The 57,481-nt window shown below is 63.6% G+C and carries 49 protein-coding genes (2 of these 49 only partly in view); 20 read left to right on the forward strand and 29 right to left on the reverse strand.

Annotated features, from left to right (window positions below):
- Both ACFOEV_RS21015 and ACFOEV_RS21020 read left to right on the forward strand, forming a co-directional pair.
- Nucleotides 1–500, forward strand: partial view of a pyridoxal phosphate-dependent decarboxylase family protein gene (locus ACFOEV_RS21015; RefSeq protein ID WP_386776852.1) — the end only. The gene continues 997 nt to the left of window position 1, outside the view; 500 of the gene's 1,497 nt are visible here — the last part of the coding sequence; the start codon falls outside the window, past its left edge; its stop codon occupies nt 498–500.
- Between the two features lie 6 nt (nt 501–506).
- Complete coding sequence (locus ACFOEV_RS21020; protein WP_386776853.1) at nt 507–1,988, forward strand: pyridoxal-phosphate dependent enzyme; 1,482 nt, start codon at nt 507–509, stop codon at nt 1,986–1,988.
- A gap of 253 nt (nt 1,989–2,241) precedes the next feature.
- Here the strand turns inward: ACFOEV_RS21020 and ACFOEV_RS21025 are convergent, their stop codons facing one another.
- The 5 genes from ACFOEV_RS21025 to betC all read right to left on the reverse strand — a co-directional run bounded on the left by ACFOEV_RS21025 (nt 2,242) and on the right by betC (nt 10,250).
- A complete protein-coding gene (locus tag ACFOEV_RS21025) occupies nt 2,242–4,566 on the reverse strand; it encodes a xanthine dehydrogenase family protein molybdopterin-binding subunit (RefSeq protein ID WP_386776854.1) in 2,325 nt (774 codons plus the stop codon).
- Nucleotides 4,563–5,030 (reverse strand): (2Fe-2S)-binding protein, encoded by a 468-nt coding sequence (locus ACFOEV_RS21030; protein ID WP_386776855.1) that lies wholly within the window; start codon nt 5,028–5,030, stop codon nt 4,563–4,565. Before ACFOEV_RS21030 ends, ACFOEV_RS21025 begins: the two co-directional genes overlap by 4 nt.
- A gap of 260 nt (nt 5,031–5,290) precedes the next feature.
- Nucleotides 5,291–6,940 carry a BCCT family transporter gene (locus tag ACFOEV_RS21035; RefSeq protein WP_386776856.1) on the reverse strand — a complete coding sequence of 550 codons (1,650 nt, stop codon included), beginning with the start codon at nt 6,938–6,940 and terminating at the stop codon, nt 5,291–5,293.
- A 131-nt stretch (nt 6,941–7,071) separates the two neighbouring features.
- A complete protein-coding gene (locus ACFOEV_RS21040) occupies nt 7,072–8,721 on the reverse strand; it encodes a SulP family inorganic anion transporter (protein ID WP_386776857.1) in 1,650 nt (549 codons plus the stop codon).
- Nucleotides 8,718–10,250, reverse strand: coding sequence for a choline-sulfatase (gene betC, locus ACFOEV_RS21045; RefSeq protein ID WP_386776858.1), 1,533 nt, complete (start codon nt 10,248–10,250; stop codon nt 8,718–8,720). Before betC ends, ACFOEV_RS21040 begins: the two co-directional genes overlap by 4 nt.
- 141 nt (nt 10,251–10,391) lie before the next feature.
- On the opposite strand from betC, the gene ACFOEV_RS21050 reads away from it, so the two are divergent.
- The gene (locus tag ACFOEV_RS21050) at nt 10,392–11,327 is read left to right on the forward strand and encodes a choline sulfate utilization transcriptional regulator (RefSeq protein ID WP_386776859.1); all 936 of its coding nucleotides are present in this window, start codon (nt 10,392–10,394) and stop codon (nt 11,325–11,327) included.
- A gap of 43 nt (nt 11,328–11,370) precedes the next feature.
- Here the strand turns inward: ACFOEV_RS21050 and ACFOEV_RS21055 are convergent, their stop codons facing one another.
- Entirely contained in the window at nt 11,371–11,622 is a 252-nt protein-coding gene (locus ACFOEV_RS21055) for a hypothetical protein (RefSeq protein WP_386776860.1), read from the reverse strand.
- 255 nt (nt 11,623–11,877) lie between these two features.
- Here ACFOEV_RS21055 and metX point away from each other — a divergent pair, with 255 nt between their 5' ends.
- Entirely contained in the window at nt 11,878–12,987 is a 1,110-nt protein-coding gene (metX, locus tag ACFOEV_RS21060; protein ID WP_386776861.1) for a homoserine O-acetyltransferase MetX, read from the forward strand.
- Between the two features lie 47 nt (nt 12,988–13,034).
- Here metX and ACFOEV_RS21065 read toward each other — a convergent pair whose 3' ends face one another.
- From ACFOEV_RS21065 to ACFOEV_RS21090, 6 genes are all read right to left on the reverse strand, one after another.
- Nucleotides 13,035–14,144 (reverse strand): cobalamin-independent methionine synthase II family protein, encoded by a 1,110-nt coding sequence (locus ACFOEV_RS21065; protein WP_386776862.1) that lies wholly within the window; start codon nt 14,142–14,144, stop codon nt 13,035–13,037.
- Between the two features lie 42 nt (nt 14,145–14,186).
- Nucleotides 14,187–14,588, reverse strand: coding sequence for a GlcG/HbpS family heme-binding protein (locus ACFOEV_RS21070; RefSeq protein WP_386776863.1), 402 nt, complete (start codon nt 14,586–14,588; stop codon nt 14,187–14,189).
- 95 nt (nt 14,589–14,683) lie between these two features.
- Nucleotides 14,684–15,955, reverse strand: coding sequence for a glycolate oxidase subunit GlcF (gene glcF / locus ACFOEV_RS21075; protein ID WP_386776864.1), 1,272 nt, complete (start codon nt 15,953–15,955; stop codon nt 14,684–14,686).
- Between the two features lie 3 nt (nt 15,956–15,958).
- Nucleotides 15,959–17,044 carry a glycolate oxidase subunit GlcE gene (gene glcE, locus ACFOEV_RS21080; protein ID WP_386776865.1) on the reverse strand — a complete coding sequence of 362 codons (1,086 nt, stop codon included), beginning with the start codon at nt 17,042–17,044 and terminating at the stop codon, nt 15,959–15,961.
- A 9-nt stretch (nt 17,045–17,053) separates the two neighbouring features.
- A complete protein-coding gene (gene glcD / locus ACFOEV_RS21085; RefSeq protein ID WP_386776866.1) occupies nt 17,054–18,553 on the reverse strand; it encodes a glycolate oxidase subunit GlcD in 1,500 nt (499 codons plus the stop codon).
- Nucleotides 18,554–18,791: 238 nt separating this feature from the next.
- Nucleotides 18,792–20,492: an L-lactate permease gene (locus tag ACFOEV_RS21090; protein ID WP_386776867.1), complete on the reverse strand. Its 1,701-nt coding sequence runs from the start codon at nt 20,490–20,492 to the stop codon at nt 18,792–18,794.
- A gap of 328 nt (nt 20,493–20,820) precedes the next feature.
- Here ACFOEV_RS21090 and ACFOEV_RS21095 point away from each other — a divergent pair, with 328 nt between their 5' ends.
- The 3 genes from ACFOEV_RS21095 to ACFOEV_RS21105 all read left to right on the forward strand — a co-directional run bounded on the left by ACFOEV_RS21095 (nt 20,821) and on the right by ACFOEV_RS21105 (nt 22,909).
- Nucleotides 20,821–21,531, forward strand: coding sequence for a glutathione S-transferase N-terminal domain-containing protein (locus tag ACFOEV_RS21095; protein ID WP_386776868.1), 711 nt, complete (start codon nt 20,821–20,823; stop codon nt 21,529–21,531).
- Nucleotides 21,532–21,617: 86 nt separating this feature from the next.
- Complete coding sequence (locus tag ACFOEV_RS21100) at nt 21,618–22,307, forward strand: glutathione S-transferase N-terminal domain-containing protein (protein WP_386776869.1); 690 nt, start codon at nt 21,618–21,620, stop codon at nt 22,305–22,307.
- Nucleotides 22,308–22,384: 77 nt separating this feature from the next.
- On the forward strand, nt 22,385–22,909 hold the full coding sequence (locus ACFOEV_RS21105; RefSeq protein WP_386776870.1) for a gamma carbonic anhydrase family protein: 525 nt from the start codon (nt 22,385–22,387) through the stop codon (nt 22,907–22,909).
- Between the two features lie 39 nt (nt 22,910–22,948).
- Here ACFOEV_RS21105 and ACFOEV_RS21110 read toward each other — a convergent pair whose 3' ends face one another.
- The 12 genes from ACFOEV_RS21110 to ACFOEV_RS21165 all read right to left on the reverse strand — a co-directional run bounded on the left by ACFOEV_RS21110 (nt 22,949) and on the right by ACFOEV_RS21165 (nt 33,628).
- Nucleotides 22,949–23,323 (reverse strand): Rieske (2Fe-2S) protein, encoded by a 375-nt coding sequence (locus ACFOEV_RS21110; RefSeq protein ID WP_386776871.1) that lies wholly within the window; start codon nt 23,321–23,323, stop codon nt 22,949–22,951.
- Nucleotides 23,324–23,422: 99 nt separating this feature from the next.
- Entirely contained in the window at nt 23,423–23,767 is a 345-nt protein-coding gene (locus tag ACFOEV_RS21115) for a RidA family protein (protein WP_386776872.1), read from the reverse strand.
- Between the two features lie 51 nt (nt 23,768–23,818).
- A complete protein-coding gene (locus ACFOEV_RS21120) occupies nt 23,819–24,940 on the reverse strand; it encodes an NAD(P)/FAD-dependent oxidoreductase (protein ID WP_386776873.1) in 1,122 nt (373 codons plus the stop codon).
- Complete coding sequence (locus ACFOEV_RS21125; RefSeq protein ID WP_386776874.1) at nt 24,937–26,328, reverse strand: FAD-dependent oxidoreductase; 1,392 nt, start codon at nt 26,326–26,328, stop codon at nt 24,937–24,939. The genes ACFOEV_RS21120 and ACFOEV_RS21125 overlap by 4 nt, the downstream gene beginning before the upstream one ends.
- Nucleotides 26,325–26,672, reverse strand: coding sequence for a (2Fe-2S)-binding protein (locus ACFOEV_RS21130; protein ID WP_386776875.1), 348 nt, complete (start codon nt 26,670–26,672; stop codon nt 26,325–26,327). Before ACFOEV_RS21130 ends, ACFOEV_RS21125 begins: the two co-directional genes overlap by 4 nt.
- Entirely contained in the window at nt 26,605–27,723 is a 1,119-nt protein-coding gene (locus tag ACFOEV_RS21135) for an NAD(P)/FAD-dependent oxidoreductase (RefSeq protein WP_386776876.1), read from the reverse strand. Before ACFOEV_RS21135 ends, ACFOEV_RS21130 begins: the two co-directional genes overlap by 68 nt.
- Nucleotides 27,724–27,732: 9 nt before the next feature.
- Complete coding sequence (locus ACFOEV_RS21140) at nt 27,733–28,527, reverse strand: ABC transporter permease (RefSeq protein ID WP_386776877.1); 795 nt, start codon at nt 28,525–28,527, stop codon at nt 27,733–27,735.
- Between the two features lie 10 nt (nt 28,528–28,537).
- Complete coding sequence (locus ACFOEV_RS21145) at nt 28,538–29,440, reverse strand: ABC transporter permease (RefSeq protein ID WP_386776878.1); 903 nt, start codon at nt 29,438–29,440, stop codon at nt 28,538–28,540.
- A complete protein-coding gene (locus ACFOEV_RS21150; RefSeq protein WP_386776879.1) occupies nt 29,433–30,497 on the reverse strand; it encodes an ABC transporter ATP-binding protein in 1,065 nt (354 codons plus the stop codon). Before ACFOEV_RS21150 ends, ACFOEV_RS21145 begins: the two co-directional genes overlap by 8 nt.
- 91 nt (nt 30,498–30,588) lie before the next feature.
- On the reverse strand, nt 30,589–31,623 hold the full coding sequence (locus tag ACFOEV_RS21155) for an ABC transporter substrate-binding protein (protein WP_386776880.1): 1,035 nt from the start codon (nt 31,621–31,623) through the stop codon (nt 30,589–30,591).
- A gap of 156 nt (nt 31,624–31,779) precedes the next feature.
- Complete coding sequence (locus ACFOEV_RS21160; protein ID WP_386776881.1) at nt 31,780–32,706, reverse strand: LysR substrate-binding domain-containing protein; 927 nt, start codon at nt 32,704–32,706, stop codon at nt 31,780–31,782.
- Between the two features lie 13 nt (nt 32,707–32,719).
- Complete coding sequence (locus ACFOEV_RS21165) at nt 32,720–33,628, reverse strand: LysR family transcriptional regulator (protein ID WP_386776882.1); 909 nt, start codon at nt 33,626–33,628, stop codon at nt 32,720–32,722.
- 284 nt (nt 33,629–33,912) lie between these two features.
- Here ACFOEV_RS21165 and ACFOEV_RS21170 point away from each other — a divergent pair, with 284 nt between their 5' ends.
- The 4 genes from ACFOEV_RS21170 (at nt 33,913) to proX (ending at nt 38,291) form a co-directional block, all read left to right on the forward strand.
- Nucleotides 33,913–34,659 (forward strand): transporter substrate-binding domain-containing protein, encoded by a 747-nt coding sequence (locus ACFOEV_RS21170; protein WP_386776883.1) that lies wholly within the window; start codon nt 33,913–33,915, stop codon nt 34,657–34,659.
- Between the two features lie 292 nt (nt 34,660–34,951).
- Entirely contained in the window at nt 34,952–36,259 is a 1,308-nt protein-coding gene (locus ACFOEV_RS21175; protein WP_386776884.1) for a quaternary amine ABC transporter ATP-binding protein, read from the forward strand.
- Nucleotides 36,252–37,184 (forward strand): ABC transporter permease, encoded by a 933-nt coding sequence (locus ACFOEV_RS21180; protein WP_386776885.1) that lies wholly within the window; start codon nt 36,252–36,254, stop codon nt 37,182–37,184. The genes ACFOEV_RS21175 and ACFOEV_RS21180 overlap by 8 nt, the downstream gene beginning before the upstream one ends.
- Before the next feature lie 57 nt (nt 37,185–37,241).
- Nucleotides 37,242–38,291 (forward strand): glycine betaine/L-proline ABC transporter substrate-binding protein ProX, encoded by a 1,050-nt coding sequence (proX, locus tag ACFOEV_RS21185; RefSeq protein ID WP_386776886.1) that lies wholly within the window; start codon nt 37,242–37,244, stop codon nt 38,289–38,291.
- A gap of 3 nt (nt 38,292–38,294) precedes the next feature.
- On the opposite strand, the gene ACFOEV_RS21190 is transcribed toward proX, so the two are convergent.
- Nucleotides 38,295–39,260 carry a threonine ammonia-lyase gene (locus ACFOEV_RS21190; protein ID WP_386776887.1) on the reverse strand — a complete coding sequence of 322 codons (966 nt, stop codon included), beginning with the start codon at nt 39,258–39,260 and terminating at the stop codon, nt 38,295–38,297.
- Nucleotides 39,261–39,536: 276 nt separating this feature from the next.
- Between ACFOEV_RS21190 and putA the strand changes: the two genes are divergently transcribed.
- From putA to ACFOEV_RS21215, 5 genes are all read left to right on the forward strand, one after another.
- Entirely contained in the window at nt 39,537–43,202 is a 3,666-nt protein-coding gene (gene putA, locus ACFOEV_RS21195; protein ID WP_386776888.1) for a bifunctional proline dehydrogenase/L-glutamate gamma-semialdehyde dehydrogenase PutA, read from the forward strand.
- A 138-nt stretch (nt 43,203–43,340) separates the two neighbouring features.
- The gene (locus ACFOEV_RS21200; protein ID WP_386776889.1) at nt 43,341–44,210 is read left to right on the forward strand and encodes a carbon-nitrogen hydrolase family protein; all 870 of its coding nucleotides are present in this window, start codon (nt 43,341–43,343) and stop codon (nt 44,208–44,210) included.
- Nucleotides 44,211–44,256: 46 nt separating this feature from the next.
- Nucleotides 44,257–45,861, forward strand: a complete 1,605-nt coding sequence (locus tag ACFOEV_RS21205) for a biotin carboxylase (RefSeq protein ID WP_386776890.1) — start codon at nt 44,257–44,259, stop codon at nt 45,859–45,861.
- 50 nt (nt 45,862–45,911) lie between these two features.
- A complete protein-coding gene (locus ACFOEV_RS21210; protein WP_386776891.1) occupies nt 45,912–46,913 on the forward strand; it encodes a C45 family autoproteolytic acyltransferase/hydolase in 1,002 nt (333 codons plus the stop codon).
- Nucleotides 46,914–46,952: 39 nt separating this feature from the next.
- Nucleotides 46,953–49,730, forward strand: coding sequence for an aminotransferase class I/II-fold pyridoxal phosphate-dependent enzyme (locus ACFOEV_RS21215; protein WP_386776892.1), 2,778 nt, complete (start codon nt 46,953–46,955; stop codon nt 49,728–49,730).
- A 120-nt stretch (nt 49,731–49,850) separates the two neighbouring features.
- Here the strand turns inward: ACFOEV_RS21215 and ACFOEV_RS21220 are convergent, their stop codons facing one another.
- Nucleotides 49,851–50,654 (reverse strand): helix-turn-helix transcriptional regulator, encoded by an 804-nt coding sequence (locus ACFOEV_RS21220; protein WP_386776893.1) that lies wholly within the window; start codon nt 50,652–50,654, stop codon nt 49,851–49,853.
- A 238-nt stretch (nt 50,655–50,892) separates the two neighbouring features.
- Here ACFOEV_RS21220 and nhaC point away from each other — a divergent pair, with 238 nt between their 5' ends.
- Nucleotides 50,893–52,383: a Na+/H+ antiporter NhaC gene (gene nhaC, locus ACFOEV_RS21225; protein WP_386776894.1), complete on the forward strand. Its 1,491-nt coding sequence runs from the start codon at nt 50,893–50,895 to the stop codon at nt 52,381–52,383.
- A 52-nt stretch (nt 52,384–52,435) separates the two neighbouring features.
- Complete coding sequence (locus ACFOEV_RS21230) at nt 52,436–53,554, forward strand: ABC transporter substrate-binding protein (protein WP_386776895.1); 1,119 nt, start codon at nt 52,436–52,438, stop codon at nt 53,552–53,554.
- 181 nt (nt 53,555–53,735) lie between these two features.
- Here the strand turns inward: ACFOEV_RS21230 and ACFOEV_RS21235 are convergent, their stop codons facing one another.
- The 3 genes from ACFOEV_RS21235 to ACFOEV_RS21245 all read right to left on the reverse strand — a co-directional run bounded on the left by ACFOEV_RS21235 (nt 53,736) and on the right by ACFOEV_RS21245 (nt 55,703).
- Entirely contained in the window at nt 53,736–54,506 is a 771-nt protein-coding gene (locus ACFOEV_RS21235) for a molybdopterin-binding protein (RefSeq protein ID WP_386776896.1), read from the reverse strand.
- The gene (locus ACFOEV_RS21240; protein WP_386776897.1) at nt 54,499–55,365 is read right to left on the reverse strand and encodes a cytochrome b/b6 domain-containing protein; all 867 of its coding nucleotides are present in this window, start codon (nt 55,363–55,365) and stop codon (nt 54,499–54,501) included. The genes ACFOEV_RS21235 and ACFOEV_RS21240 overlap by 8 nt, the downstream gene beginning before the upstream one ends.
- A gap of 68 nt (nt 55,366–55,433) precedes the next feature.
- Nucleotides 55,434–55,703: a pentapeptide MXKDX repeat protein gene (locus tag ACFOEV_RS21245; protein ID WP_386776898.1), complete on the reverse strand. Its 270-nt coding sequence runs from the start codon at nt 55,701–55,703 to the stop codon at nt 55,434–55,436.
- A 191-nt stretch (nt 55,704–55,894) separates the two neighbouring features.
- Between ACFOEV_RS21245 and ACFOEV_RS21250 the strand changes: the two genes are divergently transcribed.
- Nucleotides 55,895–56,659, forward strand: a complete 765-nt coding sequence (locus tag ACFOEV_RS21250; RefSeq protein WP_386776899.1) for a response regulator transcription factor — start codon at nt 55,895–55,897, stop codon at nt 56,657–56,659.
- On the forward strand, nt 56,656–57,481 hold the 5' portion of the coding sequence (locus tag ACFOEV_RS21255) for a sensor histidine kinase (RefSeq protein WP_386776900.1). The gene runs 653 nt beyond the window's last position; 826 of the gene's 1,479 nt are visible here — the first part of the coding sequence; it begins with the start codon at nt 56,656–56,658; its stop codon lies beyond the right edge, outside the window. Before ACFOEV_RS21250 ends, ACFOEV_RS21255 begins: the two co-directional genes overlap by 4 nt.

Consider the following 57,481-nt stretch of genomic DNA (forward strand, 5'->3'; position numbering starts at 1 on the left):
CACAGCACTCCATGGACAGCCTGGGCATTCCGTACAGCGACTTCGGTGTGGAGCTGTCCGCCCCTCCTCGCGGGGCCGTGGTCTGGGCGCTGCTGCGGGAGATCGGTGCCGACGGATTGCGCGCGCGAATTTGCCGGCATAACGCGATGGCACGTCAGGTGGCCGAGCGGGCGGACGCGCATCCCAACCTGGAAGTCCTGCAGCGGCCCTCCCTTTCCATCTGTTGCTTCCGCTACGTGGACGTGGCCTGCCCGGACCTCGACGCGCTCAATGCACGGATCCATCGTGCGCTGGTGCGCCAGGGGCGCCACATTCCCAGCACCACCGTGGTCAACGGTCGGCTGGCCATCCGCCCCTGTTTCCTGGGGGCGCGCACCGGTCCGGAGCAGGCACAGGCCCTGGTGGACGAGGTGCTGACTCTCGGTGCGCAGCTCACAAAGGACCCTGAACTCGCCCCCGATACCAACAACAGCGGCATCATGCCGGACATAGCGAGGTAGATGATCATGGGAAAGCGTTACGACAGCATTCTGGACACCGTCGGCAACACGCCGGTAGTGCGCATCAACAACCTCGGTCCGTCGCATGTCAACCTGTACGTGAAGGTGGAGGCGTTCAATCCCATGGGCTCGGTGAAGGATCGCCTGGCGTTGGGCGTGATCGAGGATGCCGAGCGCCGCGGCGAGCTCACCCCGGGGCAGACCGTCGTCGAGGCCACCAGCGGCAACACCGGTATCGGCCTGGCGATGGTGTGCGCCCAGAAGGGCTATCCCCTCGTGGTCACCATGGCCGAGAACTTCAGCGTGGAGCGGCGCAAGCTGATGCGCTTCCTGGGTGCCCGCGTGGTCCTCACGCCCGCCTCGGAGAAGGGCTCGGGGATGGTGGCCAAGGCCGATGAGCTGGCGCGAGAGCACGGCTGGTGGCGGTCACGGCAGTTCGAGAATCCCGCCAACGCGGACGTGCACGCGCGTACCACGGCGGTGGAGATCCTCGATGACTTCGAGGACGTCACGCTGGACTACTGGGTCACCGGTTTCGGCACCGGCGGCACCCTAAACGGCGTCTCGCGCGTGCTCAGGGCCCGCAGCCCGCGGACCAGGATCGTGGTCTGCGAGCCCGACAACTCGGCGATCCTGGCCAGCGGCATTGCTCAGCCACGCAGGGCGGACGGCAGCCACAGCCAGAGCCACCCGGCCTTTCGCCCGCACCTGATGCAGGGCTGGTCGCCGGACTTCGTGCCCAAGCTGGTAGAGCCGGTCATCGACGAGCACCGCTTCGACGCGTTCCTTGGAATCAACGGCCAGGACGCCTTGCGCTGCGCCCACGAGCTGGCCAGCCGCGAGGGCATCTTCGTGGGCATCTCCGCCGGCGCGACATTCGCGGGGGCGCTGCAGGTGGCAGCCGACGCCCCCGCTGGAAGTCACATCCTCTGCATGCTGCCGGACACGGGAGAGCGTTACCTCTCCACGCCGCTGTTCGAGAACGTGGCGGTGGACATGACCGAGGAAGAAACGGCCCTATCGCGTTCCACGCCCGGCTATCGGTTCGATGGCGGCGCCAGCGCCCCGCCTGCCGTGGACATTCGGGAACTCGACCCCGAGGCGCAGCGCCAGGTGGAGGCGGCCCTGACGGACCCACGGCAACCGGTGGTCATGTTCGCGCTGGAGTGGTGCGAGTTCTGCTGGTCGGTGCGCAAGGTCTTCGACCGCTACCGTATTCCCTACCGCTCCCTCGACCTGGATTCCGTGGCCTACCAGGCCGGCGATCTGGGGGGAAAGATCCGTGCGGTGCTGAAGGAGAAAACCGGCTGGAACACGTTGCCCCAGATCTTCATCGGCGGAGAGTTTATTGGTGGCTGCACCGATCTTTTCGACGAGATCAGGAGCGGCACGCTGTTCGAACGTCTCGACGGGCACAATGTCGAGCACGATCCCAGCATGGATACGGATCCCTACTCGCTGTTGCCGACATGGCTGCATCCCCGCTGAAGGTAGGGGCGGTGCTCATAAAGAGTGGGTTTACGTGCTCTGGGCTCTGATTCAGCACTGATGGGGACTTTGCGAAGCAGCGGCGGCGTCAGCGCCAGGGCAGGGCCATGATCACTCCGGCGACATAGGCCAGCCCTTGCCACATGGCCATGCCCAGTAGCCCTCATACCGCCAGCTTCGGCTGAATCGTGTGGCGGTGGCGCCATGCTGCCTGACGCCCGCTCGATGACCTGCAGGCCCAGGTGCTGCAGGCTCAGCTCGCTAGCTGATCGCCGATCGGCAGGCGCCGGATTCGTTTGCCGGTCGCGGCGAAGATCGCGTTGCACAGCGCCGGCGTCACCGGTGGTACGCCGGGCTCGCCGACGCCGCCCATGGGCGCCTCGGGGCTATCATTGATAAGGTGCACGCGGACGGTGCGCGGGGCATGCGAGATGCGTGGAATCAGGTACTGATGGAAGTTGTCCTGTTCGATGCGTCCCTCGCTGACCGTGATCTCGCTGTGCAGGGCGTTGCCGATGCCCATGACGCAGGCCCCCTCCATCTGGGCGCGGATGCGCTCGGGATTCACCTGGGGGCCGCAGTCGAAGGCGATATCGGCGTTGTGCACGATGACCTCGCCGCCATCGTCGACCTCCACGTCGAGTACCACGGCGGTATAGGAGACGAAGCTGTGGTGTACCGCCAGCCCCAGGCCACGCCCCTTGGGCAGCTCGCGCCCCCAGCCGGCCTCCTCGGTGGCCTTCTCGACCACGGCACGCAGACGGCCGATATCGACGGGGTAGCGTTCGGGATCCTCGCCGTAGTTCCAGCCCTCGTTGATCTCCCGGGGATCGATCTGCCGTGCGGGACCCAGCAATTCCAGCAGGTAGTCGCGGTGATCATGGCCCGCCGCCTCGGCCATTTCGGCGACGAAACTCTGGATGGCGAAGGCGTGCGGCAGATTGTAGACGGCGCGGTACCAGCCGATACGCACGTGTGCCGCGGCTTCAGGGTTCTCCAGGCTCATGGCGGGGATATCGAAGGGCGTCGCGGTGAAGCCCATGCCGAGCTCGAAATCCACCTTGTGCTTGGGATCGGGCCCGAACAGCGAGCCGATACTCGGCGAGAGGGTGCGGTGGCGCCAGGCGAGTGCCTTGCCGTCCCCATCCATGCCCGCCTCCAGGCGATCGACTGACACCGCGTGGAAATAGTCATGCTGGATATCGTCCTCGCGCGTCCACTGGACCCGAACGGGACGGCCCTCGAACTCGCGGGCCAGGCTGGCGGCCTCGAGCACGAAGTCCGGCTTGGACTTGCGGCCGAAGCCGCCGCCCAGCAGGGTCACGTTGACGGTGACATCCTCGGGCTCGAGGCCCAGGCGCCCGGCCACGCCATCCCGGGCGGCCTGGGGGGACTGCACCGGTGCCCAGATTTCCGCCTTGCCATCCACCAGACGGGCGAGGGCGGCGGGTGGCTCCATCGTCGCATGGGCCAGATGCGGCATATAGTAGGTGGCTTCGAGACGGGTCTCGGCGTCAGCCAGAGCTGTCTCGATATCGCCGCGCTCGCGAATCACCTTTCCGGGGGATTCGGCGGCACGCTCCAGCGCCTCACGGTAGGCGATCGAGTCGTAGCCGGCGTTGTCACCGGCACTCTCGGTATCCCACTCGATCTTCAGTGCTCGGCGTCCCTCGATGGCCGCCCAGGTGTTCTCGGCGACCACCGCCACGCCACCCAGCGGCTCGAAGCCGGCCGGTTGTCCGGTGCCCTCGACTTCCACCACCCGGACAACGCCGGGCACGGCCAGCGCCGCGCTGTCGTCGACGCTGGCCAGGGTCGCCCCGTAGACCGGCGGCCGGGCGATCACCGCGTAGAGCATGTCGTCGAGGAGCACATCGGCCCCATAGAGGGCGCGTCCGGTGACGATATCCTTACCGTCGATTGCCAGCGGACGATCGGCCTTTACATTCTCGCGACCGATATAGCGCCACTCGTCCCGGGGCTTGAGAGTCAGGGTGTCACGTTCGGGCACCGGCAACTGGCTGGCGGCCGCTGCCAGCTGGCCGAAGCCGAGTTCACGGCCCGTGGGCTCATGAATCACCACGTGCACCCCGGCACGGCACTCCGCCACTGGCACGTCCCACTGCTCGGCGGCTGCCTGTTCCAGCATGGTCCGCGCCGCAGCAGCGGCACGCCGCATGGGGGCGAACCAGTGACGCATGCTGCGCGAGCCGTCGGTGTCCTGGTTGCCGTAGCGCTCCTCGTGGCCGATCGCCTGCTCGACCCGCACGCGCTCCCAGTCGGCGCCCAACTCGTCGGCGGCCACCATCACCAGGCTGGTGCGGATGCCCTGGCCCATCTCGGCACGATGATTGACGACGGTGACCGTGCCGTCCTCGTCGATGCGGATGAAGACGTTGGGATCGTCGACCCAGCCGTGGGGCATGCCATCCGCCCCGTAGCTGGCCTCTTCCTCGTCCTGGGCCAGGGAGAGATCCCAGCGGGCGGCGATCACCAGGGCGCCGCTCGCGGCCAGCCCCTTGAGGAAGTGGCGGCGGCTGACATTGGCCAGCAAGAGGTTGGTGCGATAGGTACTCATGCCTGTTCCTCCTCGTGACCGGCGGCGCGATGAATGGCCTGACGAATGCGGTTGTAGGTGCCGCACCGGCACAGGTTGCCGGCCATGGCCTCCAGGATCTGCTCGTCGTCCGGGTCCGGCTCCCGCTTGATCAGGGCGGTGGCACTCATGATCTGTCCGCCCTGGCAGTAGCCGCACTGGGCCACACCGAGATCCAGCCACGCCTGCTGGACCTGCTGGCCGACCGCGTCATCGCCGATGGCCTCGATGGTGGTGATCTCCCGGCCCTGAGCCTGGGACACCGGGGTGACACAGGAGCGCACCGCCTCCCCATCCAGGTGGACCGTGCAGGCGCCGCACTGGGCCATGCCACAGCCGAACTTGGTACCAGTGAGCTGTACGACATCCCGCAAGGCCCATAGCAAAGGCATCTGGTCCGGCACATCCAGCTCGTGATCCTGACCATTGATCGTCAGAGTGACCATTTCGAATCTCCTCGCGTCGTTCTTGTTTCCTCATCTCGGCTGGCATCCGCCGCGGATGCGCAGTGCCCAACGCTCCCGTGAATGAATAGAGTAGACCGAGGCTTGGTCCGCTGCTCGATGTCTCGGGCATCAGCCTTGCTGGTCTCAACTTTCAGCGAGCGGTAATGCCGATCCTGACAGTCGGGAACATCCGAACACTCCCCCGGTCCGTGTCGCCGGGACCGGGGAGCAAGTCGTTTCAATGACGTATTCAGCGTTCTTCAGGTGGGTTTGCGGCGCAGCTGGCGCAGCTCGCCATTCAGCGCTTTGATGATGGTGTAGCACATCAACAGCATCACGATGGAGAACGGAATCGCCGTCGCCGTCACCCCGGCCTGAAGCGCCGACAGGCCGCCGCCGAGAAGCAACACGATGGCAATCAATCCCTCCACCGTGGCCCAGAACATCCGCTGAGGCCTGGGAGCGTCGATCTTGCCGCCGGCAGTGATGGTATCGATCACCAGGGAGCCGGAATCCGACGAGGTGACGAAGAAGATCAACGCCAGAGTGATGCCAAGGGTCGACATCAGCCCGGTCAGCGGCAGTTCGTTCAGCATGCCGAACAGCGACAGCTCGGGGCTGTAATTGTCGATCACGTAGTCCTTGACCAGGCTGGTGCCGGGGTCGGCATAGAGCTGATCGAGCGCGATGCCACCGAAGACGCCCATCCAGATGAAGATGAACAGACTGGGAATCACCAGCACACAGATCACGAATTCCCGAACCGTGCGCCCGCGCGACACCCGGGCGATGAACATGCCGACGAACGGTGCCCAACTGACCCACCAGGCCCAGTAGAAGACCGACCAGGCCTGACGGTAGGCATCATCGTCACGACCGAAGGGGGCCGACAACGGAACGAACTCCGTCACATAGGTCGAGAGCCCCGACCAGAACCCGTTCAGGCCCACCAGGGTCGGGCCGGCGAACAGCACGAAGAAGAAGAAGAACACGGCCAGGATCATATTGATCTCGGAGAGCTTCTTCACGCCGCCCTCGAGCCCGCGCCAGACCGACACCAGGGCCACCGCCGTTACCAGCAGGATAACGATGACCTGAAAGGTGGTGCTGATCTCTATACCAAAGACGAAATTCATCCCCGCATTGGCCTGCTGTGCCCCGAGTCCGAGCGCCGTGGCCAGTCCGAACAAGGTGGAAAACACCGCCAGGATGTCGATCGCATGCCCCCACCAGCCCCAGACACGATCGCCGAGGATCGGGAAAAACGCCGAACGAATGGAGAAGGGCAGGCCCTTGTTATAGGAAAAAATGGCCAGCGCCAACGCCATGACCACATAGACGGCCCACCCATGTATGCCCCAATGGAGAAAGGTGCCGGCAAGACCCAGGGCGGTTGCTTCGGGAATGGCTTCCGGATTCAGTGCACCATCGGCCCCGAAAGGCGAAGGAATGCCCAATGGCAAGGAGACGTTGGCATGATAGACCGGCTCCAGCACACTGAAGAACAGCAGTCCGATACCGATGCCAGCGGTGAACAGCATCGCAAACCAGGACAGGTAACTGTGCTCCGGTCGGGCATCGGGCCCCCCTAGCCTGACCGACCCATAGGGCAGGACGACGAGCGCCAGACAGAACAGGATGAAGAAATCCACTACGATCATGAAATACCAGTCCAGCGTTCCGGTAGAAAAACCGACAATGGACTGGAAAAGGCTCCCCGCCCTCTCCGGAAACAGGAGGGTGAGGACAATGAAGACGACCGAAGCAAGCGCCGATACGATAAAGACCCGATTGTGGATATCGAAGCCGATGGGCCCCAGGCGACCTTGGACATTGTCCTGGCCAACGATGTAATCCGTTTGCATGTCGCTAGTCATGGGAGGCGACGCTGGGTCGCTCGGAATATTCATGAGATGCTTCTCCTTATTCTAATGTATAGAATGGTTAGGAGTTTTTGTTATAAGCCTATGGGCTTGGCTTCATGGAATGACAGTAGCTGCTCGATGCGTTGTCGGAGTGGGGGTGTCATGGGAAATGCCTCTCATATTGTTATGGCTACAGGCTTGTCATGATGGTGATCGTTGTCGACGAGACCGACTCGTTGCAAGCGAGCCATGACGTCGGGCTTGGTCCAGGCCAGGTACAGGCTTCCGCCCCGGGCATGGCAAAGGCGTGCCTGGCGCTGAAGCAGATGGATGCCGCTCAGGTCGATGAAGTTGATGCCCGCCGCCAGGATCACCAGGTTCGGTTGGTCGAAACGTTCGAGCCGTCGAGCGACCGATTCACAGGCACCGAAGAACAGCGATCCGTCGATCCTGACGACATTACAGCATGGCTCCTCCACGGCCTGCTGGATGTCCAGGGGGGCTTGAAACAGCGTGCACTCCACCACCGGCGGGCGGGTGGTACGGCGCAGGTAGAGGGCCAGCGAGGCCAGCACGCCGAAGTAGATGGCAATTTCCAGGGCCAGCAGCAAGGTGCTGAAGAAGGTGATCAGCAGTACCGCCGTTTCCGAACGGCTGGTAGCCAGCGCCTCGCGGATGCTATGCAGGTCGACCAGCTTGGCGGCGACCAGTAATAGCAAACCGGCCATGGCGGGCATCGGCACATAGTGCAGCAGTGGAGCCGCGATCAGCACGATTGGGATCAGAAATAGAGCAGACAGCACGGCCGCCAACGGCGAGCGGGCGCCGGCGCTGGCGTTGAGTCCCGAGCGGGTGAACGACCCCGACGAGACATAGCTGGAGAAGAAGGCGCCGCCGAGATTGGACAGCCCCTGGCCGATGAATTCCTGGTTGCTGTTCAGTCGCTCGCCTGAACGTGACGAGAATGCCCGCGCAATCGCCGCGGCTTCGACCAGGCCCAGCAGCCCCAAGGCAATGGCACCGGGTGTCAGCATACGCAGCGTGTCGAGTGAGAGATCCGGTGCCGAAAGGGGGGGCAGGCCGGACGGCACCGCGGCGATGCGCAGGATCTCAGCTTGTGCCGGGTCGAGCCAGGCGGCTAGCAGCGAGGCGGCCACAATTGCCAGCAGCATGCCCGGCCAGCGTGGCAGCCAGCGCCGGAACGCCAGACATGCGGCGAGCGTGAAACCGGCGATCAGCACCGCATCGGGGCGGATGTCGTCGAACCTTCCGAACAGCTGCGGCCATATATCGAGAAAGCCGCTGCTCTCCATGGGGGCCAACCCCAGCGCATAGGGGAGCTGGCTGGTGGCGATGATCAGTGCGGCACCGGCGGTGAACCCCGTCACCACCGAATGCGAGACGAGATCGACCAGCACGCCCAAGCGTGCCAGACCCAGCAATAGCTGGAAGGCGCCGGCGAGGAAGGTCAGCGTCAGCACCAGGGTGATGAACTCCCCGCTTCCCGCCTCGGCGAAGGGCTGCAGGGTGGCGAACAGCGCGATCGACAGTGCCGCCGTCGGCCCGCTGACCATCTGCCGCGAGGAACCGAACAGGGCGGCCAGCACGGCCGGAACGATGGCGGTGTATAGGCCATATTCGGGGGGCAGCCCGGCCAGCAAGGCATAGGCTACCCCCTGAGGCACGACCAGCACCGCACCGGTCAACCCGGCGATGGCGTCGGCGCGCAGCGAACGCGAGGTCTGCTGCGGCAGCCAGCCGAGAAACGGCAACCAGCGTTGCAGCCTGGCCGGTTGCCGGTGGAGGTCGGTCGGCGACGTCATCATGTCTGGTCGGAAGAGACTGCCGGGAAGCGCGCACGCCGCTCGAGATCGTCCAGGTCGATGGTGTTGCGCATATACTGGGTGCTGGCATCGAACACCGGCTGATGATCCCAGGGTGTGACCTTGCCTTGCATGAGCGCCCGCGAGACCAGCTTGCGGCGTCGCTGACTGGCGATCACCTCGCCATGCAGACGCTCATAGTCCCAGCGGCTTGCGACTTCGTTGCGGAACTGTTTGCACAGGTCCAGATGCGCAGGGTCCTCGGCCAGATTGTTGAGTTCCAGCGGATCGGCCTCGAGATCGAACAGCTGGTCCGGGTCCGGTGCCGTATGGACGAATTTATAGCGCCCACGACGGATCATCAGCAGCGGCGCGATAGCACCTTCGCCTAGGTATTCGCCGATCACCTCATCGTGGCCGCCGTTGCCGGTCAGGTGCGGCAGCAGGCTGCGGCCATCGACCGGTACGGCATATTCCGGCGCTGCACCGTCATGGGCGATCTCGGCAAAGGTCGGCAGCAGGTCCATGGTCGATACCGACTCGCTGACCCGACCCGGGGCGAAGCGGTCAGGAGCATGGACGATCATCGGTACGCGTGCGGAACCCTCGAACCAGCTCATCTTGTACCACAGGCCGCGCTCGCCGAGCATGTCGCCGTGATCGCCGGAGAACACGATGATGGTGTCTTCGTCGAGCCCCGTTTCTTGCAAGGCCTTCAGCACGGCGCCGATCTGGTCGTCGACATAGCTGAGTGCCCCGTAATAGGCGTGGCGCGCGTTACGGATCTGCTCGTCGTTGATGGTGCCCTCGTCGAGTTGATAGACATGACGCAGTCGCTTGGAGTGCGGGTCCATCAGTTCGCGTGCGTAGGGCACGCGCGGCATGTCGATGTCGTCGTGGTTGTAGCGGTCCCAGTACTCCTGCGGAATCGTGTAGGGATCGTGCGGATGGGTCAGCGACACGGTCAGGCAGAAGGGACGGCTTTCGCCGTTACGCGCGTAGTCATAGAGGTAGCGCTGAGCACGGAAGGTGACCTCGTCGTCGAAGTCGAGCTGGTTGGAGCGTACGCAGGGGCCGGCCTGAATCACCGAGGACATGTTGTGGTAGTAGCTAGGCCTGGTGTCGAAATTTTCCCAGTCGACGAACCAGCCATAGTCGGCCGGATAGATGTCGGTGGTCAGGCGTTCCTCGAAACCGTGCAACTGGTCGGGGCCGCAGAAGTGCATCTTGCCGGATAGCGCGGTGGTGTAACCGGCATCGCGCAGATAGTGGGCGAAGGTCGGGGTATCGGCGGAAAAGTCGGCGGCGTTGTCGTAGCCACCGATGCGCGATGGTAGCTGGCCGGCCATCAATGTGAAACGTGATGGCGCGCACAGTGGGCTGTTGCAGTATGCCGAATCGAAGACCACTCCTTCTGCGGCCAAGCGTGACAGGTGCGGCGTCTTGACCAGCGGATGACCGTAGACGGGCAGGGCCGACGCCGTCATCTGATCGGCCATCAGGAACAGGATGTTAGGTTGCTTGCGCGGCATGGGGCCTCCTCTTTGTAGTTGATGCGAGCTATATGGATGCGGGGCTCGCCCCGAGTTTTGTCTGGCTGTCGCAACAGTCTCTCTGCTAATCTCAAGGCTTGTAAACTCGCTAAATTTTTATGGGAGGCATTAGTCAAACTAATGTCATGGATGGCTAGGGCGGCGTCGCCCAACAGCTTGCGGGTGTTCGAGGCGGCGGCCCGGCATCTGAGTTTCACTGCTGCGGCACGCGAACTGCGCTCGACGCAGTCGGCCGTCAGCCAGCAGATACGTACCTTGGAAGAGAACCTCGGCTTGCCGTTGTTCGAGCGTATTTACCGTGGGGTGCAGTTGACCGAAGCGGGGCAGACGCTTTTCGTCGGTGTGCAGGAAGGCTTCGCGACCATCGATCGCACGATCGACCGGCTCCAGCATCGACACCGCCATCCGCACGTGAACATCCTCACCGACTTCTCGTTCGCGGCTTACTGGCTGATGCCGCGGCTGCCGCGCTTCCGTGAACAGCATCCGCATATCGACGTACGCATCGTGACCAATCAGGGCGTTCTCGACTGGCGTACCCAGGAAGTGGATATCGCCATCCTGTTCTGCGACGAGCGGACCCTGGCGGGTGGGGTGCCACAGTTGTTCCGGGAAGAGGTCTTACCGGTCTGCAGTCCGGGCTTCCTGCAGCAGCACGGGCCGATCGAGAATCTCGAAACACTCAGCGAGGCGCCACTTTTGACATTGACCGCCAGGCAGGGACAGAGTTGGCTGGACTGGCCGAGCTACTTCGGGCAACTGTCGGATATCAACTATCTGGAATCGTCGGAGCTGACGTTCAACAACTACACGTTGCTGATCCAGGCGGCGATCGCCGGTCAGGGTGTCGGGATGGGATGGCGAGGACTGATCGACGATCTGCTCGACAGCGGCATGCTGGTCGGTCTGGCGGATCTACGTCTGTGCACGCCGCGAGGCTACGGGTTGATCGATGCCCGGCCAGACTCCCCAGGCGAAGCGAAACGGGCTTTTCAGGAATGGGTACTGGCCTGTGCGGAGGAGCAGCCGGAAGAGCGTGGCGCCAGAAAAGCTTAGTGCTTAGTGGACGAGGGGTGAGTGCCCCTCGTCTAGCATTCGATCAAATACCCAGAATACCCTTGGCTTCGTTCAATGCCTCCACGGATTGATCGTGCTCGCCGTCGTTGTGATATTGCTCACCCTGCTGGCGCAGTTCGCGAACCTTTTCGAGTTTACTCTCGTCGAGTTCGGCAACGATGGCTTCATCGGCCAATGCCTGGTCGATTTCCCCCATCAATGAGGGGCACATGTTGGCCCAGGCCGGCGACATGAACAGCATGAGCGCAAGTGCGGCAAACAGTTTGTTGATCATTGTCGATCTCCCTGCGTTGGTAGTGGGACGTTCGATTCCGAGCGCCCTGACTCATTGGTGCCGAGCCACCGTCGCATCGACGAGACGATGGCTCGGGCAGCGTCCAGGCTGCTGAAGTATAGTTCCATGTAAAGAAAACGGCTTTTGCCGTGCTCTCATCGTTATGCCGATCGAGCAACTCATGTCGGCTTGGCGTCTCTGGGGACGATTACTGTTCCTAAATATAATGACTGGCTGGCGAGGAGCGAATTATCGATGTCTGATGCACGCCGTTTCATTGAATTACCGAGTTCCTTGCGCATGTATCGTGGTGGCGAACTGCCATCCGTGACCATCGCTTATGAGACGTGGGGGGAACTTCGCGGCCGGGGCGACAATGCGCTGCTGCTGTTCACGGGGTTGTCTCCCAGTGCACATGCGGCGTCTTCGACGGACGATCCCTCGCCCGGCTGGTGGGAGTACATGATCGGGCCGGGCAAGCCCATCGACACCGAGCGATTCTTCGTCATTGCCATCAACTCGCTCGGCAGTTGCTTCGGCTCCACCGGCCCCGCCTCGCGCAACCCCATGACGGGTAAACCCTATCGGCTCGATTTTCCCAAGCTTGCGGTGGAAGACATCGTGGCGGCTGCACGCGGTGCGTGCCGTGCCCTCGGCATCGACCACGTGCACACCGTGGCAGGCTCTTCACTCGGCGGCATGGACGCGCTCGCCTACGCCGTGATGTATCCGGGCACCTACCGCGACATCATCAGCATCTCGGCGGCAGCTCATGCGACGCCATTCGCCGTTGCCCTGCGTTCGATTCAACGCGAGGCGGTACGTGCCGACCCGACTTGGGCCGGCGGCAACTACGCACCGGGCAAAGGCCCGAAAGCCGGCTTACGCGTGGCGCGTGAACTCGGCATCCTCACCTACCGTTCCGCCGAGGAGTGGCTACAGCGCTTCGACCGCGAACGCATCGAGGGTGCGGACACCAGTGCCGATCCGTTCGCGATGGCATTCCAGGTACAGTCGTACATGGACGCCAACGCGCGCAAGTTCGCCGACAGCTTCGACGCCAACTGCTTTCTCTACCTGTCGCAGGCGATGGACCTGTTCGACTTGGCAGAGCACGGTGATGGCAGGCTGGAGTCCGCTATCCACAAGGTCGACGCGAAGCGGGCGCTGGTTGCCGGCGTGACCACCGACTGGCTATTCCCGTTGTGGCAGCAGCGGCAGATCGCCGAGTTGCTGGAACTTGCGGGGGTAGCCGTCAGTTACCACGAGCTTGGATCTATCCAGGGCCATGATGCCTTCCTGGTTGACAGTGACCGCTTCGCGCCGATGGTGGCGGAGTTCCTTTCCAGCATGCCGGATGCCTGACAACCGCCGGACACCGACTGGGGAAGGGGCTAGGCGGGGCTATGGAATCAGCCCGAAAAGCGGGCAGCGACGTCGCACACCAGTCGTAGCTTCGCCGCCTGTTCGTCGATGGTGAGCTTGTTGCCGATGATCGAGGTACCAAAGCCGCACTGGGGGCTGATCGCCAGACGCTCGCGGTCGATATGCTCGCTTGCTTCCTCCACCCGGGCGAGCAGTTCGTCGGCGTCCTCCAGCGTGCCACGCTTGGACGAGACCAGGCCAAGCACCACTACCTTATCGTCGGGAACGTCGGCCAGTGGCTCGAAGCCGCCGGAGCGCTCGTCATCGTATTCGAGCAGCAGCCGGTGGGCAGCGGTACGCTGGAAGATCGGCTTGGCGATCGGCTCGTAGCCGCCGGCGACGAGCCAGCGGCTACCCTGGTTGCCGCGGCACAGATGCAGGCCGAAGGTGACGCCGTCGATGTCCTGCATCACGGCATTATCGAGTGCAACGCCAAAGTCCAGCCACTGTGCAGTGCTCCAGCCCTGGGCCTCATAGAAAGCGCGTGTCTGCGGGTCGAGCAGCAGGGGGTAGTGCGGGGCGTCGAGCTGAATGTAGCTCGCCCCGTAACCGGCGAGCTCCTCGACCTCCTCGCGCAAAATCCGGGCAACGTCCTCGAGAAATTCCCGCAGGGAGGCGTAAGCGCCCGCCGAGCGCTGCGGCGACCAGAAGTTGGCGAACAGGCCCGGGCTGGGCAGCGTCACCTTCGGCGTACGTGTCGTGCGTGCGCGCAGATAGACGAACTCCTCCGCCGACAGGGAGCGACGGCGGCGCAGCGGTGCGGTTACGGCGAGCTCGTGCGGTCGCTCCTGGTGCCAGTCGCCGATGTCGTCGTCGCCATGCCACTTGCCCCACAGGAAGGCGTCGAGATCCCAGGTGCCGAAGCCTTCGACCGCCTGCACCAGCTGGCTCTGGAAGGACAGCCGGCGCATTTCACCATCGGTGAGCACCTCGAGGCCGGCGGCCTCCTGGAGCGCAATCGCCGCATCGACGGCGCGGTCCTCGATCTGCTTGAACGTGGCCTCACTTATGCTTCCGGCCCGCCGTCGCTCCTGAGCCTCCAGCAACCAATCGGGGCGAAGCAGACTCCCGACAACGTCGGCGCGTGCCGCAATCATAGGGCCTCCTCACAGCATCTTGCTGTAGCACATGATCGGGAATCAGCCGATGGCGGCGATCCCGGCCTTGGCGATCTGCACATCCTGGTCGGGCTTGACGCCGGAGACGCCCACGGTGCCGGCCATCTGGCCGTCGACCAGCACCGGCACGCCGCCGGAAAGGAGACCCTGCATCGGCACGGAGAGGAAGGCGTCGCGACCGCCGTTGATCATCTCCTCGAACAGCTGCGTCTCGCGGGCACCCAGGGCGGCACTGCGGGCCTTCTCGGTGGCAATGCCGGGCGTCATGGCCGGGGCACCGTCGAGGCGGCGCAGGCCGAGCAGATGGCCGCCATCGTCGGCCACGGCGATGGTCACTGCCCAGCCATTGGCTTCGGCTTCTTGCTGGGCGGCGTCAAGGATGGTGTTGACGTCGGCCAGGGTGAGTACGGTTTTGGTTTTCATTGTGGTGCTCCTTGGTTGATATTAGCTACGGGCTACGGGCTACGGGCTACGGGCTACGGGCTACGGGCTACGGGCTACGGGCTACGGGCTACGGGCTACGGGCTACTCGTAGCCCGCGGCTCGTTGCTCGTAGCTGGTGTCAATGCCTCATCGACGATCTCGATCCAATGCCTCACCGGCGTTCTGCCGGCACCGGCGAGATGCGTCTGGCAACCGATATTGGCGGTGACGATGATTTCTGGATTGCCGGCTTCCAGGGCGTCGAGCTTGTTGTCGCGCAACTGGGTGGCAAGCTCCGGCTGGGTGATCGAGTAGGTCCCCGCCGAACCACAGCATAGATGGGCATCCTGCACCGGAGTCAGCGAGAACCCCAGCCGGGTCAACACACCATCCACGGCACCGCTGAGTTGCTGGGCATGTTGCAGGGTACAGGGACAGTGGAAGGCCAAGCGCTTGCTGTGCTTGACCTCCAGGGAGTCGAGATCCTCGTCGCGCAGGATCTCCGCCAGGTCCTTGGCCAGTTCGCTGATGCGCTTGGCCTTATCGGCGTAGTCAGTGTCGTCGGCGAGCATCTCGCCGTACTCCTTGACGAAGGCGCCACAGCCGCTGGCAGTCTGCACGATGGCTTCGCAACCGGCCTCGACATGCGGCCACCAGGCGTCGATGTTGGCGCGCATGAGGGCGCGGCCGTCGTCCTGGGCGTTCAAGTGGTAGTCGATGGCGCCGCAGCAGCCGGCCTCCGGGGCCGGGGTCAGGCCGATGCCCAGGCGGTCGAGCACCCGCGCGGTGGCGGCATTGGTGTTGGGCGACAGTCCCGGCTGCACGCAGCCTTCCAGGATCAGCATCTGGCGCGCGTGACGCTTGTGGTCGGGCCGGGTACCGGCATCCACCGGTGCTGGGGGCATCTTGTCACGGAGCATGCCGGGCACCAGCGGCCGGAAGGTCAGCCCCAGCTTGAGCAGCGCCTGGAAGCGCTTGGGGTCGACCAGCGCCTTGCGCAGCCCGTAGCGCAGCGCGCGGTCACTGGCTTTGCGCGGCACTCGGCGCTCGATCTCGGCGCGGCCGATGTCGAGCAGCTTGTGGTACTCGACGCCGGACGGGCAGGTGGTCTCGCAATTGCGGCAGGTCAGGCAACGATCCAGGTGCAGTCGGGTCTCCTCGGTGACCTGGTCGTCGTCGTCACGGCTCTCCAGTAGTTCCTTCATCAGGTAGATGCGCCCACGCGGGCCGTCCCGCTCGTCACCCAGCAACTGGTAGGTGGGGCAGGTCGCGTTGCAGAACCCGCAGTGCACACAGCTGCGCAGTACTCGGTCGGCCTCGCGGATGTGCGGCTTCTTGAGGTCTTCCTCGGTGAAATGGGTCTGCATGTTTCAGAGCTCCGCGTACAGTCGGCCGGGGTTGAAGATCCCGTGGGGATCGAGCTCGGCCTTGAGATTGCGGTGATACTTGGCCACCACCGGCGCCAGCGGCGTGAACGGCTCGGTGCTGCCTCCCTCTTCGTGAGGGGTGTAGCAGGTGGCGTGACCACCGGCGCGGGTCGCTGCGTCACGAATGGTGTCGGCCGAAGCCTCGCTTCGCAGCCAGCGCTGGGCGCCCGCCCAGTCGTAGACGGTGTCCCCTTCGATCTTCAACTCGGGGGTATGGTTGGGCAGCGACAGCCGCCATAACGGGCGGGCATCGTCGCGGGAGAAGAACGCCAGGCGCTGCTCGCGCAGCTCAAACCAGAAACCGTTGTCGAGGTCATCGCCACCCAGGCGTTCGCGGGTCGCGGCCACCGAACCGGGCCCGCCTTCCAGGCGCAGGTAGAGGCTGCCGTCGTGCCAGGCGGCGGCGCTCAATGGCAACGGCTGACGGCCCCATTCGGCGAGTTTTTCCAACGCCTCTTGCAGAGGCATTTCCAGGCGCAGGCTGTGGCGGGCGCCCGGCTTGGGCAACACCTTGAGCGAGACCTCGGTGAGGACACCCAGTGTTCCCTGGGCGCCGGTCATCAGCCGCGACAGGTCGTAGCCGGCGACGTTCTTCATCACCTCGCCGCCGAAGCGCAGCGCCTTGCCTTCGAAGGTGATCACCTTCGCACCGAGCACGAAGTCGCGCACCGCGCCGGCCCAGGGACGCCTGGGCCCGGACAGGCCGGTGGCGATCGTGCCGCCGACGGTGGCGGCGTCGCCGAAGTGGGGTGGTTCGCAGCCGAGCATCTGGCCCTCGGCATCGAGCGCCGCTTCCAACTCGGCGAGCGGGGTACCGGCGCGTACCGAGACCACCAACTCGACCGGATCGTAGTGGGTGATGCCACGGTGCTCGAGGGTAGACAGCGTCTCGCCCTCCACCCGGCGGCCGTAGAAGGCCTTGGTATCGCCGCCGACGATCTTGAGCGGCGTCTTGTCACGGTGGGCCTGGCGCACGCGCTCGCAGAGTGCTTCGGCCGTGTCCTGCGGTGTTGTCGTCGTATCAGCCATGGTCAACTCTTAAAAGCGTGGCAGTTCCGGAAACGGCAGCTCGTTGTTGTGCACATGCATGGCGCCGAACTCGGCGCAGCGCTGCAGCGTCGGGATGTTCTTGCCCGGGTTGAGCAGGCGGTGCGTATCGAAAGCCGCCTTCACCGCATGGAAGACGGTGATCTCGTCGGGCTGGAACTGGGCACACATCTGGTTGATCTTCTCGCGCCCCACGCCATGTTCGCCGGTGATGCTGCCGCCGGCTTCCACGCACAGCTCGAGGATCTTGCCGCCGACCTCCTCGGCCAGCTCCAGTTCGCCGGGCTTGTTGGCATCGAACAGGATCAGCGGATGCATGTTGCCGTCGCCGGCATGGAAGACGTTGGCCACCGGCAGGCCGGACTCCGCCGACAAGGCGCCGATGCCCTTGAGTACGCGCGGCAGTTCGCGGCGCGGAATGGTGCCGTCCATGCAGTAGTAGTCCGGCGACATGCGGCCTACGGCGGGGAAGGCGTTCTTGCGACCGGCCCAGAACCTGGCGCGCTCGGCGTCGTCGTGAGCCTGACGGATCTCGGTGGCGCCGGCAGCCTCGAGCACCTGGCGTACCGTGTCGCAGTCATCGTCGACGTCGGCTTCCACGCCGTCGAGCTCGCACAGCAGAATGGCTTCGGCCTCGACCGGGTAGCCGGCCTTGACGAAGTCCTCGGCGGCCTGGATCGCCAGCTTGTCCATCATCTCCAGCCCGCCGGGAATGATGCCGGCGGCGATGATGTCGCCGACCGCCTGGCCGGCCTTCTCGACGTCGTCGAAACTGGCCATCAGCACCTTGGCGGTTTCGGGCTTGGGCAGCAGCTTGACGGTGACCTCGGTGACCACGCCGAGCATGCCCTCGGAGCCGGTGAACAGGGCCAGCAGGTCGAAGCCGGGGGCGTCGAAGGCCTCCGAGCCCAGGGTCATGCGCTCGCCCTCGATGGTGATTACCTCGACCTCGAGCACGTTGTGCACGGTCAGGCCGTACTTCAGGCAGTGCACGCCGCCGGCATTCTCGGCCACGTTGCCACCGATCGAGCAGGCGATCTGCGACGAGGGGTCCGGCGCGTAGTAGAGCCCGTAAGGCGCGGCGGCCTCGGAGATGGCCAGGTTGCGCACGCCGGGCTGGACGCGGGCGATACGGGCGTTGGGGTCGATGTCGAGAATCTGCTTGAAGCGCGACAGCACCAGCAGCACGCCCTGCTCCAGCGGCAGGGCGCCGCCGGAGAGGCCGGTGCCGGCGCCGCGCGTGACCACCGGCACACCCAGCGAATGGCAGGTACGCAGCAGGGTCTCGACCTGGTCGAGGGTATCCGGCAGGGCGACCAGCATCGGCAACACGCGATAGGCGGACAGGCCGTCGCACTCGAAGGGGCGCAGGTCCTCCTCGCGGTGCAGCAGGGTCATGTCCGGCAGCGCCTCGCTGAGCGTGGCCAGTACCTGCTGCTTGTCGTTGTCGGGCAACTCACCGTCGAGCCGCGCGTCGTAGAGGATATTCATGAGTCGTCCTCGTCTAATTGCGATCTGCCTTGGCCAGCGGGATGACCGTTTCATTGCCCATAATCTGGGTCTTCGTTATCCCTCTGTCCAGCTTTCGGCCCATTGGTATGACCAATTCATGAAAAAATCTGGAAATTATTTCCAATGTACATTTTTGACAGCAGAATGAAAGAGTCGTTGAGCTTTTTTATGATACCCCCCCGTCATGCGACGGGGAGGTTGCGTCTTGGGCGGGCAATCAGCCGATCCACATCAAGGCGTCGCTGATGCCAAATCCATAGAAGGCGATCAAGGCGATGATGCCGGTGAAGATGACGTAGTAGAGCGTCGGCAGGATGGTCTTGCGCAACGTCGTTCCCTCACGCCCCAACAGGCCAACTGTCGCCGAAGCCGCCACCACGTTGTGGATGGCGATCATGTTACCCGCCGCGGCACCTACCGCCTGCAGGGCTACCATCATCGCCGTGGACAGCCCGAGTTGCTGAGCGACGTTGAACTGGAAGTCGGACAGCATCAGGTTGGACACCGTGTTGGAACCGGCGATGAAGGCTCCCAGTCCACCCACAGCGGGGGCGAAGAAGGGGTAGATGCTGCCTACGCTATCCGCCACGGCTTGTGCCATGGCGACCGGCATGGATACCAGGTCGGCGGCATTGATACCTGAGTTGATCAGGATTCGCACCATGGGGATGGTGAAGATCAGCACGAAGCCAGCGCCAAGAATGGTCTTGGTCGACTCGCCAAAGGCCGCCTTGACTTCGCCCGCGCGCATGCGGTGCAGGCCGATGGTCAGCAGTACCACGATCAGCAGGATGCCACCCGGCAGATAGAGGGGTTCGATGCTCCCGGATACCCCGGCTTCGCCGAGGATATTGCTCCAGCCGACGCTCAGCGAGGTGAGAGCGCTCTTGACCGGTTCCACGGTGCGTGAGATTACCAGCAGCACGGCCAGCAACACGTAGGGAACCCAACCCATGAAGGTGGAGATGGGGGCCTTGCCGACGACCTCGTCCATCTTGATCTCGAGCTTGCCGATCCATTCGTCCGGCCAGGACGTGCTTTCCGGGAAATCCCAGATGTCCTGGGGAATCAGGAAGCCCTTGCGCGCCGCCGGCACGACGATGGCCAGGCCAACCATGGCGCCGATCATCGACGGGAACTCCGGTCCCAGCAGTACGCCGGCCAGCATGTAGGGCACCACGAAGCAGATGCCGGCGAAGATGGCGAAAGGCGCGATCGACAGGCCTTCCTTCCAGGAGCGGTTGGCGCCGAAGAAGCGCACCATGATCAGCACCAGGATCAGCGGCATCAGAATGCCCACGATGCCGTGCACGATAGCGACTTCGGCGGCGATCAGACGGAAATACTCCAGCCAGGTGTGGCCTCCGGCCGTCAGTTGCTCGCTGATCCCGGCCTGATTGATGCCACCCGAGACGCCGACCACGATCGGCGTGCCCACGGCGCCGAACGACACCGGTGTGGACTGGATCATCATACCCACCACCACGGCAGCCAGGGCCGGGAAGCCCAGCGCCACCATCAGGGGAGCCGCCACCGCCGCTGGCGTTCCGAAACCCGAGGCCCCCTCGATGAAGCAGCCGAACAGCCAGGCGACGATGATCGCCTGCACGCGCCGGTCGGGGCTGATGCCGGAGAAACCATTGCGAATCGCCTTGATGCCACCGGAGTGCTTCAAGGTATTGAGCAGCAGAATGGCGCCGAAGATGATCCATAGGATCGATACCGTGAGGATCAGGCCCTGCAGGGTCGAAGCAACGACCCGGCTGAAGCTCATCTCCCAGGCGAACAAGGCGATTAGTGCGGTAACGATGAACACGATGGGCATGGCCACCTTGGCGGCCATACGAAACCCGATCAATAGCACGCCCGCCAATACCAATGGCAGGAAGGCGAGCAGTGGGAGCAACGTGGAATCCATGAGGCGAACGTCCTCTTGTCGTTATTCAGCGAGTGGTGATCGAAAAGGCGACCCCTTCCGTTTAGCGAGAGCACGATAATCGGAGTGACCCGGGCTTGGCTATATCTGGATAATTGGTATGACCAATCCTTCAATGCTCGGCAAATATGCGTTAACTGGTTATATTTAAAATGGTTTTATGGCCATGTGGGGTTGAAAAAAGACGCGAATTCGAGATCGGAGTTCGACTAATGGACAAGGACTTGGACCGAGGCCTTGCTGTCATGCTGGGGGGTGAGGGAACGGGACCAATAACCGAGATGTCCGACTAATGACGCGAGGAGGCGATATGACCAGACGACTCTATGACTTGTGCGGTATCGACGAAGGGCTGCGCTTCTCGCCCTTTTGCTGGCGCGTCAAGTACGCCCTGGCGCACAAGGGGCTCGACTATGAGACGCAACCCTGGCATTTCACCGACAAGGAACAGCTCGCCTTCGCCAACCACGACAAGGTTCCGGTGCTCGTCGATGGCGACGAGGTGGTTACCGAGAGCTACGAGATCCTGCGCTACCTCGACCGTGTCTATCCCGACAAGCCGCTGCTGGGCGACGCCCAAGCCGAGGCCCGGGCGCGCTTCTTCAAGTTCTATGCCGAACGCTCGCTGGCGCCGGGGATGATGCGCACCATCATCATGGACCTGCTCAACGCCGTGCATCCCAAGGATCGCGACTATTTCCGCGAGACCCGCGAAAAGCGCTTCGGGCGTACCCTCGAAGAATTTCATTCGCCCGCCAAGGGGCTGTCTCAGCTTGACCAGGCGCTGGAGCCGCTGCGCGGCCGGCTGGAGGAGAGTGATTTCATCGATGGTGAAGCTCCTGCGGCCGCGGACTATCTGGCGTTTGGTCCCTTCATGTGGGCACGGGTGGTGTCCACCGCAGACCTGGTCTCCAATGCCGACCCGGTCTATGCCTGGGTCGAGCGCATGCTGGATCTGCATGATGGCTTGGGGCGTGAGGCCAAACGCATCGTCGATATCGAAGGCGCCTACGACCAGTGAGCAAGCCACCAATGGATAGGGAAGACAGCATGGCTGTGCCATGCTGTCGACAACAGGACGTCTATCATTGGTAGCGGGAGGTTTGCATGATCGATCTGTATTACTGGACGACGCCCAATGGCCACAAGGTCACGATTTTCCTCGAGGAAACCGGGATCGAGTATCAGATTCAGCCGATCAATATCGGTCGTGGCGAACAGTTCACCCCCGAGTTTCTCGATATCGCACCCAACAATCGCATTCCCGCGATTGTCGACCGGACGCCATTGGATGGAGGGCAGCCGCTCTCGTTGTTCGAGTCCGGCGCAATTCTCGAATACCTGGCCGACAAGACCGGCAAGTTCCTGCCCAAGGCGGGGCGCGAACGCTATGTGACGCTGCAGTGGCTGTACTGGCAGATGGCTAACCTGGGGCCCATGGCCGGCCAGAATCATCACTTCCGCAACTACGCGCCCGAGAAGATCGAATACGCCATCGAGCGCTATGTACGGGAGACTGCTCGGCTCTATGGGGTACTCGACAAGCGCCTCGACGACCATGAGTACGTCGGTGGCGTGGATTACTCAATTGCTGACATGGCGATCTGGCCATGGATCCGCTCCCACGAGAACCAGGGGCAGGACCTCGAGGATTTTCCCAATCTGCTGCGCTGGTTCCGTGCCATCGAAGACCGTGCGGCGGTCAAGCGTGCCCTTGCACGAGCAGAGGAGGTCAATCCCAAGGATGGCGTGGAGATGGACGATGAGGCGCGCCGCTATCTGTTCGGGCAGGAGTGATGCCTTTGCCTGCTGCGGTGACTTGTCGACCTTGAATCGCCCGGCCGCTGGCCGGGCGACAGCCAAGGAGACTTCGAGTGGCGATCTATCAATACGATGAATGGGTTCCCGAGTTGCATGACGAGGTGTTCGTTGCCGAAACCGCCGATGTAATGGGCAACGTGATTCTGCGCTCAGGTTCCAGCGTGTGGTATCAGGCCGTCATCCGTGGGGATAACGACGTCATCGACATCGGTGAAGGTAGCAATGTGCAGGATGGTACCGTCATGCACACCGACCCGGGATACCCGCTCAAGGTTGGCGCGGGAGTGACCATCGGTCATCAGGCCATGCTGCACGGTTGCACCATTGGTGACGAATCTCTGGTCGGCATCCAGGCCGTCATACTGAATGGCGCGGTGATCGGCAAGAACTGCCTGGTAGCGGCAGGAGCCGTGGTGACCGAAGGCAAGGAGTTTCCGGACAATTCGTTGATTGTCGGAGCGCCGGCCAGAGTGGTCCGTAAGCTATCCGAAGAGGCGGTCGAGAAGATGCGGGAAAACGCCCGCCACTATGTGGCCAACGGCCTGCGACACAAGGAAACGCTCAAGCGGATCGATTGAAATATTGGCGTGACATGGCCGGGGGCGCAGGGAGAGCCATCAATCGCCGATGACCAGCCAGCCTTCGTCATCCACGCTCACGGGCACCGCATCGAGGGCGCAGCCGAGACCGTGGCCGCCAACCCCCTCCCCGGTACGGGCCGAAAAAGCGGCACCGTGATTGGTACAGCGTAGCTGTTCGCCATCCTGACTGAGGATTCGCTTGCCACGCTGGTCGAGCGGCAGATATTGGTGAGGACAGGCATTGACGTAGGCCACCGGCCCACTGTCGAGGCGTACCAGCAATAGCGGGAAGCCGCCATTGTCGCTATCGAGTGTCAGGCTTAGGGGTGACCCTGGCTCCAGCGCCGCCGCGTCGATGATTCGGGTACCTGGTCGCGGGGCGCTACGATAACGTTGCCAGGCTTGGGTCATGGGGGCTCCTCGGTGCTAACGATGTCGTTGCATATGATACCAAGCCCGGCCTGCCTGAACGAGAATATGCGACGCGGGAAGCCCCCCGTTTTTCAGCCCTCATTTCACCGCGGTCACCACCAGCTCGAGCAGTACGTTCTCTCCCAAGTCGGCGACCCCGAGGGTAGCACGGGCCGGCAGGTGCTCTGCGGAGAACCATTCGGTCCAGACATCGTTCATTCCTTTTTTGAGATTCAGATCGGAGACATAGGCGGTAGCCGAAACGACACGCTTCTTGTCAGTCCCTGCTTCAGCCAGATAGCTTTCCAGCTTGTCGAGGACTTGGCGAGTCTGACCGGCCATGTCCAGCGACAGGTCGTCGGCGATGATGCCGCCGAAGAACACGAAGCCATTGGCCTCGACAGCGCGATGCATGATGGGGGTGTGGATATGGCGTTGGATCATAAGATTCTCCTGTTGATGCCCGTAACGGGCGCGAAGAGCTAGGGTGGCCACTCAAGTCCGTGGCGTGTCGTGACGAAAACGGCTGATGGCGAATGGGGCTATTGGCAGGGCCGGTTCGCGTTCCCTGGCGAGGTCGGCAATGATCTCGCCGGTAATGGCGCCCAATTGGTAGCCGTGAGCGGAAAAGCCAAAGGCATGAATCACGTTGTCGACGGTGCTACTGGGGCCCAGTACCGGAATCTGATCAGGCATGACCGCTTCCACTCCTGCCCAGGTGCGTACGATGCGGGCTTCGCGCATGAACGGAAACAGGCTGACCACGGTGTCGGCGTTGTCGGCCAGGCCCGCCAGGCGTGTTTCGGCCACTTGGCGCTGGGCATCGACATGGCCCCGCACGCCACCGCCAATCAGCACGGTGCCGTTCTCGAACTGCTTGAAGGACAGCGGTCGCGAGGTGGTGCCGACCACCGGCCCCAGGAAAGGAACGAGGCGTTCGGTGATCATCAGCATAGGCGCCTCAGCGGATAGCGGAACCGGCTCGCCGAGCCATTGACACAGCTTCGCCGCCCAGGCCCCGGCACAATTGATCAGCAGATCGGCGTGGAAGCGTTGTGTCCCGGCGATGATCTCCCAGCCGTTGCCTTTGGCCTCCAGGTGGGTGACTTCGAGCCCTTCGTGGAAGCGAGCGCCCTGGCGCTCAGCCTGACGGCGCCAGGCGGTGACGGTGCGGTAGGGGTTGGCATAGCCATCACCATCGCAGGCCAGGCCGCCGGGGCAGTGTTCCGCCAGCGCCGGCAGGCGCCGGCGCAGTTCGTCGCGACCGATGAGTCGCTCGTGATCGAAGCCCAGTTCGCGCACCTGGCACTCGCGTTCGGCCAAGGTGTCCAAATCGGCATCGTTCTCGGCGACCTTGATCTGCCCCACCGGGCGAAAGCCGCAGTCATCACCGACCAACTCGGACATGCGCTGCCAGCGCTCCCAGGCGGCCATGGCCAACGGGATTTCCGCTGGATGCCGGCCAAGGCGCCTGACGCCTCCAGCATTGACCCCCGAGGCGTGCCGACCGGCGTAGGCCTTGTCGATCACCGTGACCCCGTGCCCCTGTGCGCTGAGATGCACGGCGGCACTGCAGCCGTGCAGGCCAGCCCCGACGATCACGGTGCGCACCGTCATTCAGCTTCCTCCGCCGCGCGTGCCAGTTGGCCCAGGGTGATGGGCTTGAACGGCGGGCGCAGGCGGTAATAGCCGGTCTCCGCGACACTCTGGTGGTTGGCGTCGGCGAGCAATTCGCTGACGGTCAGGCCGCACATGCGCCCTTGGCAGGGGCCCATTCCGCAACGGGTGAACGACTTGGTCTGGTTGGGGCCACGACAGCCCATTTCGGCCATGCGGCGTACCTCACCGGCGGTGACTTCCTCGCAGCGGCAGGCCAGGGTGTCGTCGTCTGGCAGGCGCCATCGATTGGCGGGACGGTATAGCACATCGAGGAAGGGGCGAATCGCGGTTTCGCGTGCCAGGCGTCGCCGTAGCCAAGCTTCCTCCTGTCTGACCTGCTCGCATTCGACGCGACCCAGGGCGATGGCCGCGCCAAGGCCTGCCAAATGGCCCTGCAAGGCCGATGCCCGGGCGCCAACGATACCGCCACCATCACCGGCCACAGCGATGCCTTCGATGTCGGTCCGCAGCCAGTCGTCGAGCCGTGGCTGCCAGGCGAGTTGCCGGGTGTCCCAGTCGTGAGAGCATTCGAGAGCACGGGTGATCTGGGTATTAGGCACCACGCCCTGGTGCAGCAGCAGCGTGGAGGTCTCGAGCGTCTCCCAGTCATTGCTGTCAGCGCACTGCCAGCGAATGCGCTCCAGTTGGCTGTCGCCCTCGGCGCGCAGCGCGCTGACGTGCTTGATTTGGCGTACACCAGCGCGTCTCAGCTCACGCAGCAGTCCCAACCCTTTGGCGAGGGTGCCCGTGTTGCGCAGCGCGGCGGGCAGGTGTGGCAGCGCTTCGAGGTGGCGTCCGCGTGGCGTGGTGTCCAGCAGCGCGGCGATCGGGATGCCGGCACGCAAATACTGGGCGGCGAGCAGCAACAATAAGGGGCCGGTTCCGGCCAGTACCACCGGCGAGGCCGGTGCCACGCCTGAACTCTTGAGCAGGATCTGGGCACTGCCGGCAGTCATCACACCCGGCAGCGTCCAGCCGGGGATTGGAAACGGGCGCTCCATGGCCCCGGTGGCGAGGATCACGTACCGCGCCTGAAGCATGGCGGCGCGATCCTCATGCAGCAGGCCTAGCTCGCGCTGGCGCGTCAACTGCCAGACACTAGTGCCGGGGCGATAGTCGATGCGTGTGTCACGCAGGCCTCGGACAAGCTCTCGGCCGTGCCAATAGTCCGCACCGAGCACCTTGCGGTCACGTATTGGCGTGGTTTCGATGGCGCGATAGATTTGACCGCCTGGTGCCGGCTGTTCGTCGATCACCACTGGGGTGATGCCGTGCTCGGCGGCGGTAGCGGCGGCGGCCATGCCAGCGGGGCCGCTGCCCAGGATCACCAGTTCGTGCGTGTTCATGAGACCAGTCTCCGTGCGCCTTGCTGACGGCGAACCTGCATGCCGTCGCGAACCTGAACCTGGCAGGCCTGGACGTTGGGTATGCCGTCAATTTCCATCAGGCATTCGAAGCACACACCCATCATGCAGTAGGGTGCGCGCGGCGAGTCGCTGACTGGAGTTGTGCGACACGCCAGGACACCGGCCGCCAGCAAGGCAGCGGAGACACTTTCTCCCTCGCGCGCACTCACGGGACAGTCCTCGAACCTCAGGGTCACGGTTCGAACGGTGGGGGTATCAGGCAGGGATAACCGTTTGAACATCGAATCTCTCCGCGGTAAAGGGGGCAATCTCGGTGGGGGCATTGGATCCCGCGATCCAGGGCACCAGACGTTTGGCGTGCACGGCAGCCAGGGTCACACCGCTGTGGCAGCAGGCCACGAAGGCGCCGGGATGGGTGGTCGAGGCCTGGTAAAGGGGATAGCCATCCGGGGTCATGACGCGTAGCGCGCCCCAGGTGCGTACCACGCGGGTGTCGGCTAGCGCGGGCAGGGCCTTGACGGCGCGCTGCGCGATGCTGGACAGCACCGGCGTATCGGTGCCGTCGTCGAAGCCGACGTCCTCGTGGGAATCGCCCAACAGGATCGAGCCCTCGCCGGTCTGGCGCAGGAAGGTGGTTGGCAGGTTCAACAGGGGACGCATGCGTTCGGTGACCAGAATCTCGCCACGGTTGGGCACCAGTGGGGCGGCCAGCCCCACTTGGGGGGCCAACTCGCGATTGCCGAGTCCGGCGGCGAGTATCACCCGCTCGGCATGCAGACGCTCGGTGTCACGCTCGATGATGAACCCCTGACCTTGACGTTGAATGCGTCGTACCTTGCCGCCGGGGCGATAGCTTCCACCATGGTGGCGCAGGCCGGCGTGCAGGGCACGCAGTAGATACAACGGGTTGGCATGCCCGTCCCAGCGCGACCAGGAGGCACCAATCACGCTGTCACCGATTTCGGGTATAAGCTCGCGCAACTGGTCATGGTCGAGCATGGAGAAGTCGAAATGTCCCTGGGTGGCCTCGGATAGCGCACTCAGCTCGGACTGACGACATTGCATCTCCTCGGCGCTGTAGCATAGGTGCACGCCGCCCGGCGCTTGGTGCTGAGTTGCCACGCCGGTCAGTGCATGGAGCTCAGCGGAAAGCTCCGGCCACAACGAGGCGGAACTCATGCTCCACTCCGAATAGCGCGGAATCTCCACGCCCTTGCCCTGTACCCACACCAGGCCGAAATTGCCCCTCGAGGCACGAAAAGCCACGTCACCTTCATCCAGGACGGTCACGCGGTGACCTGCGCTGGCCAGGCCGTAGGCGATGGCACTGCCCACCAGGCCGCCGCCGACGATCGCGAAATCACACTTCTGCATGGTTTCTCCTCAACCTTTGCCGATCAGCACCTTGTCGAGCCCATAGACCCGGTCGAGCACTACCATGAACAGGGCTGTCATCACGATCAGCACCGTGGACACCGAGGCGATCAGTGGGTCGATGGTATGGGCGATATGGTTGTACATCTGCACTGGCAACGTGGTGGTGCCGGGCGAAGCGACGAAGATGGTCATCGACAGCTCGTCGAAGCTGGTAGTGAAGGCGAGGATCCAACCACCGGCGACACCAGGCAGAATCATCGGCAGGGTCACCCGACGGAACATCGTCCATTGCGAGGCGCCTAGAGACAGCGCGGCCTGTTCCGCGGTACGGTCCATACCGAACACCGAAGCCATCACCAGGCGCATGGTGTAGGGCATGACGATGACCACGTGGGCCGCGACCAGAGCGGCGAAGCTGCCGTGAATGCCGATGCGCGAGAAGAAACCGAGAAAAGCCACCCCCAGCACGACGTGCGGAATCATCAGCGGCGAGAGGAACAAGCCGACCAGCGCTTCACGTCCGCGGAATCGGTAACGCACGATAGCCAGGGCCGCAGGCACCGCCAGCAGCGCGGATGCCGTCGCTGCACCGATGCCCAAGTAGAGGCTGTTCCAGAAGGCCCGGATGAAATCGCGATTGTCGAGAATGGCCTGGAACCAGCGCAGCGACAGGCCATTGGTCGGGTAGGAGAGATAGCCGTTCGGGGTGAAGGACACCAGCATCACCACCACCAGCGGCGCAAGAAGGAAGACCACGAACAGGGTATGAAAGGCGAGGGCGAGTTTGCCGTTGCGTTGCATGGTTTGTCTCCTAACCCAAGGTGCGACGGAAGCGCCGCTCCATCATGCGGTTGTAGCTCATCACCAGGGCTACGTTGGCCACCAGCAGGACGATGGCGATGGCGGCGCCCAGCGGCCAGTTCATGGTGTTGAGGTATTCGTCGTAGGCAGCAGTGGCCGCGACCTTGAGTCGCCGACCGCCGATGATGGCGGGCGTGGCGAAGGCGCTGGCTGCCAGCGCGAAGACGATCAGGCTGCCTGAGAGAATACCGGGCAGGACTTGGGGGATGACGATGCGCCGAAATACCGTGGCGTGGCTGGCGCCCAGCGAAAGGCCCGCGTGCTCGACGGCGGAGTCCAATTTCTGCAGTGCGGCCCATACCGAAATGACCATGAACGGCACCAGCACGTGGACCAGGGCCATGATCACACCGGTATGGGTGTACATCAGGTTGCCGCTGCTGGCATCGGCCAGCCCCAGAGCCTCCAGGGTCTTGCCCAGCAGGCCATTGCCGCCGATCAGTAGCACCCAGCCCAGGGTGCGCACCACCACGGAGATCAGCAGTGGCGCAAGTGTCACGACCAGGAACAGCGAGCGCCAGGGGTTGCGCATTCGTGACAGGATATAGGCCTCGGGCACGCCGATGGCGATGCATAACACCACCACGGCCAGACTGATGCCGTAGGTACGCAGGAAGATCTCGTGAAAATAGCTGTCCTTCAGCACCTCCAGGTAGTTGTCGAGACTGAAGGTGGTGATGATGCCCGCGGCATAGTCGAAGCTGTTGAAGCTCAGGATCAGCGTCATCAACAGCGGCATGCCCAGCAGAGTCAGAAAGAACAAGGTGCCCGGCCCGCTCAGTAGCCAGGGGGCCAAATTCTTTAGCTTCGGTTTGGACGATGCTTCCTGCAGGGTCGTGGTGAGTTCAGCCATGAGCCTGCTCCTCCAGGATGCGCACCGCACCGGGTTGCCAACGTACCCCGACCTCGTCGCCGACGGTAAAGTCCGTGGGGCCTAGGTTGGGAAGCGTGACCAGCAATTCGCCGGCACTGCTGTCGATCTGGTACAGCCAGTGATTGCCTAGGAACAGCCGGGTGCGAACCTTGCCTTGTAGGTGGCCGTTATCGCTGTCGGTCAGTTCGAGTTTTTCCGGGCGAATGGAGAGCTGGATTCGATTCGAGTGCAGGTCACCGGCAAACGGCATTTCCAGGGTGTAGTCACCGAGGGTGATGGAGGCGTTGCCGTCTTGCACTGATCCGATATCCCCCGCCAACAGGTTGGTCTTGCCGACGAACGAGGAAACGAAGGTGTCGTTGGGCCGCTCATAAGCATTGAAGGGATCGTCGACCTGGACGACGCGGCCCTGGTTCATGACCACGACCCGATCGCTTAGTGACAAGGCCTCGGATTGATCGTGCGTCACCATCAGGGTCGTGGTGCCGACCTGCTGCTGGATGGCGCGCAGTTCGATCTGCATGTTCTCGCGCAGCTTGGCATCGAGGTTCGAGAGCGGTTCATCCAGCAACAATAGCGGTGGCTTGATGACCAACGCTCTGGCCAGAGCCACGCGTTGGCGCTGACCACCGGAAAGCTCACGAGGATAACGGTCATCCAGGTGGTCGAGGCGCACCAGCTCGAGGGCCTCGGCGACCCGTCGATGGCATTCGTCGACGGGCACCTGACGCATTTCCAGACCGAAGCGGACGTTTTCGGCTACCGTCATATGCGGGAATAGTGCGTAGCTCTGAAAGACGATGCCGATGCCGCGTTGGTTGGGTTTGCGCGCGGTGATGTCGTCGCCATTCATCAGGATGCGGCCGCGGGTCGGCTCAACGAAGCCGGCGATCATCTGCAAGGTTGTGGTCTTGCCGCAACCCGAAGGGCCGAGCAGCGAGACGAACTCGCCTTGGGCGATGTCGAGGCTGAGGTCCTCAACGGCGTTGGCGGTGCCGTAGCGCTTGGTCAGCGACTCCAGTCGAAGGAAACTCATGACAAGGTTCTCCCTTGCGCCCCTCCTGGCACTCATCCCAGGAGGGGCGCATTGTGATGATGGGATGATCCGGCGTCGACACAGTGCGCGATCAGCGCTCGACGCGGCGATTCCAGCGGTTGGTCCATTCGAGACGCTTGGGATTGATCACATCCCAGTCCACGGCCACCAACTGGTCGACCTTGTCACCGTAAGGCAGAATGCTTGCCAACTCGTCCGGCAGCTCGGTGTTGCGCTGTGCCGGGCCCCAGCCCTGCGTATCCGCCAGGATCTGCTGGGTTTCGGGAGAGAGCAGGTGAGAAATGAATGCTTGTGCCAACTCATGCCGGTCGCTGCCCTCGACGGTGCAGGCCGCGACCATCAAGGCTACGGCACCTTCTTCGGGATAGGCGAAGGCGCCGGGGAAGCCGGTGTTGGCCAGGGCGCGCAGACGACCGCTGCCCCACACGGAAAGTGCGATTTCCTCGTTCTGGAACAACTCCGACATCTTGCCCGCCGAAGGTTCGAAGGAAAGGATGTTCGGCGCCACTTGCTCTTGCATGAATTCAAAGCCTGGGTCGATGTCACTTTCCCCGCCACCATTGAGTCGAGCGCTCATCACCAGGGTGTGCAAGCCATAGGTATTGCTGATCGAAGGCACTACCAGCTTGCCGGCGAACTTCTCGTCGGCCAGATCCTGCCAGGAGGAGGGCGGCGCCCAGCCATTGCGCTCGAACAGTTCGGCATTGTAGGCGAAGCCGGTCGCGACCAGGCCGACACCCACGGCCTGGTCGTCGGGGAAGCGGGCGATATCGTAAACCTCGTCGAGTGCCCCCATGCCGTTCATCGGGGCACAGAAGCCGAGGTTCACGGCCTGGTACATCGGGCCATCGTCGAGCAGTACGACGTCGAGTTCCTGATTGCCGCTCTGTGCTTGCAGCCGAGCCAGGGTATCGGTGGAATTGCCGGCAACGTAGACGATCTCCACATCATGCTGTTCGCGAAATGCGGGGATGATCTCTTCTTTCATGGCCCTCTCGGTGGAACCCCCATAGGCACCGATGTAGAGAGGCTCGGCCAGTGCCGGCGTCAGGCCAAGGGTCATCAGTCCAGCCAGTGTCACGGTGTGGCACGTCAGTCTTTTCATCAGTCTCTCACCTGTCTTGTTGTTGTAACGAAGAACAACGTTATAGCTAAGAACAACCGATCGTCGACATTGCCTCTGGGGGACGAACGTGTCGACGACGCTGGTTGAAGCTAGCATTCGATGAGCTATGAGGACTAATGCCTTTTATTGGCTTGGCTATTCAATGATGTTATGGGGTGCGTCGGCTTGCGATTTCAGCATGCGCTCGAGGTAGTTACCGACTTCTTCCAGGAAATCCAGCACCAGCCGTGACGGCGGCCGGAAAGCGGGCAGTACTGCACTGTAATGAAAGGGAATTTCCGGAGTGCATGGGCGCGACACCAGTCCGCGTTGGGCATAGTAACTGGCGGTGACCGGGTCGATGAGGGAAACGCCGGCACCGGCGATGACCAGTTCGCAGGCAACGCTGGATAGCTGGGTTTCGATGCGCATGCGTCGTTTGACTCCTGCCTCGCGAAACGTCTGATCGATTATCGGGCGCACGTCCTGCAATTGTCCCAACGAGACAAAGGATTCGTTTTCCAGGTCGCGGATATTCACCTCGGTCTTGGCGGCCAACGGGTGCGTGGGTAGCATGACCAGACGCAGGGCTCCCGAGGCCAAGGGCATGATGGTCACGGCAGGGTCATCGAGATGCATGCCGATCAAACCGGCATCGCACTGCTGGGTGGCCACCCATTCCAGTACCCGCTGCGAGCTATGGGCCTGCAATGAAATGGTGATCCCCGGGTGACGCACCGAGAACTCGTTGACCAGCCTTGGAAGGATCGTCAGTGCCAGTGCCGGCATACAGCTTAGTAACAGTCGGCCGGTGCGGAACTCGCGGATCTCTCGAGCAGTTTCGGTGATCTTGTCGAGTCCCACGAAGGCGCGCTCGACATCCTCGTAGAGTGCCTGGGCTTCGGGAGTGGGAATGAGCCGACCCTTGTGACGCTTGAAGAGTTCGAAGCCGACGAAATATTCCAGGTCGGAAATGAGCCTGCTGACGGCGGGTTGCGAGACGTGCAAGGTCTGGGCCGCACGCGTCACTGTCTTGTGGATCATCACGGCGCGAAACGCTTCGATCTGACGGAGGTTGACCATCCTGGTTGCCTGCTTAGGTGATGGCGGTAAGCTGGGCGAACCGCTGCCGAAATGTCATGATGAAATCCTGGGCCAGGCGCGAGATTGGTTGGTCGCGGGGCGTCAACAGGACGAACTCCTCTCCCAGGTTGGGCTCGAAAGAGCGCAGCGCGAGCGTGCTTTCTCCGAAGGCCCTGGCGCTGACCGGGTCGAGAATGGCTAGTCCCAGCCCTCGGCTGACCAGGCGCGAGGCCTGCAGGGCCAATGAGACCTCCAGGCGCCGGCGGGGGCGTACGCCGGTGTCCTCCAGCAATCGATCCAGCGTAATGCGCAGCGGGTCGTGGGTCTCGAAGCAGATCAGAGTCTCTCCGGCCAGGTCTTCCAGGTGAATTCGCTCGTGATTTGCCAAGGGGTGATGCGCCGGCATCACGCACAAGCTGTCGAGCCGAAAGGCTTCGCTGACCACCCGGTCGTCGTTGTCGTCCACGATGGCAAAGCCCACATCACAGCGTTGAGTGATGACTTCCTCTATCACCTGCGTAGAGCGGAAAGTGGCGAGTTCGATCCGCGCATCCAGATGCGCAGGGGCGAAGTCCGCCAATACGTCTGGCAGGAAAGTCATGCCTAGCAGGGGCATGGCACTGATTCGTAGCCCACCCACCTCGCGTTCGCGGATGCGGCGCGCGGTGTCGCTCAGGTGTTCGATACCCATCCAGACCCGTGCCACCTCACGATAGAAGATACGCGCCTCCGGAGTCGGGATTAGCCGACCGCGAACACGCTCGAAAAGCTCGAAGCCCACGTCATGCTCGAGCTGTTTGAGCAGCCGGGTTACGCCTGGCTGGGCAATGAGCATACGTCTAGCGGCGCCGGAGACGGTGCCGCTTTCCATAACGTGCTTGAACGCCAGTACCTGTTTGTCACGAAGGTGTGGAAAGGGCATAACTTCTGTGCATCGACAATTCAATTATTGGTATTGGATCGTATACCTACTTGATGGTTATCGTCGACAACAATCTCGAAACGAAGCGACGGTTATGCAGCGAGACTTTCTGATCATCGGCGATGGAGTGGTAGGAATATCGGTCGCCTATGGACTGGTGCGTGCCGGTAAGCGTGTCACCGCGCTCGATGGCAGCGGCGATGCGTTGCACGCCTCACATGATGAACCAATAGTTTGAAGAGACGCCTACGCTTACATACCAAAACAAACAGCGAGGAATTACGATGCGAGTATTATCAATAGCGACTCTATTGCTCTCTACCGCCATGCTTGGCAGTGCGGTCTACGCGGACGACAAGCCCTTGCGGATAGGCGTAGACGTGCCCTATATGCCTTATCAATACAAACTTCCCGATGGCACCATCGCCGGCTTCGAAGTAGATCTCGTCAATGCGGCGTGTGAGCGCATGCAGCGCGAATGTGAATGGGTCGAACAGCCATGGGACGGTATCATTCCTGGGCTCCAGGCGCGCAAATACGACTTGATCGCCTCGGCCATGAACATTACCGAAGATAGGGCACGTCAGGTACTGTTCTCCGACCCCTATTATCAAGTGCCTTCAGTCTGGGTCGGCAAGGCTGGCGAGGATGTTGATCCCGAGGGCGATCTTGCTGGGCGGGCCATCGGCGTCCAGCAGGGTACTATTCAGGATGAATACGTCACCCAGTTTTACCCCGACGCCGATATACGTCGCTATGGTGACTCTGGGGCTGTAGTCAACGACATGCAAGCCGGGCGTCTTGACTTGGTCTTTACCGCTTTCCCTCTGGCGCAAGAAACCATGTTGGGTGACGAACGTTTCAAGCGTCAGGGTGCGCTGATCACTGGCCCTGAGTCGATCTACGGACCCGGCATCGGTGCTGCTTTTCGCCAGCGTGACGAAGACTTGGCTGAGGCGTTCAACCAAGCCATGGCCGAGCTGAAGGAAGATGGTACCTTCGACGCACTCTATGCCGACTATTTCGAATGACGAAAAGTGCTGGCGATGATTCGGGTGCCCGGTTGTCGCGCCACCTTGTTGCCTTGACGCCATATCGCCAGCGACCTAGCTTTTTTCAGTAAGGGCTTGCGTATATTGTTTTTTTCGTACATGGCAGTGAATTGTTCCGCTGTCGCCGACCATGACCACCAAAGGCGAGCCTGGTGGTATGGCTCGTGACGTTCCCACGTCCCCTCGATGGCTCAGTCAGCAAGTCCCCGCCACCCGGAGTCGGGAGCCGGTCAGGTGCCGTATCGCCGTGAGCACGGGCTTGGACAACGGTATGAGCGAAAACAAAGAAACAGCAGGGACGGTCGGGAAGGTGTGCGTAGAAGGGCTGTTCAAGATCTTCGGCGAGGACCCTCAAGACACCATAAGGCGAATACGCGAGGGTGCTTCGAAGGAGCAGATCTACGCCGATACGAAGTCGGTAGCTGCCGTTGCCGATGTCTCCTTCACCGTGGAGCAAGGCGAGATCTTCGTTGTCATGGGCTTGTCCGGTTCGGGCAAGTCGACGCTGATTCGGTGCATCAACCGCCTGATAGAACCGACCCAGGGCCGCATCCTGCTTGCCGGAGAAGACGTCATCGGCCTGGATGGCGAAGCCCTGCGTCGTTTGCGGATGAACAAGCTGTCCATGGTCTTTCAGCACTTCGCGCTGTTCCCCCACAAGACCGTTGCCGAGAATGCCGAATATGGTTTGAAAGTTCAGGGGGTACCTGCCGCTGAGCGCCGCCGAAAGGCAATACGGGCACTGGAACAGGTCGGGTTGGCGGCCTATGCCGATGTCCCGCCGCACAATCTCAGCGGTGGCATGCAGCAGCGTGTCGGGCTGGCGCGCGGCCTCGCGGTGGATCCCCAGATCATGCTGATGGACGAGCCGTTCAGCGCCCTCGATCCGCTGATCCGGCGCGATATGCAAGACGAGTTGCTGAACCTTCAGCAGCAGTTGCGCATGACGATCATCTTTATCACCCACGACCTCCACGAAGCGCTGCGTATCGGCGACCGCATCGCGATCATGAAGGACGGTCGCTTCGTGCAGATGGGCACGCCGGAGGAGATCGTGGCCCGGCCCGCCGATGACTATGTGTCCGCCTTCACTCAGGATGTCGATCGCAGCCGCGTCTTCCGAGCGAATATGCTACGTCGCGACGCCCAGGCACTGAGTCCCGACACCACTATCGAGACCGCACTGGAACGCTTCGAGAGCTTGGGGCGTGAGACATTATTCATGGTCGATGAAGACGGCCGGCCTTTGGGGGTCGTACGACGTCATGACCTGGAGCGTGGCGGAGAGAAGACGGCCCTGCGCGACTCACTGATCGACGACTTCCCCTCCGCTCACCGCTCCCAGGAGTTGATCGAGCTGTATGCTGCATGCTCGGTAGGATTGCCGATCGCCGTGGTCGACGACGGTGGCCGTCTGGAGGGGGTCGTCGATCCGCTGGAGGTGTTCCGTCTCCTGGCCGGCGGCAGCGGTAACGACGAGCAAGAGTCCGGCGGTGACAGCAGCACCTCGAATACGAGGGGCGGTCGAGAGGCCGATCGCGTGGATCCGCTCGAGACGAGGAGGAGCGATCATGGCTGACCAGATCTCCGACTACTATACGCTGCCACTCGATGACTGGATCGAGTTCTTCGTCAAGGACTGGCTGGTGCCGAATTTTCGTCCCGCCTTCCGTGCCATTCAATGGCCGATCGACCAAGTGCTGAGCGGCCTCGAGGACTTCTTGTTGTGGTTGCCCTATCCGGTCTTCGTGGTGGTGATTCCATTGGTTGCCTGGCGTATCGCTGGCCGTGGTGTGGCAATGTTCACATTGTTTTCGCTGGTGTTCCTCGATCTGTTGGGGATCTGGCGGGAAACCATGGTGACTCTAGCCATGATCGTCACGGCTGTGACCTTCTGTGTGATCGTGGGGATCCCGCTGGGGATCCTCGCCGCCCGTAGCGACCGCTTCGCCAGCTCAATCCGGCCGGTGCTGGATATCATGCAGACGATCCCCCCCTTCGTCTATCTGGTGCCGATCGTCATGCTGTTCGGCGTCGGAATCGTGCCGGGCGTCATCGCCACCATCATCTTCGCCTTGCCGCCGGTGATCCGCCTGACCAACCTCGGCATTCGCCAGGTGCAGGCGGAACTGGTGGAGGCCGGGCTTGCCTTCGGATCGACGCGGCGGCAACTGCTGTTCGAGATCCAGATCCCGTTGGCGCTGCGCACCATCATGGCCGGCCTCAACCAGACGCTGATGCTGTCGCTGTCGATGGTGGTGATCGCGGCGCTGATCGGCGCCGGGGGCCTGGGGCTGACGGTGTTCACCGGCCTGGGGCGCCTCGACATCGGTCGTGCCTCGCTGGGCGGCATCGGCATCGTGCTGTTGGCGATCATGCTGGATCGGATCACTCAGGCGCTCGCCGAGGGGGGGCGTTCGAAGGCTCCAGGTCAGAAAGGTACCTTGACCCGTTTGTTCAAGGGGATTGCGCAAGGGAGCAAGGCATACAACAAGAAGTCGTGACCGGATCGCTCGACAGGCTTCTTCGTCGGGAGATCCCACAACAGAGGAGGATGCCTTATGAAGACGACGTTCAAGACATGTCAACGGATCCTGCTGGCTGGAGCCGCCACGATGCTGTTGTTGGCGCCGGCTTGGCAAGCCGTTGCGGACCAGCATATGCCTGGCGAAGGCGTGACGGTGACACCGGCACGTGCCACCTGGGACACCGGCTGGTTCCAGGCCGCCGTCTACAGCCAAGTCCTGGCGGAGCTGGGCTATGAGGTGGATCGCCCCACCACGCTGGATAACCCGCCGTTCTACCAGACGGTGGCCCAGGGCGATGTGGATTTCTGGGTCAATGGCTGGTTTCCGCTGCACAATACCTATCGCGATACCTTCGAGCAGGGGGCCGAACTGATCGGCTATGTCGCCGAGGGTGGGGCCCTGCAGGGCTACCTGGTCGACAAGAAAACCGCCGAGGAGCACGGCATCACCAGTCTCGAGGATTTCAAGAAGCCCGAGATCAAGTCGTTGTTCGATTCCAATGACGACGGCAGGGCCGAAATGGTTGCCTGCCCGCCGGGCTGGGGCTGTGAGCTGGTAATCTCCCACCATATGGAAGCCTACGGTCTCACCGACCATATCGAGCCGATCAAGGCCAGCTATTCCGCCTCCATGGCCGATGCCATGGGACGTTACCAGCAAGGAGAGCCGATCTTCTTCTACACCTGGACTCCCAACTGGACGGTGGGCTTGCTGAAACCGGGTGAGGATGTGGTCTGGATCACGGTCGAGGAGGCCAACTTGCCCGAGGATCAGAAACAGTTCGAGGATGCCACCGTGGTCGAGGGTGTCGAGGGCTGCGTCGAGGATCCCTGCAATCTCGGCTGGCCGGCCAATGATATCCGGCCGGTGGTGAACAGCGAGTTTGCGCAGAACAATCCGGCGGCAGCCAAGCTGTTCGAGGTGATGAGCATTCCGCTGGACGCTATCTTCGCCCAGAACGCCAAGATGTTCGATGGCGAGGACAGTGAGGAAGCCATCCGGCGCCACGCCGAAGAGTGGGTCACCGAGAACCGGGAGCAGGTGGACAAGTGGCTGGAACAGGCCCGCCAGGCTGCCATGTGAACCTTACCCAGCAACCATGAGCGGGAGGAACTCGCCGAGTTCCTCCCAGCCCATGTTCCCTCCGGTTACCACCACCACGATATCGCCATCCGCGGGGAGCTCGAGGTTGCCCTGCAGCAGGGCGGCCACGCCTACCGCGGCGCCGGGTTCGACGTACAGCTTGGCGTTGATCATCAGGTGGCGCATGGCGTCATGGATGGCCGTTTCACTGACCCCGATCAGGTCATCGACATGCTGGCGACATAACGGATAGGTATGTTTCCCGACGATGGCGGCGGCCAGGCTCTTGGCACAGGTGTCGACCTTGTCCAGACGCTGAGGGCCGCCCTGTGCCCAGGCGTGGGCCATGCTGGCCGCGCCCAGGGGCTCGACCCCGATCAGTTGGAGTTCCGGACGCAGGGCACGGACGGCGGTGCCGATCCCCGAGATCAGGCCGCCCCCACCGATGGGGCACAGGAGCAGGGAAACCTCCGGCGCCTGTTCGAGGATTTCCAGGCCCACGGTGCCCTGGCCGGCGATGATTCGCGGCTCGTCGTAGGGATGCACCAGGGTCAGGCCGCGCTCTTCCACCAGCCGGTGCATCAAGGCCCAGGCGTCGTTGATATCGCCATGCAGGATCACTTCAGCGCCCAGGGCTCGGCTGCCTTCGACCTTGAACGCGCTGGCATTTTCGGGCATGACGATGGTGACACTGACGCCCGCGGCGCGGGCCGCCCAGGCCAGCCCCAAGGCATGGTTACCCGCCGACACCGCGCCCAGGCCCTTGGCCAGTTCCTTGCGGCTGGCAGTGCGGATCCAGTTCAGCCCACCACGCGGCTTGAACGAGCCGGTTCGCTGCAACGATTCGGCCTTGAGCCGGACTCGCCGCCCCAGGCGCTCCGAGAGGAGGAGGTCAGTGATCAGCGGCGTCACCTCGAGGGTGTCGCCGATGGTGGCGCGGGCTTGCTGGATCGTCTCGAGGGTGATCATGGGCTCTCCTTGGGAGGGAAGAGTGTGGAGCCTCGAACAACAGTTCAGGAGCCAGGGGCAAGAGTCCAATCAGTGCGCTATCTAAACTAGCATGTCAGCATCGTTGAAACGAGGTTGACAGGAATCTCGACACCGACCAGGCCAGCGTTCATCGTCTTTAAGTCGGTGGGCGCAACCTGAGTCGGGCACCTCATCTACAGCATTGCCTTTCGACAAGAACGACAACATCCGGGCCGGCGCATCGACGATGCGTTTCGGGTAGCAAGGGGGATCGACATGAGCGAAGTAACAATGCGCCACCATGACACTGTGAGCGAGTCACGGGCGCGCATTCGCGCCCACTATGCGGTCGACGAGGCAGACGTGCTGCACGGGCTGGTCGAGCGTATCAGGCTTTCGGAGGACGACCGTCGCAAGGTGGCCGCCGTCGGCGCCAACTATGTGGCACGTGTGCGCAAGGAGACGTCGCCCTCGATGATGGAGGCGTTCCTGGCCGAATATGGGCTCTCGACCGAGGAAGGCGTCGGTCTCATGTGCCTGGCCGAGGCGCTGCTGCGCGTGCCTGACGCGGAAACCATCGACGATCTTATCCACGACAAGATCGAACCGTCCGACTGGGGCGCGCACCTGGGCAAGTCCTCGTCGTCGATGGTCAACGCCTCGACCTGGGCGCTGATGCTGACCGGCAAGGTGCTGGAAGACGATCCCAAGGGCCCGGTGCGGGCGCTGCGCGGCTTGGTGCGCCGGATGGGCGAACCGGTGGTGCGCACCGCGGTCGGCCAGTCGATGAAGATCCTCGGACGCCAGTTCGTGCTCGGTCAGACCATCGAGGAGGGCATGAAGAATGCCCGCGAACTCGAGAAGCAGGGCTACACCTACTCCTACGACATGCTGGGCGAGGCGGCGCGTACCGACGCCGATGCGGTGCGCTATCACGAGGCCTACGCCAAGGCGATTGCCGCCATCGCGAAGCAGGCCAAGGGCGACGTGCGCTCCAGCCCCGGCATCTCGGTGAAACTCTCGGCATTGCATCCGCGCTATGAATACACCCACCGCGACACGGTGATGGCCGAACTCGTGCCGCGCGCGCGGGAACTGGCGCAGCAGGCGGCCAAGGCCAATATCGGCTTCAACATCGACGCCGAGGAGCAGGACCGACTGGATCTGTCGCTCGACGTGATCGAGGCGCTGCTGTCCGACCCCAGCCTCGCCGGATGGGACGGCTTCGGGGTCGTGGTGCAGGCCTACGGGCGCCGCGCCGCGCCGGTGATCGAGACGCTCTACGACCTCGCCGAGCGGCTCGACCGCAAGATCATGGTGCGGCTGGTGAAAGGCGCCTACTGGGACACCGAGATCAAGCTGGCGCAGGAGATGGGCGTCGAGACCTTCCCGGTCTTCACCCGTAAGGTCAACACCGATGTCAGCTACATGGCCTGCGCGCAGCTGCTGCTCGACCGGCGCGACCGCATCTATCCGCAGTTTGCGACCCACAACGCCCATACCTGCGCCGCCGTCGTCGCCATGGCGGGCGACGACAAGGACAGCTTCGAGTTCCAGCGCCTGCACGGCATGGGCGAGTCACTGCACCATATCGTCAAGCAGTCGGAGGGCACGCGGTGCCGGATCTACGCCCCGGTCGGCGCGCACCGTGACCTGCTGGCCTATCTGGTACGCCGCCTGCTGGAGAACGGGGCGAACTCCTCGTTCGTGAACCAGGTGGTGGACGACGCGATTCCCCCGAGCGAGGTCTCGAAGGACCCGGTGGCCGAGATGCAGCGCCTGGGCGACGCCATCGCCAGCCCGTTGATTCGCCTGCCCGGCGAGCTCTTCGCGCCCGAGCGGAAGAACTCCCGCGGTTTCCGGATCAACGAACCCGCCTCGATCCTGCCTTTGTTAGCAGCGCGCGAGGGTTTCGCCGACACGACCTGGACCGCCGGGCCGATGCTGGCGGGAAGCCCGGCGCCGCAGGGACCGGCTCGCGATGCCGTGTCTCCCGCCGACGGCTCGCGCGTGGTCGGCAGGGTGCATGAGGCGACCCCGGCCGAGGTGGCGGCCGCGCTCGACGCCGCCGAGGACGGCTTCCGCGACTGGTCGGCGCGGCCGGTGGCCGAGCGGGCCGAGGTACTGCGCCGGACCGCCGATCTCTACGAGCAGCACATGGCCGAGTTGACGGTGATCACGACGCGCGAAGCCGGCAAGATGATTCTCGATGGCATCGCCGAGGTGCGCGAGGCGGTGGATTTCCTGCGCTATTACGCCAACGAGAGCGAGCGGCTGGAGGCGGAAGAGCCCGGCGGCGCCCGCGGTATCTTCGTCTGCATCAGCCCGTGGAACTTTCCGCTCGCCATCTTTACCGGCCAGATCGCAGCGGCACTGGCGGCAGGCAACGCGGTGCTCGCCAAGCCCGCCGAGCAGACGCCCCTGATCGCTGCCCGTGCCGTTGAACTGATGCGCGAGGCCGGCCTGCCGGAGGCGGCGCTGCAATTGCTGCCCGGCGACGGGCCGACGGTGGGCGGGCCGCTGACCAGCGATCCGCGGATCGCCGGTGTCTGCTTCACCGGCTCGACGGAGGTGGCGCAGATCATTCATAAGGCCCTGGCGCAGAACGCGGGGCCGGATGCGGTGCTGATCGCCGAGACCGGCGGGCTGAACGCCATGATCGTGGACTCGACGGCGCTGACCGAGCAGGCGGTGCGCGACATCCTGATCTCGTCCTTCCAGTCGGCCGGCCAGCGGTGTTCGGCGCTCAGGATGCTCTATGTCCAGGAAGAGGCGCGCGACCGGCTGCTGACGATGCTCGACGGCGCGATGGACGCGCTCGCCATCGGCGATCCGTGGCATACCGACATCGACGTCTCGCCGGTGATCGATGCCGAGGCCCAGGCCGATATCGGCGCCTATGTGGCGGCGCAGGAAAAGGCCGGCAAGGTGCTGAAGAAGCTGCCCGCGCCGGACGGCGGCACCTTCGTCAGCCCGGCCGTGGTCGAGGTCGGGGGCATCGACGATCTCGAGCGCGAGATCTTCGGCCCGATCCTGCACGTGGCCACGTTCAAGGCGCGCGACATCGACAAGGTGGTCGATGCGATCAACGCCAAGGGGTACGGGCTGACCTTCGGCCTGCATACCCGGATCGACGACCGCGTGCAGCAGATCGTCGAACGTATCCATGTCGGCAATGTCTACGTCAACCGCAACCAGATCGGCGCCATCGTCGGCTCCCAGCCCTTCGGGGGCGAGGGCCTCTCGGGCACCGGGCCCAAGGCCGGCGGCCCCCTCTACGTCAATCGGTTCCGCCGCACCGCCGCCGCCGAGAGCCACGAGGCGCCCCAGGGCGACGCCGTGACACTCGGGGACCTCCAGACGGCCATCGACGGGCTGGACGCGCGCAACTGGGCGGCGCGGCCCGATCGGGTCGAGGTGCTGCGCAAGGCGCTCTCCGGCAAGGGCGGCGTGATCCGCAAGGCGCTCGCCGAGACCGCGGCCCTGGACATGACGCCGCAGACGCTGCCGGGCCCGACGGGGGAAAGCAACCGGCTGTCGTTTTATCCGAAGGGCACGGTGCTCTGCCTTGGACCGACGCTCGACATCGCCGTCGCCCAGGCGGCGCAGGCGCTCGGCGCGGGCTGTGCGGCAGTGCTCGCAGCACCTGGCGCGGCGCAGGCCGTGCAGCCGCTGATCGATGCCGGGGCGCCCGTCGCCGCGCTCGACGGCACCGTCGCGGCCGAGACGCTGACCGCGGTCAAGGGCATCGCCGTCGTGGCCGCTTCCGGCGCCAGCGACTGGACCCGCGACCTGCGTCTCGCGCTCGCCAAGCGCGACGGTCCCATCGTGTCGCTCGAGACCCAAACCATCTCGCCGGAACGCTACGTGGTGGAACGCCACCTGTGCATCGACACCACCGCTGCGGGCGGCAACGCCAGCCTGCTGGCGACGGCTGAATAGAGACCGGGCCGGGGCGGCCCGATGCGGTCGCCCCCAATCCCCCGGTGTAATTCCAAGGCTTATGTTCCCTCGATGGTATCGGGTGGGATGGATAGAGCACTGGAAGATTTCGAGATCGCCTTACCCAGAGAGACTGTCATGTCCTACTTCACGATTGCCGGTGTCCAGATGTATGCCCTGCACCACGGCGACAACACCGAGGCCATGCGCCATCGCATCGATGCCCTGATGAGCCGTTTCCCCCAGGTGCAGATGGTTGTCTTCAGCGAACTGATGCCCATGGGCGCCTCGCCCCACCACGCAGAACCGATGCCCAGCAACGCCGAGGCGCTGTTCTGTCAGCTGGCCGAGAAGCATCGCATCTGGCTGATTCCCGGCTCGATGTTCGAGCAGCGAGAAGGCCAGGTCTACAACACCCTCTCGGTGATTAACCCTCACGGCGAGATAGTGGCCCGCTACCGCAAGATGTTCCCCTTCTGTCCCTACGAGGCGGGGGTGGAGAGCGGCAGCGAGTTCGTCACCTTCGACGTGCCCCATGTGGGCCGTTTCGGGGTCTCGATCTGCTACGACATGTGGTTCCCCGAGACCACACGCACCCTGGCAGCCATGGGCGCCGAGGTGATCCTGCACCCCACCATGACCGACACCATCGACCGCGACATCGAGCTGGCGATCGCCCGGACCAACGCCGCAGTCAATCAGTGCTACTTCTTCGACATCAATGGCGCCGGGGCCATCGGCAATGGTCGCTCCATCGTGGTGGGACCCTCCGGGGACGTCATCCACCAGGCGGGCACCGGCGAGGAAATCATGCCCATCGAGGTCGACCTGAGTCGCGTGCGTCGGGAGCGCGAGACCGGCCTGCGCGGCCTCGGCCAGCCGCTCAAGAGCTTCCGCGACCGTCGCGTCGATTTCTCGCTGTACCGCAACGAAGGCGGTTCCTCTCCCTTCCTGGATACCCTGGGGCCGCTCGCCAAGCCACAACGCGTCGATATCGAGGAATACTGATTCGCCACGGACAGGCGCCCCCGGAACCACGGAAAGAGGACTTCCCATGCTCACCCGAATCCTTGATGCCCTGCGTCGCCTATTCGACCCATCCACGGCCGCCGGCGCCGCCGGCGCGTCCTCGCCCGAAAGGCCCGCCTCCGCCGAGGGGGCAGGGGCCCCAGCCGACTCTCAGGGAGCGAACACGATGAGCAAAATAACAAGCATTGCCGATGTCCGCCGGCACTTCCTCAACAACAAGGAGCCGATCTACTTCATCTCGGCCACCAACTTCAATCTGCTGGGAATCGGCGACTGGGTCGGCAACTTTCGGCACATCAACTACATCGACTGCTTCGACGGTCGCCAGAAGAACGTCTTCGTGCCCAAGGAAAAGTTTCCCCGCGACTTCGAGAGCATCGAGGACATCAACAACTACCTGCTGGAACACAAGGAGGTCATCGACTTCGTGAAGTCGCGCGGTGGCACGGGCGTGGCGACCTTCCTGATGTTCGACGAGCACACCGAGGAGGTCTGTGAACAGTTGGGCCTCAAGATCGCCTTCCCGCCGGCGGCGCTGCGCTCGCGCATGGACAACAAGATCGAGACGGTACGCATCGGCAACAAGGCCGGCGTGCCCAGTGTGCCCAATGTCCTGGCCAAGGTGGGCAGCTACGAGGAATTGCTCGAAGTGAGCCGCGATCTCGGCACGGACCTGGTGGTGCAGACCGCCTTCGGCGACTCGGGGCATACCACCTTCTTCATCGCCAACGAGGACGACTACTACAAGCATGCCGAGGAGATCGAGGCCGAGCCCGAGGTCAAGATCATGAAGCGCATCAACTGCCGCGGCTCGGCCATCGAGGCCTGTGCCACCCGCTGCGGCACCGTGGTCGGGCCGCTGATGACCGAACTGGTCGGCTTCAAGTCGTTGACCCCCTACAAGGGCGGTTGGTGCGGCAACGAGATGTTCGCCGGGGCCTTCACCCAGGAAGTCCGCGACAAGGCCCGCGACTATACCTTCAAGTTCGGCGAGGCGCTGCGCGACGAGGGCTACCGCGGCTACTTCGAGCTCGACTTCCTGATCGACATGGATACCCACGAGGTTTATCTGGGCGAGCTCAATCCGCGCGTGACCGGTGCCAGCTCGCTGACCAACGTGGCGGCCTTCGCCCACTCCGACGTCCCGCTGTTCCTGTTCCATCTGCTGGAGTTCTCCGACCTCGACTTCGACCTCGACATCGACGAGATCAACGAGCGCTGGTCGCACCCCGACAGTGTCGACAGCTGGAGTCAGCTGGTGATCAAGCATACCGAGGAATCGGTGGATCTCTTGACCCAGGCCCCCCAGTCCGGGGTCTGGAAGATGGCCCAGGACGGCAGCATCGGCTATGACCATTACGATTCGCACCCCCATGCCGCCGAGAGCGAGGACGAGGCCTTCTTCCTGCGCATCAGCGGCGAGGGTGACTTCCGCTACGAGGGCGCCGACCTCGGCATCCTGATCACCCGTGGACGCCTGATGGACGACGACTTCCAGCTCACCGAGCGAGCCAAGGCCTGGATCGACGGCATCCGCGACCAGTTCGCCGGCCAGCCCCTCCAGGACCCGGTGGTGGAGGCGGTCGCCGTGAGCCACGCCGTCGGCGGTGCCAACTTCAAGATCCTGTGAGCGAAATGCACGGCGTCCCGCCCATGATCGGGCGGGCGCCGGGGGGCGAGATGAATAACAAGGCGCTGAATTTCCGGACCGTCCGCGAGGAGGTGCCGGGGTCCAAGTGGCAGTCGCTGTTCGACTTCCACTGGCCGGCCTACGAGCAGTGGTACCTGAGCGAGGGGGAGCGCGAGCGGCCGGGCTATCTGGCCTGCTACAACGCGCTGCGTCGCCACATGCCCGAGCTGCTGGGGACCTATCGGGCGCTCTGCGAGTTGGCTGGCGGCGGCGACCTGGTCGCACGGCTGCTCAGCCTCTACCGCCCGCCGCCCTACATCACCGGCTGTTCCCAGGCGGTGCTGGCCCGGCGTTCCTCGACGGTGCTGGCCCGCAACTACGATTACCCGCCTGAACTCTGTGAGGGCACCATCCTGTGCACCCGCTGGAACGAGCGCCGCGTCATCGCCATGTCCGACTGCCTGTGGGGCGTGCTCGACGGCATCAACGACGCCGGGTTGGCCGTCTCCTTGGCCTTCGGCGGCCGCAAGGTCGTCGGCGATGGCTTCGGGGCGCCGATCATCCTGCGTTACATCCTGGAGACCTGTGACAACGTGCCCCAGGCCGCCGAGGTGTTGGCGCGGGTGCCCATCCACATGGCCTACAACATCACCGTCGCCGATCGTGCCGGGCGCTACGTGACGGCGATGATCGCCCCGGATCGCCGGGCCAGTATTCGCCGGATGCCGGTGGCCACCAACCACCAGACGCAGATCGAGTGGCATGCCCATGCGTTGGCCTCCGAGACGCTGATCCGCGAACGCCAGCTGTCGATCCTGGTCGGCGACGAATCGACCACCGAGGACCGCCTGGTCTCGGCCTTCTTCACCCCGCCGTTGTTCCGCCATGACTACGGCCGAGGTCTGGGCACGGTCTACACCGCCGTCTACCGCCCTGTCGAGGGCCGCGTGCAGTTCCACTGGCCCGGGCTGCACCTGGACCTCAGCTTCGACGACTTTCCCGAGAAATGCATCACCGTACGCTACGGCACGTACGGGCTCTGCACGGGCTGAAGCCTGGATGCCGAACCATGACCAAGTAAGGGTGTCGCCATGCAAGAGAAGAGTCATACCGAAACGCCCTATACCGCCCTGGGGTTCTACCACAAGATCTCCCAGCTGCGCGCCGACACCTGGAACGCACTGACGCGCGATCTCGGCCAGCTGGTGCGCTTGAGGAACGACGCTCGAGCCAGGCAACTGATCAAGACCATCGACATCAAGCTGACGCGGCTGGAGATCATCGAGGATTACCACGCCTTCCCCTCCAAGGAGGACTTCCGGCACATCCGGACGCTGTTCCACCGCGAGGAGTACGCCACGCTCGAGAAGGTGGTCAAGCGCCTGGTGAGGGCCCTGATCAGCGAGTCCTACCGGCGCCGCCATGTCGATCTGAGCGAGACCGATGCCGATGCCGAGGACCTGGAGACCCTCGACGCCCTCAACCAGCTGCGGCGGGGCCACCCGGCCTCCAGCAGCTCGGCCCAGCCCTACTTCGAGCTGCTGATCGTCGACAACTGCTCCCCACAGGAGGAGGAGGTCGTTCGCGAGGCCTTCCACCACCTGCGCCGCCCCGAGGACAAGTTCGTCTACGACGTGGTCACGGCGCGCAGCTTCGAGGACGCCCTGATCGCGGTGCTGGTCAACCCCAATATCCAGGCCTGCCTGATCCGCTTCGACTTCCCCTTCAAGTCGAAGTACAACCTCAGCGCCCTGCGCCGTTACCTCGAGGGCCTCTCCGAGCAGGCCCTGGAGAACCAGTCCGAGGCCGAGCGCAGCATCCTGCTGAGTTCGATGATCCACGAGCTGCGCCCCGAGGTGGACCAGTTCCTGGTCACCAGCAGCGACGTGGAGAGCACCGCCAGCAGCGACATCCGCCACTTCAACCGCATCTTCTACCGCGAGACGGACTACATCGAGCAGCACCACACCATCCTGCGCGCCATTGACAGCCGCTACCGCACCCCCTTCTTCGACGCCTTGCGCGAGTACAGCAAGAAGCCCACCGGGGTGTTTCATGCCATGCCGATCTCGCGTGGCAAGTCGGTCACTCGCTCGCATTGGGCGGGGCAGATGATCGACTTCTACGGCATCAACATCTTCCTCGCCGAGACCTCGGCCACCTCCGGCGGGCTGGACTCGCTGCTACAGCCCTACGGGCCGATCAAGAAGGCCCAGGAATACGCCGCCCGGGCCTTCGGGGCGCGGCAGAGCTTCTTCGTCACCAACGGCACCTCGACGGCCAACAAGATCGTGGTCCAGGCGTTGGTCAAGCCCCGCGATATCGTGCTGGTCGACCGCGACTGCCACAAGTCGCACCACTACGGCATGGTGCTGGCCGGGGCCCACGTCAGCTACCTGGACTCCTATCCACTCAACGACTACTCCATGTACGGAGCGGTGCCGCTCAAGGAGATCAAGAAGACCCTGCTCACTTTCAAGCGCAACGGTCAGCTCGACAAGGTCAAGATGCTGTTGTTGACCAACTGCACCTTCGACGGGGTGGTCTACAACGTGCGCCGGGTGATGGAGGAGTGCCTGGCGATCAAGCCCGACCTGGTGTTCCTGTGGGACGAGGCCTGGTTTGCCTTCGCCACCTTCAACCCCACCTACCGCCCACGCACCGCCATGCATGCCGCCCGCACCCTGCGCGAGCGCTATCGTAGCGAGGCCTACGGCGAGGAATATGCCGCCTGGAAGGCCGAGTTCGATCAGCTCGATCCGGATGACGATGCGACCTGGCTGGAGCAACGCTTGCTGCCGGATCCCGAGGTGGTGCGGGTGCGCGCCTATGCCACCCACTCGACCCACAAGACCCTGACCTCGCTGCGTCAGGGCTCGATGATTCATGTCTACGACCAGGACTTCCGCCAGAAGGTCGAAGCGCCGTTCCACGAGGCCTACATGACGCATACCTCGACCTCGCCCAACTACCAGATCGTCGCCTCGCTGGACGTGGGACGCATGCAGGCCGAGATGGAGGGCTTCGAACTGGTGCATGCCCAGGTCGAGGCGGCGCTGTCGCTGCGCGAGCAGCTGTATACCCACCCACTGCTGCAGAAGTACTTCCAGGTGCTCAAGAACAGCGACCTGGTGCCGGCCGAGTACCGCCAGTCGGGGGTCGAGACCTATTACGATCCGGCCAGCGGCTGGGACCAGATGGAGGAGGCGTGGGCCCAGGATGAATTCGTGGTCGACCCCACGCGTATCACCCTGGCCATCGGCCAGACCGGCATCGATGGCGATGCGTTCAAGAACGACTACCTGATGAACAAGTTCGGTATCCAGATCAACAAGACCTCGCGCAACACCGTGCTGTTCATGACCAATATCGGCACCTCCCGGGGGGCCATCGCCTACCTGCTGGACGTGTTGATCAAGCTGGCCAAGGAGTTCGATCGCCGTTGGGAGGAGAGCAGTCGCCCGGAGCGCAAGCTCATCGAGCACCGCGTCCACTCCTTGACCCGGGAGCTGCCACCATTGCCGGACTTCAGCCGTTTCCACGACGCCTTTCGACGCGGCGCCGAGACAACGGAGGGCGACATCCGCAGTGCCTATTTCCTGAGCTACGACGAGGAGAACACGGAGTACCTGCGTTTCGACAACGGCGAACTGCAGGCCCGGATGCGCGACGGCCGGGACGTGGTCGCGGCGAGCTTCGTGATTCCCTACCCGCCGGGCTTCCCGGTGCTGGTGCCGGGGCAGGTGGTCAGCGAGGAGATCCTGCACTTCCTGCAGGCCCTGGACGTCACGGAGATCCACGGGTATCGCCCGGAGCTCGGCCTGCTGGTGTTTACCTCGGCTGCCCTGGCCGAACCGCCCGTCTACTGAGGCGCGAGAAAAATCGCAATCTGGCGGCGCCGTAACGAAGAAACCGTCGTTCCGGCGTCTGACTTCGAAAACTCCCCATCAGCCGATGGTTTCCGGCTCGGTAAGGTGTCCGCTTTGACTCTATTTGGGGGGCGTTGCGCTTTTTCGCTCCTCGCTCGGTGAATGGCCCATCCTGCGCCGATAGGCTCGTGAAAAGCTCGATACATCGGCAAAGCCTAGATCGAAGGCGATGTCACTCACCGTGCGCCGCGTCTCGCGTAACCAGAAACGAGCCCAGCGCAAACGACGATTCATGACATACGTCTGCGGAGTGACGCCGAAATCACGCAGGCAGAGCAGGTGGAATCGGCTTTGGCTGAGATGGAAGGCATCGGCCAGCGTCGGGTTGTCGGGGGGCTGCGAGAGGCGCTCGTCGATGAAGCTATCGAGAAGTGTCGCGGATAGTCGCCCTTGGCTAGGGGGGGCTCCACTGTCCAGCGTCAGCAGCTCACTGAGCTGGCTCACGAAAAAGATGGCCAGTTGATGGTTGAGGAGGGCGGACTGTGCCGTGGATTTGTGCGCCTTCAGTTGGCGTGTGGCTAGCTCCACCATGGGGATCAAGGTCGGTGGCAGGCTTAAGGACTTGGGCGTCGCGAACAGGGACTGGCGCAGCTGCAGTGTGCAGCTCTGCTCCAGTGCCGCCAGGCAGGGGTCGTCGGAGCCGAGATCGATGACCAGGACCTCACAGCTGTCGTCGCATCCCAGGAAAAGGTGGCGCTCGCCGGGCGGTAGGATCGCCGCCTGGCCAAGCGCGACATGCTCTCCGCCGGGGCTGAATTCAAGGTCCAAGACACCGCGCCAACCCAGCAGCAGTTGCGGGTAGGGATGGCAATGCTCCACTGAGCGGGGTGCAATCCGGTTGCAGCGAGCCAGAGTCCGGGGCATAGGGCCTCCTTGGGTGGGAAGTGTGCGGAGTCTGGGACAACGGCTCAGGAGCCTGGGTTAAGTGCCCGCTCGGTACTCTTCCTAAACTAAAGCATCCATATCGTTGAAACGAAGTTGGCATGATTCTCGACGCCGAGCAAGTGACCCACGGCTACTCAGGGATGTCCTGGCCGGCCCTCTTGGGTCGGCTCCGCTGATCGATCGCAACCACCACCTAAAAGCGAGGAAAACAAAAACCATGGATAGTGATCATACCCCTTCCCCCAGGAAGCCCAGCTTGCTCATGGCGATCCTGCCGATCGCCCTGACCATCGTCCTGCTGATGCTGCAACTGTTCGTGTTCGATGACTTCACGCCCCACATCCCCCTGGTACTGGGCATCATGATCGTCGGCGCACTGGGCTGGTGGCAGGGCTATCGCTGGTCGCACATGGAGGCCGGCCTCTACAAGGTGGTCAGTGTCGGTCTGCCCTCCATGGCCATCCTGATGACGGTCGGCATGATCATCGGGGTGTGGATCCTGAGCGGCACCGTGCCGCTGCTGATCTACTACGGTCTGGCGATTCTCAGCCCCGGGATCTTCCTGTTTGCCACCTGCCTGATCTGCGCCATCATCTCGCTGGCCACCGGCACCTCCTGGGGCACGGTCGGCACCGTGGGGTTGGCCCTGATCGGCATCGGCGAGGGGCTGGGCATTCCGCTCCACCTGACCGCCGGTGCGGTAGTCTCCGGCGCCTTCTTCGGCGACAAGATGTCGCCGCTGTCGGACACCACCAACCTGGCTCCGGCGGTCTGCGGCACCGATCTCTGGAGCCACATCCGCGGCATGATAGCCACTACGGGGCCGGCCATGCTGGTGGCGCTGGCCCTGTATGCCTGGATCGGCACGGGTTACGCCACCGACGCCGCCCTGCACAGCGAAAGCGTGGCGCAGATCAATGCCACGCTGCAAGAGACCTTTGCGCTCAGCGTCTGGCTGCTGATCCCGCCGCTCGTGGTAGTGATCCTTGCAGTCAGGCGCTTTCCCGCGCTGCCTTCGATCTTCTCCGGCGTGCTGCTGGGCGGCATCCTGGCCGTGGTCGTGCAGGGGGTGTCGGTCCACGACGTGTTCAACGCCATGCAGAGCGGCTACACCAGCGATACCGGCATCGAGGCGGTCGACCGGCTGCTCAGCAAGGGCGGCATCCAGTCGATGACCTGGGTCATCACCCTGGTGCTGATCGCCCTGGGTTTCGGCGGCATGCTGGAACGGACCCGCTGTCTGGAAGTGGTGCTGGAGAGCATCCTCAAGATCGCCAAGAGCCGCTTCGGGCTGGTCGCCGCCAGCACCGGGTCGGCCATCGGTACCAACGTGGTCACCGGCGACGTCTATCTGTCGGTCGCCCTACCGGGCCGGATGTTTGCCCCCGCCTACCGCGGCCGAGGCCTGTCGGTCACCAATCTGTCGCGCTCGGTGGAAGATGGCGGCACCTTGGTCTCGCCGCTGATCCCCTGGAACGTGGGCGGCGCCTTCGTGGCCGGTACCCTGGGCGTCGACACCCTGGCCTACGCTCCGGTGGCCTTCGCCTGTTGGATGTCGTTGCTGTTCGGCCTGCTGTGGGCCGCCACCGGCTGGTTTGTGCCCAAGGCCAGCGACGAAGAACGCCAGCGCTGGAAGGATCTGGGTGAAGCGGTGATGGATGAGACCGGCCACCACGATGCCGGACGTCCGGCCACCGCCAAAGCCTGAGTCGCTCGGTGATGGTGATACGCGAATAACCTGAATGGAAGGGAGACCCGTCATGCCAATTTCAATGCGCACCGCGGTGCGGTTGTTGACCGTTGTCGCCTTCGTGCCGCTCGTCAACACGGTGGCCCAGGCGCACGGCGATCTCACCGTGACGTCATGGGGCGGCGCCTACACCCGCAGCCAGATGCTGGCCTATGTGATCCCCTACGAAGCCGAGACCGAACTGACCGTCGACATGGCCATCTACAACGGCGAGTTGGCCGATGTGCGCGCTCAGGTCGCGGCCTACAACGTGACCTGGGACGTGGTGGACATGGAACTCAGCGATGCCATTCGCGGCTGCGAGGAAGGCCTGCTCGAGAAGATCGACCACTCCATGCTGCCACCCGCCCCCGATGGCACGCCGGCAGCGGAGGACTTCCTGTCCGGCATGCTCACCGAATGCGCCGTCGGTCAGGTGATCTGGTCCACGGTGGTGGCCTACGACCCCGGTCGGTTCGACGATAATCCCCCCACGGCGCTGGCCGATTTCTTCGACCTGAGCCAGTACCCCGGCAAGCGCGGCATGCGTCGTTCGCCCAGGGTCAACCTGGAATGGGCGCTGTTGGCGGATGGTGTCTCGCCGGATCGGATCTACGAGGTGCTGGACACCGACGAGGGCCTGCAACGCGCCTTCGAGAAGCTCGACACCATCAAGCAGGACATCGTCTGGTGGGAAGCCGCCGATGCCCCCGCCCGACTGCTGGCCGATGGCGAGGTGGCCATGAGTGCGGTGTTCAATGGTCGCCTCTACGCCGCGAACGAAAAACGCGACCAGGATTTTGGTGTGATCTGGGACGGCCAGGGCTGGGACTACGACATGTGGGTGATCCCCAAGCGCACGCCCAAGACCGCCAGCATGGACGCGACCATGGAATTCATCGCCTTCGCCACCGACACTCGGCGGTTGGCCGATCAGGCCCGCTACATCTCCTACGGCCCGGCCCGCCAATCCTCGCTGGCGCTGATGGACGAGGCGATCAAGCCGCATTTGCCGACCGCCCCCGCCAATGCCGAAGGCGCCCTGCGCATCGACGCCGAATGGTGGGCACGCAATCAGGCGCGGATAGATCGCCAGTTCGAGCACTGGCTGGCACGCAAGGAACCCTTCCAGCTCTGGCACGTGCGATGAGGTCGTCCGCGATCCTCAGCCGACTCAGGGCACAGGAGGGGTAATATGAAGCGAAGTATCATTTCCGGTCGCGCCGTGCGCTTTGGCAGTCTTGCCGATTGTGTCCTGCCGCTTGTACCGGTCGCGCCTCCAATACACTACCGGCATGGCCATCGATCCCAGAGCGAGATGCTTAAATTCCCTATATCCCCGCCCACCATTGGTAGCCTCGGTCTTCCCAGTAGCCGCCCCGGCCGCGGCCGAAGTGGGCGAAGCTCTCCACCAGTTCGACGCGCATCACGTACTTGGCCATCTTATAGCCGAGTTGTCGTTCGGCTCGCAGCCTTAGTGGGGCGCCATTGGCGATGGGCAGGTCGCTACCGTTCAGGCCATAGGCCATCAGCGTCTGCGGGTGATAGGCCTCGAGCATGTCCAGGCTCTCGTAGTATCTGTCCGTGCCGCGATAGCTATCCGCACAGTGGAAGACCACGAATCGCGCTTCGTCGCGCACACCGACCTGGGCCAACAGATCGCTGAGTACCACGCCGGTCCATTGGCCGATGCAGCTCCATCCTTCGACGCAATCGTGGCGGGTGATCTGGGTGCGCGCCGGCATGGCCCGGAGTTCGTCCAGCGAGAAGGAGCGAGGCCGTTCGACCAGGCCGTCGATCGTCAGTCGCCAGTCGCGGAAGCCGTTGGCCGCTAGGCGTCGGTAAGTTTCGTCCTGTGGGTTGGTGGTACCGTTGGCACGAAAGGTCGGGGCGATATCGTCGGGCGTGTATTCGCGTGCCAGCGATTCGCGAGAGGCCAGCAGCCGTTGCGCCCGCTGGGTCAGCGCGCCGGTGGCATCGAACAACTGGCGCATGGCGTCGCTGCGTGATAGCTGGTCGCAGCCCGCCAGCAGGGCCGCACTGCTGGCCAGGACAGCGCGCGCCAGGAAGCGGCGACGCCCCGGATTGGTCGGTCTATTCATCGCGGGTCTCCTCGCTCGGGGGCAGCACATAGCGCCCGGTGATCATCGAACGCAGGTTGTTGACGACGCCGGACACCAGTACCAGCGCGATATGGATCAGGAAGAAGCCGACCAGCGCCAGGGCGCACAGGAAATGGATCGTACGCGCGCTCTGGCGGCCACCGAAGAGATCCAGCAGCCACGGCCAGGCAGCATCCATGGTCGGGGACATGGTCAGTCCGGTGAGCACGACCAGCGGCGCGATGACCAGCAGCACCAACAGGTAGGTCAGTTTCTGCAGCAGGTTGTAGTGGCGTGCCTCCTCGCCTTTCGGGAAGCGCAGCCGCAAGTGTTCGAACAGGGTATGACCGATGGTTCGCCATTCGTGACATCGTGGCAGCAGGCGTCGGCGCAATTGGCCGCTGATCACCAGATACAGCAGATAGGCGATCAGCATGGGGGCGAAGATCCAGCCGGCCAGGAAGTGCCACTGACGTCCTGCAGCCAGCCAGCGAGGCCCCGGCACTGTAGCCCAGGCTGGGAAGGCACGGCGCTCGCGTGCTTCAGCCGGGCCGGACAGACCCAAGACCCCGGTGGTCTCGAAGCGGTAGTCGCCGATCTGGGTGATGCCGCGCAGTTCGCCGTCATCGCCGCTGACGGCGCGGATCGATAGCGCCGGGTCGTCGAAACGGGAGTCCTTGCCCCAGTACAGGGCGGGGTGGGCATTGAAGATCTGCAGGCCGCTCATCAGCAGCACGACCAGGCAGACCGCATTCACCCAGTGCCAGATCCTCGTGAACCGCGTATGCCGCCAGATGATGACCGGCGCCTGGTCGCTGACACTCGCGGTGGACATGGAGGAGCGTTTCAGGAATTGCATGGGGTACCTCCCCGGGAGAAGCCGGCCGATGCATCCCGATGGGTCATCGGCCGGTAGGGGGCCGAGCCTCACATGGCGTCGTCGTCTTCCATCATGTCGTCGCCTTCCTCCATCATGGGCTCTTCTTCCTCCATCATGGCGTCATCCCCAGCCATGCTATCCTCACCCATCGCGTCGTGCTCCATGGCATCGCCGGACATGGCATCGTGCTCCATGCTTTCGCTTGCCATGCTGTCGCCTTCCATCGGCTCGTTCGCCAGGGCGGCGGTCGGCAGGAGCAGGGCGGCGCCCAGCAGGGCAGCGAACAGCGCGGTCTTGGGACGGTTCAACGAGTTCATCGGCTTGCACCTCCATTCACGGATTGGCCGTCGACGGTATGCCGGAGCGGCAAGGGCCACAGTAGTCAGGCGTCACGGCCGATTCCTCACGAAACCATCACGCCGTGACATTTTTTCCGTGATGCTTTCGTGATGCGCAGGAGTCGGGGTGGCTCTAGAGTAGGGACAGGTAACTGGAGGGAGACCTGGCGATGGTCTACCGGATCCTCTGTGTCGAGGACAATCCCGAGATCGGCAAGCTGCTCACCGAGTCGCTGGCGGCGATGGACTATGCCTGCGACTGGGTACGCGATGGCGAGGCGGCGCTGGCGCTGTTGGCGGCCGAGGCCGCGGGGCTGCACTACGATCTGGTGATGCTGGATCTGATGTTGCCCGGAGTGGACGGTCTGGAGGTCTGCCGTCGGCTGCGCAGCCGCGACAGCCAGACGCCGGTGCTGATGGTCACCGCCAAGGCCGCGATCCGCGATGTGGTGGTGGGACTCGAGATCGGCGCCGACGACTACATCACCAAGCCGTTTCACATGCCGATCCTGCTGGCCCGGGTGCAGGCTTTGCTGCGCCGCGGCCAGCGCCAGGCGCCCGCCGACGACGGCATCGTCCCCACGCCGCCGCTGGTGCGCGGTCCGCTGGTCATCGATACCGGCCAGCACCGGGTACACCTCGATGGCAAGCCGCTCCAGCTCACCAGCAAGGAGTTTGCGCTACTCTCGTTGTTCGCTCGCCATCCCGGGCACAGCTTCAGCCGCGGCGAGTTGCTCGACAAGGTGTGGGGCGAGGAATTCGACGGCTATGATCATACCGTGAACACGCATATCAATCGCTTGCGCAACAAGATCGAGGTCGACCCGGCCAAGCCGCATTTCATCCAGACCGTGTGGGGAGTGGGCTATCGCTTCACCGAGACGCCGGCGGGGGATGGCCCGTCGTCTCCCGAGTCCGGTATCGAGCGCTCATGAAGGCACTGATACGCCGCTTCGGCCGGCTAGGTCGCAGTCTCTATGCGCGTATCGCGCTGGTCTACCTGACCAGTCTGCTGCTGTTGTCGGTGGCGACCGCCTGGATCGCCATCAGTCAGTTCAACCAGCTCGGCCGCGAACTCCAGCAGCGTCTGGAGATCGACCTGGCCGAGAACCTCGCCCAGGTCATGCGGCCGGCGTTGCATGAGGGTATCGACAGCGCCGCCGCAAGGAACATGGCTCGGCATATCGTCTCGATCAATCCTTCGCTGTCACTGTATGTGCTCGACGAGCACGGTCGGGTGATCGCCGACTATGCCGAACCGGCCTGCGGCCTGGGCAGGCAGGTGGACACGCGGGCGTTGGAGACTTTGCTGGGTGAGGAGCCGATGTTGCCGGTGATGGCGATGTCGCCCTGCGGGCGCCAGCTCGGGGTGTTCTCCGTGGCACGCATCGGCTATGGCGAGCGGCGCACCCCAGGCTATCTGTACGCCGATCTCAACAATGCCAGCCACGCTTCGATGTTCGCCATGCTGCGCACCAGTTCCATCACCCGCACCCTGGTGGCCGCCGGCTTGATGGCGCTGCTGGTTTCCGGGATTTTTGGTCTGGTGTGGTTCGCCCTGTTGACCCGGCGCTTCTCGAGGTTGACGACGGCGGTGCAGCGTTTCGCCGAGGGGGATTACGGGCAGCGCATTGCCGCCCCGCGAGACGACGAACTGGGCCGCCTGGTGCGGGCCTTCAACAACATGGCCGGGACCATCGAGGCTCAGCTGCAGGCCTTGCATGAAACCGATCGCCAGCGTCGCGAACTGGTTGCCA

The sequence above is a fragment of the Litchfieldella rifensis genome, from assembly GCF_042646605.1.
Taxonomy (GTDB): domain Bacteria; phylum Pseudomonadota; class Gammaproteobacteria; order Pseudomonadales; family Halomonadaceae; genus Litchfieldella; species Litchfieldella rifensis.

Coding starts and splice junctions, on each gene's coding strand:
- glcD (WP_386776866.1), bottom strand. CDS start 18,553: ATGAATATCCTCTACGACGCGCGGCTCGACGGTGAGTTGCCCGACAAC.
- ACFOEV_RS21180 (WP_386776885.1), top strand. CDS start 36,252: ATGGCTGACCAGATCTCCGACTACTATACGCTGCCACTCGATGACTGG.
- ACFOEV_RS21150 (WP_386776879.1), bottom strand. CDS start 30,497: ATGAGTTTCCTTCGACTGGAGTCGCTGACCAAGCGCTACGGCACCGCC.
- ACFOEV_RS21205 (WP_386776890.1), top strand. CDS start 44,257: ATGCTCACCCGAATCCTTGATGCCCTGCGTCGCCTATTCGACCCATCC.
- ACFOEV_RS21090 (WP_386776867.1), bottom strand. CDS start 20,492: ATGGATTCCACGTTGCTCCCACTGCTCGCCTTCCTGCCATTGGTATTG.
- ACFOEV_RS21210 (WP_386776891.1), top strand. CDS start 45,912: ATGAATAACAAGGCGCTGAATTTCCGGACCGTCCGCGAGGAGGTGCCG.
- ACFOEV_RS21095 (WP_386776868.1), top strand. CDS start 20,821: ATGACCAGACGACTCTATGACTTGTGCGGTATCGACGAAGGGCTGCGC.
- ACFOEV_RS21040 (WP_386776857.1), bottom strand. CDS start 8,721: ATGATGACGTCGCCGACCGACCTCCACCGGCAACCGGCCAGGCTGCAA.
- glcE (WP_386776865.1), bottom strand. CDS start 17,044: ATGGCTGATACGACGACAACACCGCAGGACACGGCCGAAGCACTCTGC.
- ACFOEV_RS21240 (WP_386776897.1), bottom strand. CDS start 55,365: ATGCAATTCCTGAAACGCTCCTCCATGTCCACCGCGAGTGTCAGCGAC.
- ACFOEV_RS21235 (WP_386776896.1), bottom strand. CDS start 54,506: ATGAATAGACCGACCAATCCGGGGCGTCGCCGCTTCCTGGCGCGCGCT.
- ACFOEV_RS21190 (WP_386776887.1), bottom strand. CDS start 39,260: ATGATCACCCTCGAGACGATCCAGCAAGCCCGCGCCACCATCGGCGAC.
- ACFOEV_RS21245 (WP_386776898.1), bottom strand. CDS start 55,703: ATGAACTCGTTGAACCGTCCCAAGACCGCGCTGTTCGCTGCCCTGCTG.
- ACFOEV_RS21025 (WP_386776854.1), bottom strand. CDS start 4,566: ATGAGTACCTATCGCACCAACCTCTTGCTGGCCAATGTCAGCCGCCGC.
- putA (WP_386776888.1), top strand. CDS start 39,537: ATGAGCGAAGTAACAATGCGCCACCATGACACTGTGAGCGAGTCACGG.
- ACFOEV_RS21020 (WP_386776853.1), top strand. CDS start 507: ATGGGAAAGCGTTACGACAGCATTCTGGACACCGTCGGCAACACGCCG.
- ACFOEV_RS21215 (WP_386776892.1), top strand. CDS start 46,953: ATGCAAGAGAAGAGTCATACCGAAACGCCCTATACCGCCCTGGGGTTC.
- ACFOEV_RS21125 (WP_386776874.1), bottom strand. CDS start 26,328: ATGAACACGCACGAACTGGTGATCCTGGGCAGCGGCCCCGCTGGCATG.
- ACFOEV_RS21035 (WP_386776856.1), bottom strand. CDS start 6,940: ATGAATATTCCGAGCGACCCAGCGTCGCCTCCCATGACTAGCGACATG.
- ACFOEV_RS21070 (WP_386776863.1), bottom strand. CDS start 14,588: ATGAAAACCAAAACCGTACTCACCCTGGCCGACGTCAACACCATCCTT.
- nhaC (WP_386776894.1), top strand. CDS start 50,893: ATGGATAGTGATCATACCCCTTCCCCCAGGAAGCCCAGCTTGCTCATG.
- ACFOEV_RS21200 (WP_386776889.1), top strand. CDS start 43,341: ATGTCCTACTTCACGATTGCCGGTGTCCAGATGTATGCCCTGCACCAC.
- ACFOEV_RS21230 (WP_386776895.1), top strand. CDS start 52,436: ATGCCAATTTCAATGCGCACCGCGGTGCGGTTGTTGACCGTTGTCGCC.
- glcF (WP_386776864.1), bottom strand. CDS start 15,955: ATGCAGACCCATTTCACCGAGGAAGACCTCAAGAAGCCGCACATCCGC.
- ACFOEV_RS21170 (WP_386776883.1), top strand. CDS start 33,913: ATGCGAGTATTATCAATAGCGACTCTATTGCTCTCTACCGCCATGCTT.
- ACFOEV_RS21055 (WP_386776860.1), bottom strand. CDS start 11,622: ATGATCAACAAACTGTTTGCCGCACTTGCGCTCATGCTGTTCATGTCG.
- ACFOEV_RS21220 (WP_386776893.1), bottom strand. CDS start 50,654: ATGCCCCGGACTCTGGCTCGCTGCAACCGGATTGCACCCCGCTCAGTG.
- ACFOEV_RS21250 (WP_386776899.1), top strand. CDS start 55,895: ATGGTCTACCGGATCCTCTGTGTCGAGGACAATCCCGAGATCGGCAAG.
- ACFOEV_RS21155 (WP_386776880.1), bottom strand. CDS start 31,623: ATGAAAAGACTGACGTGCCACACCGTGACACTGGCTGGACTGATGACC.
- ACFOEV_RS21050 (WP_386776859.1), top strand. CDS start 10,392: ATGTCATGGATGGCTAGGGCGGCGTCGCCCAACAGCTTGCGGGTGTTC.
- ACFOEV_RS21100 (WP_386776869.1), top strand. CDS start 21,618: ATGATCGATCTGTATTACTGGACGACGCCCAATGGCCACAAGGTCACG.
- ACFOEV_RS21135 (WP_386776876.1), bottom strand. CDS start 27,723: ATGCAGAAGTGTGATTTCGCGATCGTCGGCGGCGGCCTGGTGGGCAGT.
- ACFOEV_RS21160 (WP_386776881.1), bottom strand. CDS start 32,706: ATGGTCAACCTCCGTCAGATCGAAGCGTTTCGCGCCGTGATGATCCAC.
- ACFOEV_RS21065 (WP_386776862.1), bottom strand. CDS start 14,144: ATGATTGCGGCACGCGCCGACGTTGTCGGGAGTCTGCTTCGCCCCGAT.
- ACFOEV_RS21115 (WP_386776872.1), bottom strand. CDS start 23,767: ATGATCCAACGCCATATCCACACCCCCATCATGCATCGCGCTGTCGAG.
- proX (WP_386776886.1), top strand. CDS start 37,242: ATGAAGACGACGTTCAAGACATGTCAACGGATCCTGCTGGCTGGAGCC.
- ACFOEV_RS21110 (WP_386776871.1), bottom strand. CDS start 23,323: ATGACCCAAGCCTGGCAACGTTATCGTAGCGCCCCGCGACCAGGTACC.
- ACFOEV_RS21130 (WP_386776875.1), bottom strand. CDS start 26,672: ATGCCCCCACCGAGATTGCCCCCTTTACCGCGGAGAGATTCGATGTTC.
- ACFOEV_RS21175 (WP_386776884.1), top strand. CDS start 34,952: ATGAGCGAAAACAAAGAAACAGCAGGGACGGTCGGGAAGGTGTGCGTA.
- ACFOEV_RS21145 (WP_386776878.1), bottom strand. CDS start 29,440: ATGGCTGAACTCACCACGACCCTGCAGGAAGCATCGTCCAAACCGAAG.
- betC (WP_386776858.1), bottom strand. CDS start 10,250: ATGCCGCGCAAGCAACCTAACATCCTGTTCCTGATGGCCGATCAGATG.
- ACFOEV_RS21030 (WP_386776855.1), bottom strand. CDS start 5,030: ATGGTCACTCTGACGATCAATGGTCAGGATCACGAGCTGGATGTGCCG.
- ACFOEV_RS21120 (WP_386776873.1), bottom strand. CDS start 24,940: ATGACGGTGCGCACCGTGATCGTCGGGGCTGGCCTGCACGGCTGCAGT.
- ACFOEV_RS21165 (WP_386776882.1), bottom strand. CDS start 33,628: ATGCCCTTTCCACACCTTCGTGACAAACAGGTACTGGCGTTCAAGCAC.
- ACFOEV_RS21140 (WP_386776877.1), bottom strand. CDS start 28,527: ATGCAACGCAACGGCAAACTCGCCCTCGCCTTTCATACCCTGTTCGTG.
- metX (WP_386776861.1), top strand. CDS start 11,878: ATGTCTGATGCACGCCGTTTCATTGAATTACCGAGTTCCTTGCGCATG.